The sequence below is a fragment of the Pedobacter suwonensis genome, assembly GCF_044762335.1.
Lineage (GTDB): Bacteria > Bacteroidota > Bacteroidia > Sphingobacteriales > Sphingobacteriaceae > Pedobacter.
In genome coordinates, this window is sequence record NZ_JBIWEB010000003.1 from 115,343 (window position 1) to 172,393 (window position 57,051).

The window sequence follows — 57,051 nt, forward strand, 5'->3', positions numbered from 1 at the left end:
CCCCCACCTTTCACGTTTAATTGGCGGTGTAAACCACCGTTTTGTACTTCCGGTCTCAGCATTAATGGGCGCGTTGGTACTCACCGTGGCAGATCTGGTTTCGAGATTAATCGTACAGCCTATCGAATTGCCAATAGGCGTGGTTACTGCCCTGATGGGTAGTCCCGTTTTCCTTTACATCCTCATTAAAGACAAAAAGAAATTAGCTAATTAATTATCGGTTTATGCTTAGAGTAGAATCCATTACCTATAAATTGAACAAGAGGCCCCTCTTAAAAGACATATCGTTTAGCGTCAGGCCGGGCGAAATGGTTGCGCTTTTAGGATCGAACGGTGCCGGAAAGTCTACCCTGATGCGCTTACTTTCTGGTGAACGGAAGCCCGATAGCGGACGCATTATGCTATATGGAGATGATCTTAGGGATTATAAGCGAAAGATACTGGCCAACAAAAGGGCGTACCTGCAACAGCACAACCCGTTTACCATGGCTTTTACCGTGAAAGAAGTAGTAATGATGGGGAGGTATGGCTTTAAAGGCTTACCATCTGCAAAAAACGACGAGACTGCAGTATTAGAAACGATGGAACTTTGCGGATTGCTTGATTTTGCAGACCGCTCGATGCTTAGCCTTTCAGGCGGAGAGCAGCAAAGGGTACACCTGGCCAGGGTTTTGACTCAACTGTGGGATAACCCGGATGCTGTATTGCTGTTAGATGAGCCGACCAACAATATGGACTTGCAGTTTCAGCATCAAACGCTGTCTATCGCTGCTGCGATGGCTAAAAAAGGTTACATGATTATTGTGGTACTGCACGATGTTAACCTTGCTGCCCAATATGCCAGCCGGCTGATCATTTTAAAAGATGGCCGCAAATGGTGGGATGGTTCCCCCGCGCAGGTGCTTACACCTCAGCACATATATACGGCATTCGGCATTCACGCCCAGGCATATACAGACCAAAGCAGTTTAAAAACAGTTATTGTACCTAAAGAAATTAAACTTGATGCCGCAAAGTTCAATTCCAACCTGCAAGCTGCAGAGCAGCCCATTGATAATTTTGCAAATACCAATATCGATGAATTGGCGACAATCCAATCTGTACACTTGTAAATCTTTGCTCCTATAAAAAATAAAAATGACTTAATACCATTCAAAAGCTTCAATCTAATTATTCATTTCGCCTATCGTGCTATCCTGATTCCACATTTAAAAAACAACATTTCCGCATCCACTATTACTTTCCTAAAAACTAAGCCAGGCCATTGGTATTACCGGTGCAAAAAGTAAGAATATGGGGCTAAGCTTATCGAATCAGAGCCGCAAATCGCTGGGTAAAATCCCATAATACTTTTTAAAAGCATTAGTAAAACTGGCTTGATGTTTAAAACCGATATTTACGCCTACTTCGTACATGTTTTTTCCTTCCTCTAAAATCAACCTTTTGGCTTCCTCCATCCTCAGGCGGGTTACAAAATCGTAAATGGTACTGCCAAAATATTTTTTAAAGCCCGTTCTCAATTTAAATTCGTTCAGCAATATCATCTTTGAAAGTTGCTTATGGGTTGGCGGATTGATATAATCGCGCTCCAAAATTTCCCGGGCTTCTTCCAGCTTTGGAATATCGCGATCAAGCAGCGTTTCCCGGCCGCCCTGCAGGTGCTGATTAAACTGCTCCAGCTGATACATAATCAGCTCAGTAATGCGCGCATCAGTAAACAAACGTTTCAATTCTCCGTCCTGCCTGCAGGTAATAATGGCATCAATCGCCCTGTACATTTCTGGTGTCATAAAAAGATCCTGATCCGCAAAAGAGGTTGATATTCCTTTTTCCATTTCCTGTACAAACTGTTCATGTAAGGGAGAATACAGATCAACCAGGCGGAGGTAATAATCTTTTGAAAGAACAATCAAAAAATATACAAACTCTGCATCCGGTTTCACATCATAAGCTGCTTTTGCCGAGGGGATATATCTGATGTTATGTCTGCTCAATCCATATTTAGCTGGTGGATTACCTATTCCCGAAGTATTTTTGCGGCTAAAGATAAACTGACAGGTGATGGCCTCTCCTTCTACTTCAGTGAGGATGCGGGCCGGACCATCAAATTTCATCTCGGCGTGCACCAGGAACAGGCCATTGGTAGATAGCTGATAGTTTTTGATGGCTACAGGAGCGTCCTTAATGGCTATTGATTTTTCTGACAATCGATGATCAGGCACATACCGATCTGGAATTTCTTCGCTAAACAGAAAATCTTTTTGATGTGCTAGTCTTGCCTTTACAATCATTTCAGGTCGGTTATCATTTAATCACTTAACAGACAAATATAATATTATTATTTATATTAATTCTAAATAAGGATTGTTATTAATGATCATCTAATCGCGAAATCGATGCTAACGCGTTAGCTAATCGTATATTCATTGACCTTTTAGCGTGCTTAACGGGCCTTCTTTTTAGGGGTGCCAACCTGAACAAAATTACCTAAATGCTTTTATTTAGAGGGCTTTAAATCAGATAAACAAAGATGAACTCAATAGGATAAACTCACAAAATCTGTGTAAAACAGCGTTCTGTTATCCGCACTAACAAAATTGAAATGAATTTCAGCAAAAGACCTGAAGGAAAAAATTCCTATCTAAAAAAGAGCGCTGATTTAGATAGGAAAGAGAGATAATTTAAACCTGATGAGTTAATAGGTAGATATTAGTATGGTGATCAATCTCAAGATGAAAATGATACATCAAAAATTGAGGCACTTTTCTTTATGTCTAACTAAGATCGCATTTTGCACTCATTTTGAGTACTAACTTACATAGATCGGTGTATTTTCGTTATGGATAGGTGAAATTGGCAATTGAATCCACGGTTAACTATCAAAATACCCCGCCATTTCTACCTGTATTTTATACCATTTATGTTGCCGCCTTTCGAACAAAGCAAATAAATATCAGTTAAACTGCCTTCAATATAACCTCTTTAACTTTTAAGGTCAATGCAATCAGGAATTCCATTAATTATGAAATTTAAAAGGCGCTCTGACATATAATAATGGAATTTCATCATATAAATTACATCTAAAGAAGAAAATTCAAGGTAATACAGGATAAATTTTCTATTTTCAGAGCGAAAAGGTGTAATTTCGTTATATATGCAAAAGGAGTTTAACAAATGATTAGGTGTATAGCCATTGATGACCAGCAAAACTCGATATTGGGTCTTGAAAAATATATAGCAGATACGCCAAATATGGAACTCCTGGCTAGCTACACTGATCCGATGGCAGCTTTGAGCGAACTGAAAAATATCGATCTGGTAGATGTAATATTTATGGACATTGAAATGCCACAGCTTTCAGGCATTGAACTTTCTAAAGCAATCCGCTCCAAAACACGAAAACTGATCTTTACTACCTCACATGCAGAATATGCCTATGAAGCTTTCGAAGCAGAGGCAGATGCTTATCTACTCAAACCTTACGGATATGCTAAATTTGCCTTAACGCTAAACCGTGTTTTTGGAGAGGAAATAGAAGATTTTGCGCAGGAATCCTACTTCTTCGTCAAGAATAAATCTGAAGCACATAAAGCTGTTTTAGTACGATATGCAGACATTATAGCTTTTGAAAGTTTTCACAGCTACATTAAAATCCATACAACAGAAAAAGTGATTATTGCTTATTTAAGCCTGAAAGATGTTAAAGAACAGCTAAATATAGAAAAAGGCTTTATTCAATTGCATAGAGGTTATATTATTTCCATCAATCATATCTCACATGTTGAAGGTACAAGGGTCACACTTTCGAACCAAACCAGCTTTAACGTTGGCGATCTGTACTACAATGATTTCCGTGATTTTTTTGCTGATAAACTGGTAACCAGCAAAAGAAGCAAATAAGGTTTTCGTATCACATAACGTGCAGGGCACGAATGATGAGATCGGGAAGAAGGAGTTATATCATAAAACTTCATCACTTTTATGATATAACCTCTCTTTTAAGCGGTCAATTATTTTGCGCTGTTTTTTTTATCGGTTACTTCAGCTCTGATTTCCTGGGCCAGAACTTTTAAGTCTTGCATGGCTTTACGTACACGTGTACCAGCAGCTGCATTACCGCCATCATAAAATTTGGTTACGTCTGCTTCAACTGAAGAGATTAAATCTTGCACTTTTTTAAATTTGTCCATAATTTTCTTTTATAAGGATGATCTACATCCATTAGTTAAATAATATCACTTTCCGTTAGCAATAAACGGGCCGCAAAACTATTGTTTTTATAAGTTAAACTAACGTTTTTGCTACATCATTATTACAAACTACCTCAAAAAAACAGTGCATTAACGAAGTGTGGCAACAAAAATAGCTGTCTCAACACACAAAAGCTTCCTCATTTTTAACGCTTTAAGGGTAGTGCCTGCTGTAGTCAAAAAAATTAAAATCGAGCCATTTAATTTTGTAATTATGTCTTATCTTGGTTGGAGATATGCAGTCGTTAAATCTTCTCATTTGTACCACTTGTTTATTACTACTCACATTCTCCATACATCTCTTTTTTGCGAAAAAGGGGAATAGGTTTTTAAACCTATTGCTTTCCCTTGTATTTTTCGCACGTTTCGGACAGATCTTCACCTCGTTGCTTTTCAAAGCCGGTCAACCCGAGGCTTTGGCTATCTTCCATCAAACGTTTACACCGTTTTATTATGCTGCCCCAGCTTGTTTTTATTTATATGTTACAGGCTTTCTTCAGCACCGTAAACGGTTACAAAAAATGGAATGGCTTCATTTTATACCAGCCTTACTGGCCGTTATTCATGTTATCCCCTGGCATCTTTCCGTTATCCCTGATTGGAATTTGGTGGGAACCCAGTTAGCCCAGAAAGGATACTTCTTTTTGAATGTAAAAACGGGGCTTTTTCCGCCATACTTCCATTATATATTTAGGCCACTAATGGTCATTGGTTATTTATGTGCCAGTTGGATTGCGGTAATCCGCCTCAAAAACAAACCTCAACAATTCTTCGATAGCGAAGGCAGAAAATGGATTATCTTTTTTCTAAGGATCGGGACTTTTTTTCAGGTGTTTGGGCTGGCACCCTTTATGCTAAAATACCTGAATATACCGTATGTTAATACCTATTTTATCGTATTAAACTGTTTGGCCCTGCTGCTTATTTTGTGGTATACGCTTCACAAGCCTTATATTTTTTATGGCTATTTGCTGGTGGCGGTAAACTGGACTAAAAAACCTGAAGCCGGGGAAAACAGCACTGATAACCTATTAGTTCCTTTAAAAACAGAAAATCCGATAGCTAGCCCTTCAAAAGCTAAAAAGTTTAACCTTTTAGATGAGCAGCTGGCAGACTATGCCCTCGCCATGAAAGAAATAATGGAAAGGGAGCAGCTCTACCTCCTTCACGATTTTCAGATTATGGACCTGGCGGCAAAACTTAACCTGCCGATCCATCACTGTTCTTTTGTAATCAACAAACACATCGGCAAAAATTTCCGCGATTGGATAAACGGTTACCGGATTGATCATTTTTTAAAACAATATCCCATAAAATCAGATAAAATAACCATCGAAGCCATGGCATCAGAAGCTGGCTTTAAAAGCCAAGCCACTTTTTATAATGCATTTAAAAAGGAAACAGGATTAATGCCAACTGCCTATTTTGCACAGGAAATGAGTTATTAACCCGCCAAATAACCATTTTGTAGTCTAACTATCGTATGGTTAGAGATGACGAAACACCTTATTCGTGAGTGTAGACCACAAACAGGATACCTTTGATTCCGGAATATTACAGGTGTACATTCAATTGAATATGCTGGTACTATATTCTGTAATCAATATTAGTTTCATATGCCCAACTCAACATCTTATTTACGTCCCCTCTTTAATTATCTTGAGCAATTTTGTCCTTTATCCAATGTGATCAAAGCCGAACATGAAAAATCCTGTAAGCTTATCCATGTAAAGAAAAATAAATATATTCTTTCTCCACTGGATAGTAATACTTCTCTATATTTTTTGATAAGCGGGGTTGTACGTGGTTTTGTTCGCGATGGTAAAAAAGATATCAGTACCTGGTTCAGTTTAGGAAATGAATTAATAAGCGCTATACGTCACCCCGACCGGCAGTCTGGTCCTTCTATAGAATACCTTCAGGCCCTTGAAGACTGCAAGATCATCTGTATTCCTTATAATTTAATGGATTTCCTGTACAATAACTATCCTGAGGCTAACCTGATCGGCAGAAAGCTGATGGAACGGCATCATTATGCGGCCTCAGAACGCGCAATCCTGTCGCGCATTCCCAAAGCTACCGGCAGATACCGCAAACTTCAGGAGAGTGGCCTGGATATCGACAGAATACCACAGCGTTACCTGGCCAGTTACCTGGGGGTACGTGGAGAAACCATGAGCAGAATAAGAAGCAAGATTTTGGAACCAAATTATTAAAACGCACTCAAATATTCCGGCAAACTTATAGCTAAACGCCAATGCTTCCAATATATAGTTCACAGATCCTGGTTTTTGGTAAAGGAGTATATTTTTTTAGCAATGAATATCAGGAGTGGTCATAGGAGCTTCCAGTTTACCCGACCATAAGGCCCACTAAGATAAAAAATAGCACGCTTTCAGCTTCTTTTGCTAAATTTGCAGCAATGATTTTATATAAAACCAACGAAGAAGTAGAACTGATGCAAATTAGCGCGCTATTGGTGAGCGATACCCTTGCAGAAGTAGCTAAAATATTAAAGCCTGGCATCACCACCCTCGAAATAGACCGGTTAGCCAACGAATTTATTATGGATAATGGTGCCATTCCATCCTTTTACAATTACAATGGCTTTCCTTTTCATATTATCACCTCGGTAAACGATGTAGTGGTACATGGTTTTCCTAACAAGGATGAGTTGAAAGATGGTGATATTATTTCAGTGGATGTTGGCACGATTAAAAATGGTTTTCATGGCGATCATGCTTATACTTTCATCATAGGCGAAGTATCGCCCGAAATACTAAACCTGGTAAAAACAACCAAAGAGTCGCTTTTTCTGGGGATTAAGGAAGCTGTTGTGGGCAAACGCATCGGGGATATCAGTGCAGCCATCCAAAGTCATAACGAAAAGCAGGGATACGGCGTGGTAAGAGATCTGGTTGGCCACGGTTTGGGCAGAGAGATGCACGAAGATCCGCAGGTGCCGAACTATGGCAGAAGAGGCACTGGCTTACTTTTAAGAGAGAATCTGGTGATGGCCATTGAACCGATGATCAATATGGGGAAAAAAGATGTTTTTCTGGATGAAGATGGCTGGACAATCAGGACGGCAGACGGAAGTATGTCTGTACATTTTGAACACGACGTTTGTGTTAAAAAAGGCGAGGCACTTATTCTTTCCAATTATGCACCTATTGAGGCCGCAGAAAAGCAAAACAGCAACCTGAACACTTCTTATTATTAATATAGCAGAAAACGCAAGGAAATCTGGTGGTTATCAGAATCCTTGCGCCTACTTGTTTCTTTAAAATCTGTGATTTAGAAACTATTATTTTTCGGTTCCCGATTTGGTAGCCACCGGTTTTTTCTTTCTGAAAATAGGAAAAGTCATCGGACTTCTGGCCGGGCGCTCGTCGCCAAGCAATACACCCCATTGCTTAAATGATTCGGTACGATCGAATATAATTTTAAGCACGGCCACAATAGGCAAGGCCAGGAACATCCCGGAAATCCCCGCTATGCTGCCGCCTATAAATACCCCGATAATTGCAAACAAAGCATTTATCTTCACCTTCGAGCCCACAATACGCGGCATCAGGATGTTATTGTCCAGAAACTGAACAAAAGCAATTACACCTAAAACGGTAAGTACCGGCCATAACTCCTGCGATGAAGTAAGCGTTAGCAGTACACCTATCACGTTACCAATTAAGGCACCCACATAAGGGATCAGGTTTAATATCGCAAAGATTACCCCGATTAGCAGAGCATGTTTAATACCGATTAACATCAATATCCCCCCCAATAAAATGGTCATATAGGTAATCTGAATTAATAGTCCGATCAGATAACTTTTAATAATCGATTCGGTTTCATAAATGGCTTCTTTAACTTTCGGATGGTCATCTGCTTTAAACCACATGAAGATAAAACGCAAAATAATGTCTTTATAAAAAAGCATCAGGTAGATATAAATAGGCAACAAACCGATAAACACAAATATACCACTCAGGGTAACGGCAGCACCACCTGCCATTGATGTCCCCATGTTCATCAGGTCATCGCTTTTGGCCTGAATAAACGCTTTTTGCTGTTTATCATTGTAATGGGTAATGCGACTGATCCAATCGCTTAACGAATTGATATGTTGTGTTACATTGGCCTTTATCTGCGGAAAATCTTTAACCAAAATTCCAATCTGGTTGGAGAAAAACCAGATAATCAAAGCCACAAACAGGGCTACCAGCAAAATGGGTAAAATGATGGCTAACGATTCAGGCACTTTTTTTCTTTTTAAAAAGCGGTATACGGGGAGCAGCATAATGCTGATGAAAAAAGCCATCAATATCGGCATGATGATGTCTCGTCCGATCACCATCACCGCTGCAATGGCCATCAGGCCCAGTAATTCTATTGATCGTTTTACGGTTAGGGGTAATTTGTTCGTCATAAAAAGCTTATTCTGATTTGAGATTTAAACACCGTCCGGTTTGAAATGTTTTGAATAATTGCTTTACGTTGTGAGGTTAGCGTTTGGCGGAGAGAATTATTTTGGAGTTGGGAACGTGGAGTTACGAAACAATTAACCGGTTAAGCAATTAACCCGAATTAAAAAAATTACTTCCTGTACACCATATCCCCATAGATTAGCCTTATTTTTGCAGCTTCAATACCCCATATGAACAATCAAGATACCATTATTGCTTTATCTACTCCTTCAGGTTCCGGCGCCATCGGCGTAATCCGTTTATCCGGTCCGGAGGCTATTTCATTAACCAATGCCGTATTTGCCGGAAAAGATTTAGAAAAACAGGCCTCGCATACTTTACATTTTGGCCTGGTTAAAGATGGCGATCATATTGTGGATGAGGTTGTGGCAGGTTTGTTTGTTGCGCCAAAATCTTACACAAAAGAAAATGTAGTCGAAATTTCCTGCCATGGGTCTAACTACATTATCCAACAGATTATTAATCTGCTGATTAGCAAAGGTGCCCGGGCAGCCAAACCCGGTGAATTTACTTTGCGTGCCTTTTTAAATGGCGCTTTCGACCTGAGTCAGGCAGAAGCAGTTGCCGATTTAATTGCCTCCAACTCCAGGGCATCGCATGATGTGGCCATGCAGCAGATGCGCGGCGGTTTCGCCAACGAATTAAAAGGCCTGCGCGAACAGCTGATCCATTTTGCTTCGATGATTGAGCTCGAACTCGATTTTGCTGAGGAAGATGTAGAGTTTGCCAACCGCGAACAGCTTAAAACCTTGGTTAATAAAATTAATTACGTTTTGCAACGCTTAATTTCCTCTTTCGAAATGGGAAATGTGATCAAAAACGGCGTGCCCATTGTCATTGCGGGGAAACCCAATGTAGGTAAATCTACCTTATTAAATGCCCTTTTAAATGAGGACCGTGCCATTGTTTCGGATATTGCAGGTACCACACGCGATACGATTGAAGATGAACTAACCATTGGCGGGGTAGTTTTCCGGTTTATCGATACGGCGGGAATCCGTGATACGGCCGATATTATTGAAGCTTTGGGTGTAGAACGCACGCTGGAGAAAATGAAACAGGCCAAACTGATCATTTATATGGCAGATGCTGCTCAAAGCATTGCCGAAATTGAAGAGCAGATCCGCGGTTTAGCGCAATTGGGCATCCCCTATTTAATCCTGGTCAATAAAGCCGAACTCCTTAGCGATATGCAGCGTAAAGCTTTAGAAGCGTTAAATGTGGTTTTTACTACAGCTAAAGAGAAACAAGGTATCGATGAACTCAAAACCACCTTACTGGAGCAGGTTAACCTGCACCATATCAATACCAGCGAAACTTTGGTCACCAATATCCGCCATGTAGAAGCTTTAAAACAAACCGAACAGGCATTACAGCGGGTATTAGCCAATGTCGATAATCCGGTAACTTCCGATTTTTTAGCGATGGATATTAAGCAGGCACTGCATTACCTTGGTGAAATTACCGGTACCGTAACTACTGATGATTTGCTGGAGAATATTTTTACCAAATTTTGTATCGGAAAGTAAACGTACAAAACAACTCTAATACGAATAATCGCTTCAAATACTGAAAAATCAGTTAAATAAACTGATTTTTCGGCTAACAAACCCGCCACTCTTTTTGCTCCAAAATCTACCATCGGCTGATTTTCAGGGGTTTTACACTGTGTTTTAAGGTTTTTGATCTGCTATAGTTTAGACAACAACAGCGCTGCAAAAGCTTTAAAATCAACTGAAAAATAATAGCTTGCCTGTTCTGCATGATCTGGATCTAAATACCTGTTTTTCGGGCCTTTGAAGGCGTTTAAATCGTACCTGGCAGGCTCGAAATAGATGGGGTGCCAAAATCTATTCTGGAAACTTGTCAGAGGGGATCATTACATCGAAAAACTAAAAACTCAAATTTTTGGATGAACTTTTCTTTTTGGGGCAGGTTGATTCAGATTTCAATCCACCAAGGCCCCAGAGCCATTGCAAAATTTAAACTGCCGGCGCTGGCCATATTTAAAATCTGCATGCCCGCAGTTGTCTCTTTAAATCTGAAATTAGTTTATAGTAAAATCGTATTGCTTAAAAGTGCTTTGCTTTTCTGAATTGATTAAAATGTAATTAAAGCAGAATCAATTTATATGCAAAACCCGCACGCTCCTGTTGTTTTGTAGTGAACTTTTCTTTAAATTAGGCATGAACTTGATTTTTGGCTAATATATGTAGCTGTTTAATGTAGTATTCAGATTTTTTAATCAGCAAACTGTGAAGAATGTATAAATGTATCATAATTGACGATGAGCCACATGCTATTGTTGGGGTTAAAAAATATTTGGAATCCATACCGAATATCGATCTGATCGCAGCATATAGTGATCCTTATGCAGCACTAACTGAAATTGAGACATTTAAAGATATTGATTTGATTCTGATGGATATTGATATGCCTAATATCTCCGGAATTGAGCTTTCAAAATCACTTCGGGCAAAAACTAGAAAGCTTATTTTTACTACAGGACATACCAAATATGGTTATGAGGCCTTCAAGGTTGATGCAGATGACTATCTGCTGAAGCCCTATACGCTTGGCGAATTCATGATCGCTATAAACAAAGTGCTTGTAAAACCAGCAGATCATATATCCAATAACAGTTCGACATTCCTGGTTAAAAATAAGGATGATGGAAATCGAATAGTTGCTATTAAATATTGTGACATAATTGCTGTGGAAAGCCAGCTCAATTATGTAAGTATATATACATCAAGCACAAAAGTTACCACATACATGTCATTAGGTGAAATGGTTAAAGTATTAAGCCCGGCAACAGGATTTCTACAATTTCATCGAAGTTTTATCATATCCTATCATTTTATAGATTATATAGATGGAAATACCATTAAGATGAAAAATGGATTATTAATTACTGTTCGAGAATATTATAAGAAAAGTTTCACAGATTTCGTAAATAAGAATCTGATCAGGTCCAAAAACAAACTCAAAGCTGATATTCATAAGTAAACTTCCGGCAGCTTACAGGCATTAATCGTTTAAAATCCTGTAATGCAAACTGCTTTTGATCATACGCTATAAGCACTGCTAGTCTATTAACAGGTTTATATGATTAAACTTCTTTTGCTAGATATATTACAATAGCAGATGGAAACAGCTGCGCTTCCACATCAATTTATTTACGATATGATAAAAACGGCTAACATTAACCGCTCCAATACTCACTTTTGCTTCAGGCTATTGACATTGTGGGGAGGGCGAACCAGTATGCTGCACTCATCACAGCATTCCCAAAATTATCATACACACTTCAATTGTGTCAATTAATTGCGCCGGTAACTTGACCTTATATGGTGATGTATCTGTGGTCATTAATCATTTAACCAAATACAGATTTTGGATAGAAAAACTATTAATCAACAAAGATTCTTTAGATAGATTATGGTCGGCATTTTCTCCAGTATGATACGATCAGTAAAACTTACTTTGAAAAGGTTTTCAGCTTTATTATTTATTGATCAGAAATATTAGAAACTGCACTATACTAATCTGCTGAGGGTTCAACCTACATCCGGTATAATTGAAAGTTTCTCCAATGTATAATACCAAAAGGATTAAAACAATATTCTATTGCTTGACAGGAAAAAGCTAAAAATATAATTTAGGGTAATCTAATTTTCCTGCTATATGTACAAATGCGTAATCGTTGATGATGAGCCCCATGCAATTGAGGGTTTAAAAAAATATTTGAGTAGCTTCGAACGGTTAACTTTATCTGCTTCGTTTACTAACCCTGTAACAGCATTAAAATATTTCGAATCTATTGATTGTGTTGATCTTGTGCTGTTGGACATCAATATGCCTGATATAAATGGTATCGAACTCTCCAAAATACTCAGGAATAAAACAAAAAGAATAGTCTTCACCACAGCACATACCCAGTACGGATATGAGGCCTTCAAAATTGAAGCTGATGACTATCTTTTAAAACCTTTTACATTAGGAGAGTTCATAACCTCAATGAATAAAATATTTTCTGTGGATGGTCAGAAATGCAAATTATTAGAGAAAAACACCTCATTTCTAGTCAAAAGTAAAGAAGACAGGCACAAAATGCTTAATATAAAATTCTCTGATGTTGTTGCTGTGGAAAGTAAAATGAATTATGTAATGATCCATACTTTAAAACGGAAAATACTCACTTATATGACCTTGTCGGAGGTTTCAGATATCTTCATCCACCATCCGGGGTTTTTAAGATTCCAGAGAAGTTTCATTCTTGCAGAGGAACATATCGATTATATATCTGGCAATTCAATTAAAATGGTTAATGGTTGTGAAATGACTGTAGGCGACTATTATAAAAAGGATTTTATATCATTCGTTTCTGAAAAATTAATAAAAACAAAGAGGAGGTAAATGCTCCTCTTTGCCTTATTACTTGTTCATAATGTGGGTTTGGGCAGTAGTAACCAGCGTAGTTGTAGGTTCCGTTTCTGCATAACCTGAATAAATTGGGCTGTTTGATTTTTTAAAAATAAAAATGGTCCTGGCCCTGAGTTTTGTCTTTACTTGTTGCATGTTTTTGTATTTTTTTTGCAACTTCGTTTGTAGATTTTCAGAAAAAAATAATGTTACATTGAATGGATGTTAACCTACACTGAAAGCAGGAAATGCATGAAAAAGATTTTAGATAAGTTAAAGAGTAGCTCAATCCATCTTATTGTTTGGTCTGTTTTTATTTTATACGAAACCCTAATTGTCGGCCTGATATTTAATATTTTCGAACATCCGGTTACCTATCTTTTTCACTATATTGTGATAATCGTTTTTTTTTATTTTTTTTCAGACCTGGGCTTACCCTGGTCATTCAGAAAAAATCTGCAAGCATTTTGGAGGTTACCTTTAATAATATTGGTTAGTCTGGCCGCTTATGTTTTTTTTCACTACCTGGCCAATTTATTGTTAATCTTCATCAAGGTGATTTCGGTCAGGCAACCCTATCTTTTAGATCAGCAGTTTATTTTGAAGAATCTCTATCGGGGCATATATTTTATGTTCTTTTCTACAGGCTATTTTGTATTTAAAAAAACACAGTCAGAAAAACGCGAAAAAGAACAGTTAAGGAAGCTCCATCTGCATAATATTATTAAACAGCAAAAAACCGAGCAGGAACTTGTACGATCACACAATTCCATGTTGAAAGCCCAGATAAACCCCCATTTCCTCTTCAATACCCTCGATTTTATATACCATACCATGGCGCATAATGTGCAGTTAGCTTCCGATGCTGTTATCCATCTTTCCAGAATAATGCGTTTCGCAATCGATTCGGACCACATGGGCGAAGTTATCCCCTTGGGAGCAGAGATCAAACATGTCGAAACACTGTTTTCATTATATCAATTGAGAAATACCAAAACATTCATACAGTTAAACTATTCTCCGGAAATCGTTTCGCTTCCATTCATCCCTCTCGTGTTATTGACCCTGGCCGAAAATATGATCAAGCATGGTGAATTTTCAGATCAGCAGCAACAGGCTGTTATCAATTTTTTATATGAAAACGAAACTTTAACTATTACCACAAGTAATATGAAGTCAAAAAACATCAATACTCATTCTGGTAAATTGGGTTTAGATAATGTAAAAAAGCGTCTCGAATATAAATATGGAACACAGGTTTCATTAAAATACTCGGTTCTGGACGATGTTTTTATTTTAATCTTAATTGTCCCCGGAATTAAAAGAGATCATTTGTCAGATCAAACTAATGCCCCTAAAGCCCCATATTAGGCGTTCCAAACATCACCTAAAGTTAAACTTTACAGCAAATACTAATTGAGATGGACGGAGTTTAAATACATCTTCAGTTGTTTGATTTTCATTTACTATCAATTGCCTGTAACTATTTGTATTTAGAATATTTGCCCACTTCACATCAAAATCTATTTTTCTTTTAGCCCACGAAAATCGATAACCCAAATCTAAAAAAGAATTGATGAAGGTGTTACCTAAAAAACTATATTCAAACTGATCGAAGCTTATATCCAGGTTATGATTCAAAAAAGGAGAAATAAATAACTGAGATTTTTGTGAAAAAGAGTTAAACCTCGTTACATTAAAATTATTTCTCACTCGATTGAAAGATGCTGTTGCATAATAGTCTATGTTAAGCCACTTTAATTTGTTATAGTTTAGTTTCAAACTAATGGATTGACCATGGCTACGGCTATTGAGAAAGTTGCCATTGACATAACTATTTGTATTTCCGTTGCTAATGAGATATGTAAGCGAGGTATTGATTTTTTGTTCGGAAAAGAACTTACCCAGAGTTATTTGATAATTGGTGAAGTGCTGCGGATTCTCCATATTGAGAGCCTCGAGTACCTGTTGGCCATTTTCATAAACCTTTCTGTTAAAAATAACATTCCCCAGTTTGTTCGAGTAGTTATAGCCTATATTAAAGGATGTATTGTCTAATACATTCTCATAAACCAGATTGGTCCCTAAATTTTGTGTTTTGGTTCTTGAAATATCCGAGCCATAGGCATTCAGATCCAATCCGCTAAATATATAGCCAGGATAAAGGGTTTCCAGCGTTGCAAAATCATTGCTAACTGCTGCTGTAGCAACGATCTTATATCGATTAGAGAGACGATATTCCGATTGCAGACTGGGCTCAAAGGTATTGAGATGCAGTTCCCTGCTAAATTCATATTGTCTGGAAAGTGCAGTGATATTATTAACTTTAGCTGGAAATGAGGTAAGGATTTTGAGTTTTCTTCCATTGTAATTGATGTCGAGAGATGCAAATGATGTAAAAACGTTGTAAATGATATTGTTGATGTATTTATTTGCCGATGTTTGAGCCGCGTTTATATCCGAAATTCCTGAACGCAGTGAACTCCGGTCAGCTTGTAAACCAAACTTAGGTGTTAAGGTAATATCATTGAAAGAAAGTGATGACGACAAGGTATTTTTTGTTTCATTTCTTCTCAAATATAGCTCCTGAACTAATACCTCAGACCGTAAAAAAGACATGTCAGGGAAATACAACGACTTTAAAGGCGAGATTTGATACTGCTGCCTTGCGTTAGAAAAATTGATGTACGACTGTAAATTGACTGAATATTTTTTCTCATTTCCGATCGGGATAATTGCGCTGAGCGAATTTTGCAACGCATATTCAGGGGAATGAAGGTCCTGTTCAATCGAAGATTGCTCAATCCTAATATTTCCAATATCACTAGATCTGTCATGTTTGAAAAACAAAATATTCTTTAAAAAATTGCTGTCAGTATTTTGAGTCAGAATGAGCCTTGCGCTTATCTGTTGTTTAGCCAGTCGTGTTATGCTAGAACGCCCATATGATATGATGCCTTGCTGATTACCATCAGAATCAAATTGTTTAATAATCGTTTCCTGCCCTTCTTCCTGCTCAGTTCTATCGTTCAGATAACTTACATTTCCACTCAACTCCATTTTTCTTGTAAGGTTGAACAACAGGTTAGCCGAGGCAGCATGTGTCCGGTTAAACAGATATCGCTCTTGGGCTATGGTCGGAAAAGTAGGTTGAGAGATGCTAATCCATTTATTATTGTTAACATCTTTGGTTATACCTTCCGAAACATCCATAACCCCTAGATTATTCATCTCTTTAGTTATATCTTCACCAATATTGTTTGATTTGTAGTTTAATAAAGACTGATATTTTTTGCTAAACACCATCGGTGTAAGCTTAGTTTGCCAAGCGAGCGGACTTAATCCGGCACCTATTTCCCCTCTTCCCGTTGTGGTTACATTTTTTTTTAGTTTGATATTAATGGCAGCCCTGGGTGAATACAGTTTATCCTTTAGAAGTCTAATGGGTTGATGGTTTGGAAGTATTTCCAGTTTATCGATATCGATATTTGGTAGAGAATTCGTTATAATCCCGTAGTTGCCAGCCATGAGATCCTTTCCTTCTACGTAAAATTTATTTATTGCCAATCCCTGATACCTAATCTGGCCGTTAGCACTCACTTCTATACCCGGTACTTTTTTAAGAACATCTCCCAGCGTACGGTCCTGTAAGCTTGCAAATGAATTTAAATCATAACTTAATGTATCGCCTCTCTTCACAATCGGTGGTTTCCTAACGTCAACCTCAGCAAGTTCGATTACCTTTTGCCGTAAATTAAAATTTAACTGTTGATTTTGGTTTTCTATAGATCGATAAAGGGTTTCATAATTCATTGCTTTTACAGCCAATTGCAATTTCTTCACCTTTGATTCAAAAGAAAGTCTGAACCAACCTTCTGCATCGCTTAATACGAATGAAATCAATGTACTGTCAGCCGGTACTATTACACTGACAGATCCGTGCGGAACTGGTTCCCCGCCCGTTGAAAGTAACCTTCCCGAAACGACAGTTTGACTTCTAGCTAAAAATGAGAATAGAAATATAAGCAGAGAAAGGGTACATCTCAACATTGCGCTACTGAATTACCAGAGGTTAAGGCTGTAATTCTATAGGGTTGTTATCCCGCTTACGCTTTTTGTCCATGCCATCCTGCATGCGCTTGAAATACTCCGGGCCCCGTCCTTCAATCTGAACGTTTTTGAACATTGCTGTTGTATATTTTCCCGTATGATACAACTCCAAACACTTCGCTTTGCTAACTTTTAGCACATTATCCATTGGAACCCGGGGATAAATAATTTGCTCTTTTTTAAACTTTACAAGTTCATACCTATAGCTACCAGTAGCATCGGCTATTTGTATGATTAAGCCTGGCAAACCGTAAAATTTATATGGTCCAAAGGGAAAATTATAATCATTAGCATACCAGGCAATCCATTTGCGTCCAAATAAAACAGTTTCCGCCCTTGTGCAAGAAATATTATTGATTCTTTTTGTCTGATTTTTGATTTGCCATTTAGGCAATATAGTTTCTGTATATTGAGGACTGGTTGGTACGCTTAAATTAGCAACAGTTGTAACGGTAACCTCTTCTTTGTTAAGATCAGTAAAAATATACTCTTCAAAATTGGTAGGATATTTCATTCCAATGGCAATACGCTCATTTTGAGGTCTATCCTTATAATTACTCGTCTTTCTAATACTATCGAGAAGAAATCTGGATACAGACCTAAAACCTGAATTTTGCTGATTAAACATCAGTAACATATATTCAGACATTGGTTGAGCCTGCAAACTGTCGGATTTGAAGTAGAACTTATATTGGGCGCTCCATTCAAACTTATCATTATCTTTAGATTGAGCTAGAGACATTTTTGTCATTAAGAGAATGACCAAGCCAAAAAAAAATGGTTTTAACATTGATTTAGATTTTTTTCAGGGTAACCAATACCTCAAATAATTACCAACTGAGCATTAATTTAAAAAAAATAAATTTCTTCATGGCATTAAAGCCATGAAGAAACATAGGTAAGTTAACGGGTAATTTCTACGGAGTCCGGCGTTTCATTACAGTCGGCCTCATTGATCGAATTCATCATTGAAGTTAATGTAGCGTCACTCCAATTCGAATCACTGATGATTTGCACAGTAGTGCCGCAAGTGGTGTGAAAAGTGTACCTTGTTTTAGCGAAAGACGCTGCCATGATTGAGAAAAACAGTACGGTGGTTAATAACACTTTTTTCATTTTTTTTTGTTTTGAGGTTAACAATAAATAATTATTCATATTTATTGTTTTTATTAAAACCGATCAAATTTGCTATACAGAACAGTATATTTTCTATATATAATCCCTTATTTTAGGGACGGATCTTTTACGGACCATGGCCGTGGCCTAAGTCTTCTCACACCCAATATGGTGATATTTTTCGTGATATTATTTCAAGTGTGACCAATTGGTTACAACTACTCAAGTTGTGTAATCTTTACCGCATAAAACGTGTTGTAAAACTGTTATATTCATATCTTCTGCCTTGTCATCAAGCCTTGGTAAATTACTTTCCTTGCCAAAATACAACAGCTGTACCTGGCCCCTGTTACGTTTTATCCCGATGTTATAGCTGTCTTTTTCTTCCACCTTCTCTTTGCCACGAAATTCGGGTGTCCATCGCTCGGGTATGATCTAATCCAGCTTATTAAAAATATTTTTCCTATCGAACTTGCCCTGCAAAAAACCTGCTTTTTTTACCTTGCCGTTAACGGTTTCAAAAGCCGTTTTCCCATCGAACCAATTTTGAAATACGGTCCTGCCTTTGTATACAATCTTAAAACTACCCTTATTTGGCAACAGTTCTTTTGTGATGTAGTTTACCTCTCTGCCTTCCATTTCTGTTTTCATATTACTGTACAAAGTGGTAATACTATGGATGAAAGATTCGCCACCCCTCGCCGCTATGCAGTTTTTAACAATGGAAATTGGATCAGGCTTTGCAGCCTCCTGAGCCGGAAGCCTAGCGCCAAAAAGGGTGAATAACAGTAAAACGGATATCGTTTTTGGAAACTTCATATTTTTTACGGGTCTAAAGTTTTATTTTAATTGATCGGGTTTATTTATCGTATTAATTTTGGTCTTGTTTTATTCCTGAAAAGCTTAAACTGGATCATGCTCCCCTGCCGCAATCGTTTTGCCGGTTTTAAAGTCATATCCAAATGCATCATAACGCTCATTACCTTCGCCCTTTGGATTATCACCGTACTCATTCGGACCAAAATCGCCGGGCGAAAAAAACATCATCAGCATGTAAAAAGGTACCAATTGCCACCAGCCTGATTTACCTAAGTCATGACAGCGTTTTGCACCCTGCGACATCAATAGATAGATTGGCAATAATTTTGTAAATTCAATCCAGCTGCCAACTGACTTATTATTCTTCACAATCAGCACAAAAAAATAAACAATAAAATAAAAGATTTGGGTTAAGGCAAATTCCGTACGGCGGATTCTGCCATAAAAAGAAAAGGGATCTTTAAACATTAGAGAGGCGTTATTTCGTTACGAGTTTAAATTTGGATAAAAATACCGATTATTATAAGAGATGTCAAACATTCATTTCTCAGAAATCAAATGAAATAACCGGTATATCATTAACGGTGAGCAAAAATTGAATAAGGGCTGCAAAAGGCCAATAAATGATGGCCACTGCCGCTAACACCGCAAATAAAAGTTAAAAAATGCCTTGCCGGCTACAACTCTGGGCACAAAGCCAAAACCATTATGCCCATCAGGTTGTACTAGCTATAAGTGATAAATATATGTCAGAACGTTCCGATAAAATAAAAGCATTCAACAAAAACCGGTTGCCCTCAATCACCAGGCTTAAATACAGCGCAATGCTCGAAAATGCATTCAGGTTCTACCGCGGTACCTGCCATCTTTTCTACGAAAGGATTGCTGAACTAAAAGCAATGCCTAAATCGCCGGTTGGCTGGATCAGCGGCGACCTGCACCTGGAAAATTTTGGCAGTTATAAAGGTGATAACAAACTCGTATACTTTGATCTCAACGATTTCGATGAAGCGGTAAAGGCACCGGTACTCTGGGAAGTGGTACGTCTGGTGACCAGCATTTTTATTGCTTTCCAAACCCTGGAGATCGATGGGGAACAAGCCATGAATATGGCTGCCCTATTCCTGAAAAGCTATGGCACCACCCTGATTGGTGGAAAAGCCATGGACCTGGATCCCAGAACATCCAAAGGCATTACCGGCGATTTTCTAAAACGTGCGGAACGGAGTTCTGCAGACGAGCTATTGCAGAAAAGGACATTAAAAAAAGGGAGGAAACTGCTGCTGGATACCAGCGATGAACGGCACTTTAAACTAAAAAAAGAATTAAAAGCCGAATTAATCAACCACATGGAAAACTGGTTGTCGAACAACAACGATAGCCCATATAACTACCGTGCGAAAGATGTTGTTTACCGCCTTGCCGGAACAGGAAGCCTTGGACAAAAACGGTACCTCTTTCTGCTCAAAAGCATACGCAAAAAAGACCGCTACCTGCTCATTGATATGAAACAAGCCTACCCATCCTCCCTCTCCCCTTATCTGGATATTCAGCAACCCAAATGGGAAAATGAGGCTCAACGCATTGTTTCCGTGCAAAAACGCATGCAACATGTTTCGGCGTCACTGCTTTCCACTGCAACGTTCAAAGGCGAAGATTACGTTGTTCAGGAATTACAGCCCGTAAAAGACACCCTGAAGTTTAAACTCATCAAAGAAGAATACCGTAAGATTTACCAGGTAATTGATCATATGGGCATGCTTACCGCATCCTCGCAACTCAGGAGTTCGGGCATGGATGGTTCTGCCACAAAAGATGAGTTGAAAGCTTTTGCCATCAAAGCAGGGTGGCAACAGCAAATCCTTAATATTGCCACTGAACAGGCCGCCCTCGTATGTGCAGATTACGGTGCCTTTCAGCAGGATTACAGAAATGGCGCCTATGAAAGCCAGCCAAAGGGCAGAACGAAAACTGAGCCGGCAATGGATTAAAGCCTGTTTTTCCATGCATATTTTGATGCCCGTAACTGTTTATAGGCCATTTACAACCAGGCCACACAAAAAGGCTGCTTAAAACAGGAATACAGGCCAAAGAACAAGCATTTTGAGTGTTTAACAAAACCAAACCGCAATAAATTTGTCTTACAATAGCGCCTGCACCAAATGCAGACCAACAGTTACTACTATGGAAAACTTAACATTATCTGAAAATGCCAAAGGGTTTATGGATTACGCTATAGACACCATAAATGCCATGGATGGTGCTCCAGAGCACAGTGCAGCACAAAAGGATGAGGTGATCACCAGGATCAGTACGCTTAAAAATTTATTGAATGAACTGGAACAATCCTACCTTGAAAATACGCCAACTGATAAGGCTCCACCTGTGGACCCCGAATATATTGCAGCTGCCGGACACAGTTAAACACATCATCAGCTCATCATCCTGGCAACAAAAGGTATTTTGCCAAGGCGAAAAATGATGTCATTCGCTAAGCTTAAAGATTTTTTTGATTCCGCTGATAAAACCTGACATTTTTTTTTACCCGGCACAATAAATAGCAAAAAATTACGCTTATATATCTGAGAGCGTTAATTTAGATTAAACGGGAAACTATCTTAGGATAGGTTCCCGTTTTTCATTTCCAGGGTAATTAATGCCATGCGACATTTTAACCTCGGGTTAAGTAATTGACAAAAATCGGATACTAAATCCCATAAATAGTTTTTACCCAGCTGGCATCTTTGGTGGATGGTGATTTTGTACCACTCCATGAATTATCAATCCAGGTAGAGCCGTCTAACCTGGTCGTGGTTGGAAGACTGCTGTTAATTGCACCATATCCATTGTATGATCCATAAAGCATAATAGAACTGATATCAAATGCTGTCCCTCCATAATTCATACCTGTAAGTTTATTATAACCCGATTGAGCTGACGCACTTATATTGTCCCATTTTACTAAAATATAGGAGTCACGATCTGCTCGTAGCTGCTCGTGGTGTAACCCGATAGCATGGCCTAACTCATGCACAACAATACCTTTAGCTTCCGGATTGGAAAGATTCATCGTCGCCCCGCTAACATAACCTACCGTACAATTATTTACACTGCCAGGCTGTATAGTCAGGTAGTAGCCAGAAGTTACCGCTTCAAATATAATTCCTGATTTTGCAGTCCAGTCGGCCATGGCGGTTAATATTGTATTGGTCTGCGCAGTGGTAAATCCGGCCGCAAACCGGTAGGAAACTTTATGGTTTGGCCACTTGTATGCCCCGGCTGGTCCGTGTCCCTCAGTTGTCACTTCCGGCAGTTTTGTAGTGATTTGTTCATCCGGAATGACCATATCGCCGTTGAAAATGTTTTTACCGTCAATTCGTTCATAACTGATCAACGATCCCAAATAATAGCCCTGCCTTATTTCCGAGGTTTTTTTTTCCACCGAAACATTTACTTCATCGTTACTCGTTTTTTTACAGGCCTGAGCAAGTAACAGCGATCCCGCTAATAATAGCATAGATAGTTTTGTGTTTTTCATAATATTGATTTTGTAGATTTAATACTAACTTAATGTATTTATTCAATATTATAAAATATTTTTTTTACGACATCGTTAAGTTGTCAGCTGATTTTGGGGAATGGATGGAATGCAGCTGTAATCTCACACCAAGTTAGTCCCTACCAAATCATGAAGATGCCCGGGCAGGCTAAACATGACGATAACCGCAAATTTTATGCTTGACCAGCGCTAAACCTGTTATGTTAACACAGGCCCGTTTTTTGTCTGACCTATAGCTATCCAATCTACCAAACTTCCCTTACACAGCAATTTGTGTGATTTTACTCATCATGGTACCAGTTAAACACGATGTTGTATTCACCTAACCTAAACATTACTCGAATAATAGCAGCACAGCGAACCTAAAATTTACACAGACCGTACCAGCAACGTTAAAACAGCCCGGATTACATATTTTCCGATCCGCACAAAATTTTTGCGCATAGGCAACCATGTACAACCTTTATCGGTCTGAGCTGAATTAGTCAAAATCTGAATATTCATAACTGAATTACATCCTTTTTAAACCAATTTACTCCTTTGCTGTTATCATAGATATGAACCTGCAGCATCGAAATCAATACGCTACCCAATTTCCCCTTTTCAATGGTTAATATTTCCAGTAGCCAGGATTTATCCCACAGCATCTGGAGACCTCATCTCTTGATTATATTCTTCGGAATCTTAAAATTGTTGATCCATTTAATTGCCTTAAAAGGATATGGCTATCATGCTGATGAAATTTATTACGTTGAACTTGGAAAGGAATGGCAATGGGGTTTCCCTGATATATCACCATTTGTAACCTGGATTGCGCATGTATCAAATCTGCTTTTCGGTTCATCTTTAACCGGCTACCGAATCCTGCCTTGCCTTTTCTCCGCTGCAACCGTCGTAATGACGGGTTATATGACTTACCTACTTGGCGGAAAACGTTTGGCCATCACCATCGCTTGCTCCGCAATCATTTGTTCACCTGCATTTTTAGCAACTTCCTATCTCCTGCAACCGGCAGTATTTGATGAGTTCTTCTGGACCCTCCTATCCTTCGCCTTCATCGCCTACCATAAAAGCCGTAAAACTCCTTTCTTATGGCTTATGGCAGTGGCACTGGCGCTCGGCATACTAAACAAGTACAGCATCCTGTTACTGGTCTTTTCAGCACTCATTGCCTGGTTAATTTGCGCGCAGCGAACCAATGTTCCCCACTGGAAAAAGCTATTGCCACCTGCCCTTGTTTTTCTGTTGATTTTAGCACCACATATCGCCTGGCAAATGGAACAAGGCTTTCCTATTTTTAAATTTACAACCGAAGTAGCGAAGACGAACTTTGACGTCGACCCCGGCGACTACCTGCTGCAACTGTTTTTCTTTCATGGCGCATCGGTGGCGGTGTGGTCTGCAGGCCTGATTTTTCTGATCACCAACCCGAAAAGCAAAGAATACTTGTTTCTGGGCATCGCATCTTTAATGGTAATTGCGGTACTATCCGTATTAAAGGGCAAGCTCTATTACGGACTGGGGCTCTTCCCACTGCTATTTGCTAACGGTGGATATTGCTGGGAGCGCATGTTAAATCACTTCAAAACTGCTTATCAAATCATGTTTACAGGCATGCTTTATGTTTTTGCACTGCTCAGCCTTCCGGTGGTTATTCCTATATTTTCTGTAACCGGTAATCAATTTTACCTGTCTGAAATGGTCAGGCTAACCGGTTTTTCCCGACCGCTTCGTTACGAGGATGGCTCTTATGGTAAAATACCACAGTTTTTTGCCGACATGACAGATTGGGAATACCTGACCACCAGAGTAGCAGAAGTTAGCCGGCAACCGGGCACATTCGGCAAAGCCAGCGTAATTTTAACTAATGATTATGCCATTGCCGGCGCCTTAAAACACTACGGCGATGCAGCGCTGCCCCTGGTAATTTCGGCAAAAAACAGCTTTCTAAACCAGTCGCCCAAAAGCCTGGACCAGCACACCATCATTTACCTCACTAAATCAACCGGGCTTGACATTCTGCTTATTGCAGATCAGGTAACCCTTATGGATACCATATACTCAAAAAATTCACATATCAACGGAATACGGATTTACAGGCTATTGTTTCCCAGCAAGGCGTTCAAACAACAATACGCCAGAGATCGGCTGATGTTCGTAAAAAGCTGAGGGGCAGCACCAGCCTCTTACTTTATTTCACCCTTCCATCCTGTCTGCCGTGATACAGCTGCATCTTATTTTTAGGTTCGAATAAATGAGGATGATACCTGTTTCCATAAAGGCTAATGACTCTTTTTTACCTTTAATACCAATACAAAAAAAGCCATCAATTTAATTTTGACGGCTTTAATCTTTAAAAAAAATTCAACGCTTAAGCGTGGGCATCACGCAATGCTTTGATTGCATCATGGCTGGTATTAATGCCTTCCTGCTGTTTTAACAATACCGATCTAACATTTTCTCCAAGCTCATTTTCTGCAAGTGCATCACGGTATGCTTTTTTAATCGCATCTTCACCGCGTTCACACTCCGCCAAGATACTGTGTCTGTCATCACCACCAAAGGTTGCTTTAATATCAATCCATGCCCTGTGCAAAGTTCCTAAAATAGTATTTCCAGTGTCAGGAGTTTCAGCATTTCTGCCTACTAGCCCGGCCAGTTCTATCACGTTATCGCGGCTATCAGATGATAGTTTTTCAAAAGTTGCCTTTAAATCAATGTTTTCTTCTTTTAAATCGGCTGCTGCCTTATCAAAACCATCTGCTCTATCATTGTTGATCTGAATAAGGTCGTTTAAGATTTCAACTGTTTTTTCTGTATTTTCCATAGTTAAATATAATTTCTAAATACAACAGGGTGCGCATAAATATGTTTGGATCAAATGAAATAAATCTTAAAACCCACAGGTATTTTGCTTCCAGCCCGATCCTGCTTATTGCATCAAACACCTATCGTATATCGCTAATCAAGTTCAACCAGCAGGAAGCGCCAGAAACAGCCTTCCTGTGTAAACCAGTCACCATCCATTCCGCTCAATAAATGTGGCAGGAAAGCCCAAAAGATGCCAAATGACATATCAGAAAGCCTTCACGCGAAGTCTGGTTTAACAGTAAAAAATATATTTTTTTAAACTTTTTAGCTTTCTATTCGTCTGTTTTATATGATAGAAACACAAGAAACCTTTAATTTCACCACAATGCCCTTTATCAGTGGCATTTTAGCGCTAATTTTCGGGGCATTCATTTTCATCTTCGCCATCTGGCGAAAAAACAAACGCAGAAAACTAACCGGAATCAACGGATTTACCTGCGCAGACAGGATGGTAAACACCAGGAGCACAGAAAAACTATTGCAGTTTTTAGCACTTGTGCTGCTGATATCAGGTTTCATGCTCATTACCTTCGAAGCGATTAGGATTGAAGACCAGGTGATGACCGAAGAGACGACCAGCTAAAAAGACGTAACGTCTGAGTCAGGGTTTTACCTCCATCCCTGGTCCTGGCTCCGCAGCGGAAATACAAAAGTACTTACAGCGTCATGATTTCGCTATCAGCTTGCTTAGCTCTGCTAAAAAGGCTATATTACCATTATTGTCCAGATTAACTGCTCCGATAACAGAATTTTTCACTAAAACTTTTCAAATTTGGCATTAAAAAAAGCAGGATTTTACAGGGGGCCACGCTTGCCCTTCAGAAAAAAAGAAGCGGAACATAAAATAAATGAGCTGATTACCGCACCAGAGGTGCGTTTAACCGGCGACAATGTTGAAACCAACATTTACCCGCTCACACAGGCACTCCACATGGCTAAAGAACTGGATCTGGATCTGGTTGAAATTTCACCGAAAGCCATCCCACCCGTTTGCCGGATTATCGACTACAGTAAATTTCTTTACGAACAGAAAAAGAAACAAAAGGAGATTAAAAGTAAAGCCAAACAGACCATCATCAAAGATATCCGTTTCGGCCCGAATACTGACGATCACGATTTTCAATTTAAACTTAAACACGCCGTTTCCTTTTTGGAGAGCGGCGAAAAAGTACGTGCCTTTGTCCACTTTAAAGGCCGTTCAATTGTATATAAAGACCAGGGCGAAATTTTATTGCTGCGATTTGCGCAAAGCCTGGAAGAAGTAGGCAAGGTTGAACTAATGCCAAAACTTGAAGGTAAAAGGATGTTTCTTACCCTGGCCCCCAAAACGGCGAAAAAATAAAATCGCAATCTGACTTTTCAGGATTTAATTGCCCGGCAACCTGTCATCAGCGGTTGTTTTGAACCAGACCACTATTTATAGCTAAGCCTGGTTATCCGCTGCAATGGCCCGTTCCGGGCTTAAACAATCAGCTTATGGCTTTTGTAAACCGCCATCACCAATAGTTGGCTGCTATAGAATAACATGCGAATCATCATTCTGATGCTGCCGGTAAATAATGGGCTGACGATGTTGTATTAAACCGTTAGCGGTACATCCACTACCATCTTTTCATTGAGCAGTAAATTGTTCAGGCAGGGCAGTTTGGTTCCTGCCTGATTTCCGGAAAGGTTACTTACGTATAAAATCAATCAGATCTGCATTCAACCGGTCTTTTGCAGTAATAAAAAGGCCATGCGGCTCACCCTCATAAACCAGATATTCTGCATGAGGCAAAAGCGCTGCAGCCTGCTCGCCGGTGGCTTTAATTGGCACGGTCTGGTCTTCATCTCCATGGATAATAAGTGTCGGTACCTGTATCGACGACATTTCCGCCCTCAAATCTGTAGAAGAAAACGCTGCTGCCGAAGCCAGGGTCGATTTTAAGGTGGCCTGCATTGCAATGTTCAGGTCAGTGGCCAGCCTTTCGCTGCTTACCGGTTTATTAAGTAATCCCTGCCCATAAAACTGTTTGGAAAAAGTACCTAAAAAGCCGGGGCGGTCATCAATAAGCCCTGTTGTAATCTCATCTATTTTCTCCTGCGGCACGCCATCCGGATTGTCGGGCGTTTGTAGCATAAAAGGCGCGATAGAACTGATTAAAATGGCTTTTGAAATGCCTTTACCACCATGTTTGCTAAAGTAGCGCACCACTTCTCCACCACCCATTGAAAATCCGGTCAGTACCGCATTTTCCAGGCCAAGCTCATCAACCAGTGCCTTTAAATCATCAGCCAGTGTATCATAATCGTAACCCGTTAGCGGTTTGTCTGATTTACCAAAGCCTCTTCTGTCATAGCTGATTACCCTGAATCCTGCATCGGTAAGCGCGGTAGACTGGTAGTCCCACATCTGGTGATCGAGTGGCCAGCCGTGGATCAGGATTACTGGTGTACCCGTACCCAGATCTTGATAGTGCAGGTTAATTTCTTCGCCATTTGCGGATGTTGTTTTTACGAATTTCATAGGTTTTATTTTATTAATTTTTTAAAGCATACAGATGGAGAACAGCCGCTGGCACGCAATGTTTTTAACTTTCAATCCACACCCACAAAATTCACAAAACCAATGGTTGTTAAAGGCTAATTTAAGTGAACGTATCATCTGCAAATTTCAACAAAACACGTTCCTTTACGCAGGTTGATAAAAAACAGCTGTTGCGGGATTTCAATTTATCATACTAAATCCTCTTACAAAGCCGCTAAAATTCAGCTATATTTGATGATGCGATTACACAAGTTCCTTTTGCTCATTAACCTATTCTTATCCGTTGATGCCGTGGCCAAAAAATGCGATTGCAGCCAGATACTTCAACAAAGTATTAAGGGGATCGAAAACAATTACGCCCTTTTTAAGATCAAGGTTAATGCAGACAATTTCAAGGAATACCAGTCGTTTAACCGCCTCTATCTCATCAAGGCACAATCCATTGATCAAAGTGATGCCTGCCAGAAACTGCTCAACGATTGGGTAGCTTATTTTAAAGATAAGCACCTATGGGTAACAGTTGACCGTGAAGTAGAAAAAATCGACTATATTCAGCACCGCCTGGCGTTAAAATCATATCGAAAGCGTTGGCTCGACCATAAAATTGCTAAAGATTCCATTGAAGGCTTATGGGAAATGGAAGGCTACCGGGCCGTTATTATTCCAGACCTAAAGAACTATGGCCAATTTAACGCCCTGATCGTTTCTGCAGACAATGATACTTTCAAGCCCGGCATGCTGAAAATGCACCTGATAAAAAGGGATGGCTTTTACGATATGGACTTTTATCTGCGCGACTCAACAATGGTAAGTTCGACAATCAGATTCACCAGCAAATACACACTGCTGGACGACGATGGCCTTAGCTGGCGTAAATTGGAACCCACCTTGCCAACTGATCGCATTCCCACATTGGCTGAAATGAACCGGGCAGACCCCTACAAGCCCACGCTTAAATGGGTAGATGAAAATTCGGCCATCTTTACCTTGCCCAGCTGTGCTCCAAGATTCGGGCCAGTGGTCGATAGCCTGATAAATGTCCATAAAAACAAATTAGAGCAATGTCGAAATTTAATTGTCGACGTAAGGGGAAATGGAGGAGGAAGCGACAGGACCTATCGCGCCCTGCTCCCCTATCTATTAACCAAAGCCAGTGTTCAGCCTAAGGTTGGCTACTATCTCAGCAATGAAAACGTCAAACTGTTCCGTGAACTGGGCATCCTGAAAAAGCTAAACCCTTCAGATACCAGTAGAAGGGGAACATGGGCAACTACTCTAGAAACCCCTTATTTAAGCGCAGCTCATTACGCCAAATTTCCAGTAAACGTGGCGATACTCATGGACTCTAAAACTGCAAGCAGTGGTGAAACTTTTGTGCTGAATGCCAAAACCAGCCAAAGGGTAACCACCTTTGGTACTGCCACCGCTGGCTGCATAGATGGTTATAACGGTAATGTTATCCGCCTTAACGGTGCCAGCCTACGTTATCCCACATCCATACGCACCATGAATCTCCCTCAGGAGGCTATTGATCCTTTCGGGATCCTTCCCGAGATCCCCATCTCCGGTACGGTATCAGACCCCATCAGTTGGATATTAGATTATTTTAAACAGACAGAAAGGAATCCATAACCTGTAACAGCCGCATATGCTGATGAGGTTTTCAATTAAAGGTTTTTTATGCAACAATAGATTTAACAGCGAAATTGCCGGCAGTTTAGAGGTTCCGGCATATGCTATAAACTGATCAACACGGGGGATGAAGCAAAACAGTGGGCTAGAGTTTTTTAAATTCTATTTCCATTGTTTCCCTTCTAATCGTGCCCTCCTGGCCATCTGGCAACCTGCGTTCCAGAAACAGTTTCATATTGCTTTGATCAACAACGTTCACATTGAAATCATAATCCGTGTCAATAATCAGTTTTGATTTACCGTTCGCATCAATAGCTACCTGGTAAGCAAATGTCTTTTCCCTGCCGCCGTCATTCTGGTAAAGAATATCATTATCCCTGAAATCCCAAACCGGAGCAGGTTTAGTTCCTGATAAATCTTCCTGGTTAATCACCTGGCCATTGGCGCCATAGTAAGTGATTAAGCCTTTAGATAATTCCCATTTACCCAACACTTTGCCCTTTAGCGTGGCGGCAGTTTCCAGTTGCTCCTCCCCTACACCATTTTTCTTACAAGATGAAACCATCAATGCCGTGCCAAGCAGCACGGTTAAAAAAAGCAATGCTTTTTGTATCTCTTTTTTCATAAATTATTTTTAAACCACTAACATCCATGTCTATAAAATGTTTGTCACAACGGTTACGCAATGCATTGAATCAGTTAAAAGGTTATGCCCTGGAACTTCAGCCAACTGATTCAAATTTTACCTTCTGAAAACGATTTTGGATAACATCATGCTGCATAATCAATGCAGAAAATCATTGGGTAAAAGTGGTTTAATTGCAGTATTTTTTTCTACTGGTATTCCGGTATTTTTCAGTATTAAGAGAAGATACCGGTGTGGATTTGGAACAATGTTTAACTTTTACAGCTAAATTCGCTACAGCATTTTTGGTCAAATCAGGAAATTAAATCCCTTTTTACACCATAAAGGCAATTTTGAAAGTTGACATTTTACCCTTAACTAAAATTCATGTACCGATGAAAAAAATTGGATTTTTATTCGCACTGGCCGCTATTGTTATTTCCTGTAAGCAAAAGCCGAAAGAAAATAACGTACAGGCTGCTCAACAGGAGGAACCAGCAGCCCGGCAACAGGTTATGCCAGACACTACACAAACATTTAGCTTCGAAACCATACCTTACACCAGGGCCGATCTCGGCGTATTTCCATTTTTCACTTTGCCCAAAGGACTTGCAGAAATGAACAAACCCCTGCTGAATGATTTCGACATTTGCTTCTTCCCCATTAACGGTGTGATGAAAGGCTTTGAAGGCAAATTATACAAGGCTAACATCACGGGCCAGGATGGAACAAAATTCTCTCAGCACTATTTTGAAAGCAGCTTAGACAATTACCTTAAATCCGTTGGAGCCGTTAAAGTTTACTCCGGAACCATTACAAGTGAGGAATATGAACGTTACCATAAACAAGATCCGAATAAAGGTGACGAAGGAGACATTGGCTATGATGGAGACCAAATTAATGTTTATGCCATCCGAAGTAAAGAACAAGGGAATATCCTGGTGCAGTATTCAGCTACAAATGTTGGCGCAAAGCTGAATATCCTGCAACAAAAAGCACTTACCCAAACCATTGCCAAGATCACCGCTGACTCGATTATAAAGGATCTTGCTAACCGTGGAAAGTCTATCCTTTATATTCATTTCGATACCGATCAATCCGGCATCACAACTGCTGGTGCAGAAACCGTAAATCAAATTGCCGAAGCCCTGAATAAAGATCAAAACCTGAAAATCAGCATCGAAGGACATACCGATAATACAGGTGATGCCGCCCACAACAAAAAATTGTCGGCTGATCGGGCCAATGCCGTAATGGACGCGCTGGTTAAGCTTCATATAGCAAAGTCGCGCCTGTCGGCCAGGGGTTTCGGTGCTGAGCGCCCTCTGGTGGCCAATGATTCTGACGAAAACAAAGCAAAAAACCGAAGGGTTGAGTTGGTTAAAGTCAACTAACAGGGAAATTTAATTGGCCTGAATCTGAGCCGGTACACCTTCCCGATCAATCATGTCCGGATCCGGTATTTCAATCCGTAAAGGAAAATCATATTGCTGATCGGCGGTGCAGACTGTTTAAACCCGGCTATGATTTCCGTACACACCAGGTGGTCATGGCCCTGCTGTTTTGTACGTTGGTTGTTTTAATCGGTTCGTGAAGTTGCCCGCCAAGGTTTTTCGTAAGCCTCACCAGCATCTCCTGGTTAACCAGGAAGCGTTCTGATCCGTCAGGAAGCATATACCTGCCATTCCCGATAAAACGGACCAGTGATTCAATACCGATCTCTGAAGCCAGGCGGCAGAAAAAATATCCGCCTGGTTTAAGCACACGCCACATGGAAGTTAACATCGCTTCAAAATGCTCCTGGTTCATGGCAAAGTGCAGTACCGCCGAACTGATCACCAGATCAAAACTTTCATTTTCAAAAGGCAATTGTTCTACAGGAGCAATGCTAAAGTTTTCTTCCGGATTAATGTAAGGAAAAGCACTTACCGCTATTTTAAGCTGTGTTATGGCTTCAGGATCCCGATCTACTCCATAAACCTGTGCACCACTTTTTAAAAAGTACTGCAGGTTTCGCCCTGTTCCGCATCCGGCATCCAAAACGGTTTCGCATTCATTGTAAGTACCTTTTAGTAGCTGATCGAATAAATAAATATCAATATCTCCGAAAGTTTCCTGTATCTGCTCGCTTTTCATTACCAGCAAAGATAATGACAAATTGCCGGGATGGTATTACAATTTATAATTTCTACCAATGCGGCAAAAAGCGCGAAAGATTCTTAATCCGGTGCCATTTGGTGTTGCTATAGATTTAAGTTTGTGCATTAACGATATGCTAAAATACCGAACAATTTCACCTCCTGTATTGACTCAACCCGGTTATTCCCAGGTTTCCCATTCACCCTGCTGCACATCATATTTTGCATATTCACCAGAGTCTGTAAATTCCGAAACGGTCATGCCGACTTCGAAAATCGAATCTTTATTCCAGCCCGTGGTAAAGTAAACCGCTGCTTTGGTTAATAAAGCCGTTCCGTAATCTTCGTCTGGATGATTAAAATGCAATCCATAACTGTTTTTATCTGATAGCGTATAGCCATAGCTCAATAATCTTTCTTTCAATGCGTCAAACTGCGCTGCTGTAAAGGGAACCAGATTTTCAGTGTTTTCAAAAAAGCCTTCATCAGTTATGGCCTGCTGTTTTTCTTTTGTTTCAATCCGGTAAAGGGAAATATCGTAACTCATACTGCCTGATGTTAGATGGGTTTAGCCAATAATGACCTGTAGATTTAATTATTTTTCTGTTCATCTGTAACATTTAATCAACTGAATTGTTAGTTACTATTGCCGGAAAAAGTGTTATTTCAAAAGAATCATTTCAATATCATGATCAACAAAACATTGAAGTTATTTTTTATCAAATCGATTATCGTGCTGGGCTTCATACACCTCGCCTATTTCATTTACGGTTATTTCAGGTTTGTGGGGATCGGTAAGGTCTACATTTACACGGAATTTTACCGTTTCAAGTTTTACGATGATGTATCCATTTCACACTTTTTTATCAGCGGTTTATTTTTATTGACTGTGCTCATTTTACTGATCCGGAATTATGCCAGAGAAAGGTATAGCGGACTAAATCTGATCAAAATCGGGGCTACACTGCTGTTCATTGTGTTTTTATCCTTAAGCTTCTTCATGAGTTATAGTTTTGGCATGAACGCTAAACTTAAACAGGAGCTACCGGCAAAAACTTTCAATGCAGATAAAAGGCTGTTAAACGTCTTAAATCCCTTTTTATACCCTGGTTCGCACTACAATTCAGAAACCTTGTTCAATGTAACCAATATTCTGTATCCTAAGCCCTACCCGGTAATGGAAGTGAGGGATACTGTTTTTTATGATCCGGCAAACAAAGAATATTACAGCCTGGAATCGGCCTATTACAGCATCGATACTTTGAAAATACTTACTTCAGCTTACGATAAACTAAAAAGCGCCGCCAATATTCCCGTTGGGTTGCCGGGTCTCGATCAACAGGGATTCCAGAAAAGAATCCTATCCAAAACCGTCCGTAAGGATAGTACCGAAATCGTATTCAGAGGGGCTGCAGTCAACCCGGGGTTTGACAACAGCATCTGTGTCTTTCTTGAAAATAAAACATTAATCAGCCCGGTTGAGGGCGAAGATGTTGCAATACAGCAGCGGCAAAGCGCCATAAACCGCTACCAGCTCCTTTATCAATTACCACAGGATTCTTTACTTCATGCTTTTCAAAAACTAGACTTGTTGTTAAAAAGATATCAGGTCGAATCTTCCATCAATCCGGTAACACTTACCCGGGATGTATTCCGTTTCAGGGATGGATATCGGGAACAGCTATATCAGATCAGGAACAATTTTAACCGAAACGCACTGGTTGAGAAAATCAAAATTTTAAACCGGCTGTTTTACCAGCCAAAATTTTTTCATCCTGCTATCCGGCCAATCTTTTTTATGGTACTGTTTTCAACCTGGCTTTTTGGATTTGCCGTGTTTGTGCTTTCCATTTATTTACGAAAGCCCAAACCCGGCGCGGTAAAACCGTAAAACTTCCTGCCGATAATTGATAGGAGAAACAGGATGGTTATTCACGCAGTACGGCAGCATATCTTTATCTTTAGTTCGTATTCAGTTTTAATCCATAATTTAGCCCCTTAAATCTGCTTCGCGCACGATTTACACCGAATGCCAGCAAAAATATGGAGAAAAGCCTGCTCAAAACCACCATTTTAAAACCTGAAAACCCGGTATTAAAGCAATACGTAGAATATTTTTTATTCCTCCGTAAAAAAGATGAGCTGCCTGTTCAGTATACTACTTTTCCCAATAACAATTTGTGCCTGGCCATTTACCGGCACAACCAGGTCAACCACCAGCGTCACGAAAAACTGAACCATTGTGTTATCCGGGCAGGCCGTGAAGAATTTACCAGCCGCATCTATGGCTTTCATCACATGGCTTTCCGGGTAGATATCCAACAGGAACTGGATCAGATCTGTGTGATTTTCCATCCAGCTGCCTTAAAAGCCTTTACCCGGCTCAACTTTGATGAAATTGACCATGCCGGCCAGGTATTTGAACAACTTTTTCAACCCAAAGAGCCCTATTTTCTTGAACAGCTGTTCGGCGAAACCGATCCTGCCAGGCAAGCCCGGCAGCTTGAAGGTTTGTTATTGCATCAACTGGAAGAACACCGCATTGCAAAAATCAGCGAAGCCCTTTACCATTTGTCGCTTGCACGGCCACATCACCAAAATGTAAGTGTAGAAATGCTCTGTCAAAAACTTGGAATCAGCGATACCACACTTTTCAGGCTTTTTAAAACAGGTTTGGGTCAAAACCCACAGAAATACCTAAAAACCATTCGGTTCAGGCAGGCACTACACGACCTGACCACTGCAGCAAATCCGCTTACAACAGTTGCGCTACGCCACCATTACTATGATCAGGCTCATTTTATAAGAGATTTTAAAACTTTTACCGGTTATTCGCCCAAGAAACTGCTGAATATGGTATCTGTACAGCAACAATCCCTTACCTGGATTTACCAGGAAAAGCAAGGTGAATGATTTTTACAATTTCTTTTGCCGCTAATGCTTTTCCTTTGTGGAAATTATCATTTCATGCGATACCTATTCATTTTTCTCTCCGTTTGTCTGGCTACTTCCTGTGCTTTAAAACAAAAGCAATACCCAAAACCCGCTCCACCTTCTGATGCTTTACCGCAGTTAACGGAGCAGCAAATGCGAGCCGAGCATGATACGCTGGTTTCCTATATCAAACAGGTAAGTCCGGTCATCTTTTTTAACAAAGAAGTAAGGGGAATCGATTTTAGCCGGCACGCCGCCCGCTTAAGAAAACAGATCGGTCCAAAAACCACTATAGAAGCGTATTTACATATCATTAAAAAGACACTTAATGCCGCACAAGACGGGCATACAAGTCAGCTGAATACGGTCCTGCTGGATATTGCAAAGAAATACTGGATTCCGGGCGGTGTGGTCTCCTTCGATAGCGCCTCCACCCAAAATATGTACAGATATGTAAAATACCTGCAGGAAAGTTTTTATTCAAAGGCAGATCTTAACCTGATCTACACTTCAGGATCGTACTATAATTTATTGCCATTCAGCCACAAGGGTAAAGCATACCCCGCAGCCATGAAACTGATTCGCTGCAATGGAAAAAACATTCATCAGTTTGTGGCCACACTTCACGAACTTTACTCGCCGCTGCGCTGGGACAGGGCAAATAACCGCGTTTACACCGAAAATTTCTACTGGCCGGCCCAAATCTACAGGCAAGATACCTTGAGGCTGACTTTTGTTGATCAGAAAAACATCCGTCATCAACTCAATATCAACAAAAATGATACGGTAACCTACCTGGCCAAAAAGCTAAACCACTATGGTTATTTCAGCCAGACCGATACCGTGGTAACCCATTACTTTGAACAGGAAGGAATATTTTATGCCAAACTCCCGGCCATGCGCACGGAACTGGGCGATACGATTAAACGGCGCATGGAGGCTATTTCTGCCCGGCACCGTGTAAACAGCGTGGTCATCGATATCAGGGGCAATGGCGGCGGCTCAGACCAAACCTATAATATCTTTTTAAAGAAACTGCTGGGCGATACCTTGAAAAAGGACGTTGTGGTCGGCCGGAACTTCAGTCCCGAAACCCGGAAAAAATATCACCTCAACCGCGATTCCGTCATCAACAGCAATAACAAAACCTTTAATCCCGGCGTACCTCAATTCAAATCGCAGGAAATGTATTTCATCAAACAATCTTTTAATTTTGTAACGCCAGACCGTGCCAGGTTTCCCTTTAACGGAAAGATTTATATCCTCCAGGATAAATTTATTTACTCTTCGGCCAGTAATCTTTCCAGTTTGGCGCAAAATACCAAACAATTAATCAGCATTGGCGAAACATCAGATCTGCTGGGCGGACTGCAGGCCGATGTACTCATCAAAATGCTGCCCTACAGCAAATTTATTTTCAGGGTAGAGCCGCAGGTTGATTTTACCGGCATCAAAAAGCTTGAGGATGTTTTCCAGAACCATGTAGAATACCCGGTATCCTATCCCATCGAAAATCTTTACCTGCGGACGATAAGCCCCGATATATTCGGGAAAACATTTTTATTACAAAATGATCCCATGTTTAGAAAAGTATTGGAACTGGAACAAAAACAATATTAGTTGATGATAAACCCGGTATCGCTATTGTCAGGCATCCATAAATCAACCGGCAAAGCTAAGCTTAAAATAGCTTGCCGTTAATGAAAAGTATGGTAAGTGCTGATCAGCAGCTGTTTAGTCGGCTGCTTTTTTGGAGCTAACCAGGCTTAATTGTTTAGCACCGGTGTATTGGTATACATTTTTCCACCAGCTGGCCCCGCCCCTGCAGGCCGTAATCAGCCATTTATGCTGCCTGTCCAGCGTTACATCACAAAATCCGCTACATTTAGCACGCGGATCCTGCGGTTCAGCAAGCTGCTCAAAACGCTTTGACACCGGGTTATACAAATAAATGGTAAAGGTGCGGTATACCCCCATCCCGGCATCCGGAATGGAAAACGCCACATCGTCATAACCGTCAAAATTATAATCGGCTATAGTTCCCTTACGTTGTGGGTGCGGACTGTCAAAACCGGGTAACCGTTCTGTTTGTGTAAGTTTACCCGGATAGCGGAACATTAACCGGTCATCCATCCCATTCGAAAAAGATATGAGCGTGCCATGCAACAGGTAACCTGCTTTTTCCTCATCCGCTTCCGGGTTCTTCACCTGCTCCAGTTTAAATAACTTTTGATCTTTATTCCGGAAGTAAGCGGCCGCTGCGATTACATTGCCCTGCTGGCTCAGTTGGTATGTTCCGGTCATTTTTCCATTTAATACTTCATCCCAAACATAAGTGAGCTGTACTGCCGGGCTTTTTCCCTGTGCCCTCCGGCTCTTTAACCGAAGGGGTATAATACCTTGTTGGCCAAGGTATTTAACATAAGCACCCTTTCCGTCCGTACCATAATAAATGTTCAGCAAAAAAGGCTGGCCTCCCCGGCTCGATTTTAGCAAAAAAGGCTGGGCTTTAAGGCCACCGCCAATCAGCGCCAAAGCCAGTATCAGTTTTAATATTTCTACCCTCATCAGCATACGCTAATTGTTATCACCATATTGATCACGTTTGCAACCTCTTGTAATAAGGGGATTGCAGGCAATTTATTTGTACATACAATAGATATCAAAATCAAATTGTATCGGTCAGGTTTAACGTTTTGTCACCCAATTCACATCAGTATCATTTTTCTGCCAGATAATCAAATGTGGCAAAACAGTTCTCCTTCCGGGTACGCACCGTTCCTTTAAAAGAGTAGGGACAGTTACCTGCAGATTTCCAAAAGCGCGCTGCCGACTGTGCAAAAAGCAATAAATCTGTGCCGTCCCGCACAATGAATGTCATATTGTGGTCGTCTTCATTGCGCGCAGGGATGCTTTCCAAAAAATGATGCTGGTAATAAAGCTTACCCGGTGCCAATGTTTGCCCGGGGTATTGGGTATAAGCGTTTAAGGCCATTAAGCTAAATTTATCAATAACTGCATTGTATTATTTCCGTTAACCCTAACATACAAACGGCACAAAAAGTTTATCAACAGGCTTCGGCCTTTTAGCTTAAACAAACAATCCTGCAACGCTTTTTGTTCAGTTATTGCCCTTAACACCATACCATCGCCCCTTTGCATTTACACCTTAAAAAAAGCAAAAGAGATTGATGCCCAGGGGTATAACCTTTATTTATTACCCGATTATACATGAGTAACCCCTTAATTGTAACCCTAAAAATGGATGAAAAAAGCCAGGCATTTTTGGATGGCAAACGCAGGGCTTATTTTCCTTCGGAAAAGAATTTTCTGGAGGCACACCTGATGGTATTTCACCAACTGCCCTTTAATGCCGAAACCATATCCTTTCTTAAAGCCTTCCGGTTTCCCCGTTTTGTAGCCAAGGCAACGGGGCTGATGAAACTGGGGCGCGGGGTGGCCTACCAGGTGGAGTGTGCTGAAATAAAACAGTTGCACCAGCTACTTGCCAAACACTTTTACCCGCTGCTCAGCGCTCAGGACAGGCAGGGTTACCGGCCACACGTAACCATCCAGAATAAGGTAAGCCCTGAAACGGCCAGGCTCCTGTTTGATTCGCTGAACAGCAATTTCGTAAGTTTTAACGTGGGCATCGAGGCCGTACAGGTTTTTTCTTACCTGGGTGGGCCATGGCAGCATGAGTTTGATGTAGATTTAACTTAACGGAATTTTTCTGATGCCACTAAAATTTTGCTCTCCTTTCCACGCTCAGCCCAGGCATTTTATTTGGGGCTAATTTATTTGTCGGCAATCATCAGGTTAAATTTTCCGCGCAGGATACCGGCCACCCGGCCCTGTGGGTTCATCTGCTGCACCTTTGATGGCTTTACCTTGCGGTACGTAACAGATATCCTGCGCCCGCGGTGCCGGATTGCGCCATTAATCAGGTCTTTTTTCCTGGGTGGAATGCCATGGTGCCATTTTTTTCGGGCATCATCCTGCATGATGTAAAGCGAACGCCTCGGCAGCTCAACATCTACCACTTCTTGTGTCTTCGCATTGGTAAAACGCATGATACAGCCACTTGCCAGGTTAATTCCACAGATCTGGTTTTCGTAATAGTTGCGGTCTTTATGCGGCCTGATGCCTTCGCCGGGCTGGTACTCGTTTATAATCACCTGATCCGGAGCATACTCCAGGTTTTTTTCGGTAAATAGCCTCCGCGCCACTTCACCAATGGCGGGCGGGATGGGCAGCGGAATCCCAATCAGCGCGTAGGGTGCCTCCAGCTCATTGCGGAAACCATAGTACTGCAGCCGCCTGGAGTAATCCACCATCCAGGGCTGCGTGTCTATTTCATCCATTAATTCCTGTTCCAGTGCTTCGCTGATAAAATCGGTATAGATTAAAAATCCGGGTATCGGTGTTTCCATAATGGTAAAACAGTAAAAGCAACAAACTGGTTTTTTCTTGATGGCGATAGTTTTAGAAAACTCCATTATCTAAAAACAAAAAACGCCTGCCGGATTCAGGGCAGACGTTTTCTTATAACAAATAGCCGTAAAATGGCTTAAACCGTTTATTTAACCGGCATTTTTGTACACCACTTCAAAACTGCCGTACATGGCCATTTCTGCGGTATGCGCTACTGAAAGTTTCAGCTTTAACTTTTCAATCACTTCATTGGCGTAAACAATGCTTTTGTTTAAATCCTTTATGCCGCGCACCTCTATTCCTCTCGCTAAGCGTTTAAACTTGGATGGTTCAAATTTTTCAATGAATTTTTCAATATCAGATGTTTGTGTCATTTTACTCATAGCATGATGATTTTACCATAGCAAACCCGGGCAGTGAGGTTTTGTTTGCCTGCTGCATGGCATAAAGTATTAACAAATCATCAGGCAAAAAGCCATTAAACTGGCAATCAACATATTAAATCCTAAGAATCGTTAATAAGTTTCAAATTTCAAAAATAGAAGCTTAAGGTTGCTTTACCGGTTTCAAAACACAGTGTTCAGGTGCGTAGTATATGCTTTTGGTTGGATGGGTCACCGTCCACTGTAAACGCTGCCCCGGCAAAAAAGAAAGTTCAAAACTTCCTTTATCTTTCGGCATACCAAAAAAGCTGTAAAATTTCCCGATCAGTTTTCCTTTTTGGATCGTTCCCTGCAGATTATAGATTACGTCGGGTTCGCAATCCGTTTTCCCCCCACTTTGGGTAATGGCACAGTATTGTCCTTTTACCCGGTTACCCTCCTGGTGTAAAGTCAGCGTAAACTGCGATTCGGGCACCCCCTGCTCACCCATTACTACATATTTCCAGGTCCCGTCAAAACGGGGTGCCGTTGCAGCGGTTGCAGGTTTAATGATCCGATCAACCGGGTTTAAAGGAGCAGTAATTTCACTGCAGGCAAAGAAAAGGCTTAAGATAAAAGTAAACATGTAACTGATAGCTAAAATATACAGGAGATAAATTTAACTATATCCCTTTAATATTGTGCAATATTTTAACCGGGCACCAATTCGCCAGATCCGAAACCAAACCGGTTTGGAATTAAAATTAAAAATGGCTCCCAGATTTGATCTGAAAGCCATTCTAAATACCGGTGAAAAGAAATTCCTGTCAACATTTGGAATGTTCCTGTCGGCACCTGATGTCAGTTTTCGGTTTCAATCCCCTCTTCAAACACCCATCCATATACATCTGCGGAATTTTCTCCTGTTCCAGCTGTTTTTCAGAAATCTTTAAATATTGGAAAAGATGATTTTCCTCTTTGGTCAGGAGGTTCATTTTTTGGGATTGACTTCTGGCACCGGTTATGGAGTAGTTTTGGAAAGATTCAAAAGTCATCCGGTCCATCATGATGCTTTGGGCATGTGGATGGTACGACCGCAGCTGATGCAGGATCTGAAAGCCTTATTCATCAATATCTTCACAAAACCAGATGTTTTTGCCCGACAGCCAGGCCACATTTTTGAGATGGGAAATATTAAATCTACCTCCACTACAGATAGCAACTCTGGATTCCTATAAAGGTAAAGAAACGCCCGGCGAAACGTGTTTATTGACCTGAATGCACATGATCCGGAATCACGAAATCGAGGAGCGATTGATCAAAGGAGCTTTTGTTTTAAGGGTGTGCGTTATCCTATCCTCGCAGGCATTTATTTTCCTGTAATTTCTCTTCTGTGCTGCCTTCCCCACGCGGCCAGGTGATCTATAATGTTTTTTAATGTCATCCCGTAATCGGTTAGCTGATATAGAACAGTAACCGGCTGGGTATCTAAAACGGTGCGCTTAATGAGTTTATTGATTTCAAGGTCTTTGAGTTCTTTGCTAAGCATCTTATTCGAGATGCCATTTACATCGTTTAAAATGTCTGAAAACCGGCGCTTATTAAAATAGCAGACTGAAGATATGATCGCTATTTTCCATTTGCCATTTAATACGTCCATGGCATCATGCACGGCCATGATTTGTTTCTGATTCGTTTCCGCGTCTGTTACGTTACAATGATTTTCCATAAAAGGTTACCTGGTTACCCAAATGTTACTGTTACTTTTAGTTACAAAGTTACAATAATAAATAAGACTGACATACATTTGTACCTGTAAATAAAAAGATAACAATATGAATTTTACAGGAAAAAATATCGTGATTACGGGTGGAACAACAGGTATAGGTTTCGCAACGGCCAGCGCTTTTATCGATGCCGGCGCCAATGTATGGATTACCGGCAGAAATATACAGAACCTGGAAAAGGCTGCAATAGCATTGGAGAGTGAGCGGCTTAAAACGGTTCTATCAGATACTTCAAACCTGAATGGAATTGATGCTTTAACCAAAGCAATTGCAGGTAGCGGTCAAAAATTGGATGTACTTTTTTTAAATGCGGGCATCGCAACTTTTGCACCCATTGCAGAAGCTACAGAAGCCGACTTTGACGCTCAATTTAACACCAATGTGAAGGGACCTTACTTTACGCTGCAAAAGTTGTTGCCTCATTTAAAGGATGGTGCCGCTGTGGTTTTTAATTCATCAACTGTGGCCACTGCAGCCCAAATGTATGGTAGTATTTATTCTGCAACTAAAGGTGCACTTAATAAAATTGCCCAGGTTGCAGCCAACGAACTTGCAGGGAGAAATATCAGGGTAAATATGATTAGCCCCGGTCCCACCCAGACAGAAGGTTTTGACAAAGCCGTTCCTGATGACACCTTAAAAAAGCAATTCGCTTCAACAACGGCATTGCAAAGGATGGGTAAACCATCGGAAATTGCAAAAGCTGTCTTATTTCTGGCTTCTGAAGATGCGAGTTTTATTACAGGGGCACAATTACTGGCTGATGGCGGCTTTATTGGTTATGCATTAAAATAACTTTAAGCCATAACACTCAACAATTGAATGCTCCTGTTATGGGAGCATTTTTTTAAATATCAAGGGCAGTTGTTTTTGCCAGTCAGGTTCAAATGTACGCACTGCGGGATTATCCTCAAACCAATTTTTACTAGAATTAAGCGAATTATTGGATTTAAAACCGTTAAAAAGTTATGGTGATTCTTAACTTAAAACTTTCAAGTCTCAATTTACACCATACCCCTAAAACATGCATCCACATACATCTGCGGAATTTTCTCCTGTTGCAGCCTGTTTTTTTCCGAAGTCTTTAAATATTGGAAAAGATCATTCTCCTCTTTGGTCAAGAGGTTCAGGTTTTAGGATTGCTTGCTGGCGCCCCCTACAGCGTAGTTTTGGAAAGTTTCAAAAGTTGTTCGGCCCATCATGATGCTTTGGGGCTGCGGAGGGTACCATCGTAGCTGATGTAGCATCTGAAAGCCATGTTCATCAATGTAATCACAATAAACAAAACGCGTTTTTAAGATGGGAAATAGGAAATTCGGGCGTTTGGAAAAAATAGAGCAAATTGCATTATTTGCGTTTTGTGAAGAGACCAGCAAAATTAATGCCTGGTAAGGGACCGTAAAATAAAGAAGGTCATGTTTTACCGCCAAATAACATAAAACTTTTTTGGATATTTAAAACATGAAATTTGTCAGCATATACCGCCCGGTTTAGAAATGTGGATCATGTTTCAACCTATCTCCCGCTGATGTCTTTCTCCATATCCTTCAACACCCAATCCAATTCCAAATCTCTGGCGGCCAGCTCATCTTCAATCTGGTAAGTAATCTCAACATCCGGCATCAAACCTCTGCCGTCAATACGGGTAATGTCACCAAAAAAAGCGGGAAGCGTTCCATAACGGAGCAACAGCTGACTCGTAGGCAGGCTAAGGCTTTTCAGCGTTAAAGCCGTCCAGACATTTTTACTGCCACCTGTTTCTTCACCAACAAATGTTACATTTTTCAGGGCTTTTAAATTCGCAGCCAGTAAACTGCCTGCCGAAAAAGTACCACCGTCAATCAATACATACATCTTACCCTTAAATGTAAATGGATGAGGCGTGATCAACTCGAAGGCTGACCTCGACATCTTATCCACCCAAGCCCTTATTTTTGCAGACGTGCTGCCTGCCGGCGATCCGGCACTGGCAGATGCGCTGAAATAGGCGGAAAGAGCCGCAGCACTGTTGCCTAACGAGCACACCAAAGCACTTTTGCACCGGTTAGGAAATAGTCATTGATAAATATTTTTACTTTACTGTCACTATTCCACCCGATATCCGTCTTATACTGCAAACGATATTTATTTGAAACCTTTATAAACCCTGAAAACTGCCATGAAACAAACAGCATATGTAATACTTATTATCGTCGTGATGCCTTTCCTGATGTGTGCACAGGCGATATCGAACCAACTTGTGAACGATCTTGCAAAAATGGAAGGCCTTTGGAAAGGATCATTAACCTATCTGGATTACCGTTCCGGCAAACCGTATACAATGCCTGCCGATATTGAAATTAAGCGGATTGCCAGCACGAACCGTTTTCTTTTTATTCATACTTATCCGAATGAACAAAGTGCAAACTCGACAGATACGTTGACCATCTCGAACGATGGCAGATACTTTGGTGATGCGCCGGTGATCTCCCGGAAAGTATTATTAAAAGATAATGTTCAGATTATTACGGAAAAGATCGGTACGGATGGCAATGACGGAAAGAAAGCGACCATCAGGCAAACGTATATATTAGGTAAAAATAATTTCTCCAAACGGAAGGACGTCAGGTATGCCGGTGAAAAAAACTGGATCAAACGACACGAATATAGCTATAACAGGCCGTGATGAGGTATTAAAAAAGCCGCGATAAATACTCGAAATTTCCCACATCAGCAGGGCAGTGGGTCAATAAAACTGCATCACTTATTGAAAAATCACTGTTGCCTTAAAGTAACAGTGATTTTTTTTCCCGATTTTTTTTTAGCTCCTGTAGATGGGCTATGGCTTTGATATGGGAACGTTTTACCGTTGAATTCTGTTATCAAAATATTCTGTCGTTTGCCAACAGTGCATGGGTGTTTGCAGCCGGACCTTTTTATGAAAAGAATTCTTAAAGATTATGATGCCAAACCAAATTGGCTATTTATTCCGGTATAAGGTTAACCTGATCTGGTAGGTGCCGCCCAGAATATCATATTCAGATCAACATGCACCGCAGCGGTTTCCCAAAACAGACTTTCTCTAAAGGATAATTTTTATCACTATAAGTTTTTCGATTCCCAGCTTTGCTTAGTTTATTAAAAAAAAATAAATATTTATTGTTTATCAATAAATATTTATCTTTATTTGCATTACAATTAGCTTAATTAAAAAAAAATATGAAAAATAAAGCAAGTGTAAATAACGTCATTTCAATTATGAAAGTGTTAACCTGGATCGTATTTGTTGGTTTATGCATCAAAACCGGATCGCTGATAATATCTTTTACCATCAGTATTACCGAAAGCCGTTTAGCTGCCAAAGATCTTTACAAGGGTTTGGATCTGAGCCCGCTCCTTGAGCATAGTCCATCTCAGTATGTAACACTGATGCTGTTACTTATTTTGAGCTGGGCAGCAAAAGCTTTTCTGTTTTTTATCGCTATCAAGATCTTTCTAAAAATCAATCTTGAGCATCCTTTTAGCGATAAAATGGCGGCGCTAATCATCAATCTCAGTTATGTTTCCCTGGTTATCGGAATACTGACCATCATGGCCGGGGCTTACAGTAATGATTTAATGAAGGACGGGATAATTTTCCCGGCTTTACCGCCCTGTTTGGCCGGGGGAAATGAGTTTCTGTTTTTAGCAGGAATTTTATTTATTATTTCACTAATCTTTAAAAAAGGGATCGAAATACAGGCTGAAAATGATTTAACCGTATAAGCTTATGCCGATAGTAATAAATCTGGATGTGATGATGGCCAAGCGGAAAATGTCGCTTAATGAGCTGGCCCAAAAGGTAGATTTAACACTTGCCAACCTTTCTATATTTAAAACCGGGAAAGCAAAGGCGGTTCGATTCAGCACACTGGAATCTATCTGTGAGGCCCTTGACTGCCAGCCAGGAGACCTGCTGGAGTTTAGGAAAGAAGACTAGTTTCATGGATGATTTGTTTCTCTTTGGTACCTAGGTCATCACTCTTGATCAGCACCTTATTTCCCCTGGACCACTTCTACCCTCAAATACTGATGGACGTATTTGACAATTGTTGCTTAGCCCGTGAAGTGAAAAATTATGGTCAAAAGATGCCTATGGATGAGGCATTTGCCGGATTTTTGGGCCACGACAGAAAACCAGGATAAAGATTATAAGGGATATTTTCCGTATCATTGCGGTGTAGGAGGTGAGAGACCTACATCAGACGAAAGCCTGAGAGCGTTAATTTAGAAAGGGGTTGATCATGGATTTGATCTACCCCTTTTTTTGCAAACCACATCCTGAAAATACTCCGCTTCTGAAACTGATTCAGCAGCACAGGTATTATACCACACACCCGGCAGATTGCCCCCCCAACACATAAGCCTGCACCGGTGCCATCAGTATGCCGCGGAAATTATGCCATAAAAAAATCCCCGGCATTTTAATTTATCTTTCAAATTTGTTACTATTCCCGGATTACATTTTTCCTTCGGTATCATCTGGTTTTCATACTTTAGATTGTAAACAGGAAAAGACTTCATCATCACGCTGTTATTACCTGGCTATGCTGATGTAAATATGGTTTTACCTGAACCTTATCAACTTAAATTTAATAATGATGTCAACCACGCTCAAACACACGCCGACCGATTACGAGCGGCTAATCTTATCTGGCAAAGATTTTTTCCCCCATCCCCCGCCCCTTCCAAAATCAAGCTGGGAATCTAAGGCAAGGACCGTTGTGATTGCCCTGGCTGCCAAGGCACCTTATATCGGTGGGGCCATCAGTTATGTGATTAAAAGCTTTTGGCAGGAAGCCAAAGCAGATATATGGGCTCAGGTAAGTGAGAACGTAGCCAGGATGGTAGACCTGGCTATCCTTGAGTTTGAAATTACCCGTGATGGTAGCGAACTCATGGCAATTAAAAGCGACATGGTATCTTATGTTGTCGCCAAAAACAAGCTGGAGCAGGCCATGCAGCTGAATACCCTTATCAGCCGATGTACCGAGATGTATTTTAAGCTGATCAAATCTAAAAACAAAGAGAAGCTTGTGCCATTTACCGTTGCATTTTCACTGGTACACCTGGCCATACTGAAAGAGCGCATTGACTCCGGAAAAGCACTTTACGGCGAATCTGACGAAGCCTGGGTAATTGACCTGGAACGGCAGATTGAAAATTACCAGTCATTTTTTACTGAACAGATCCCGGCGCTGGTGGAGTGGCGCGCCTCACAGATCATGTATGACAGTAAAACCAGCGGAAAACTCATCAAAGATACTGATATTGAAATAAACGATACCTTTGCGAAAAGATCTTTTAAAAAGAGCTACCGGTTTGTAGACGGCAAAGATTACCGGAAGGATGAATTGCTGAAAATCAAGGAAGGCTGGATGTCTTTCTGGATGGCCGATTTTGCCCAATCATATGCCTCTTTTTTTTATGTCAACCGACTGGTTCCCGGCGCGGAGAGCTCACCGCCGAACATTGACCCAACTTTCAATCAAATAACAATAGGCCCATTCTCACCCGGCAACGAAAATGAGCTGCGCCCTTTACGGCCGGCAAATGAAACGCAGAAAAGCGGAAAGATCAAGGAAATCGTATACAACTATGGAGATAGCCTGGACAGCTTCCAGGTTAATTTTGAAAGCCACGACGGCCAGCGGGCAACCAAAACGGGTGGCGATAAAACTAAAACAATCAGAGTTGATCCTGATAAGGAACTTGTTGCTTTACGGTTTTACTATCTGCCTCCGTATATTGGGCTCGCCCCACTAAAATCAATCAACTTTGTTTATAGTGACGGTACAGAAAGCGAGACAGCAATGTTAAAAGATAAACAGCTGTTAAAATACCAGGAAATTAAAATACCTGCCAACTATGAGGTTACCAATCTGCGTTCAGCAAGAGATGCCAGCGAAAGGTTTGCCTATTGGTTCTGGCTCGAGCTGACATTTAAACCAGTAGATAACCCTAATTCCTGATCTGATGAAATCTTACCTCTTCCTCATTTTACCTGTACAATGGAGGAAGAGGGTATTTATAAATGAAATGAAAGCGATATTATTTCCTTTTTGAAGTTTTTCTAGAGCGCTGTATAAATGTTTGGTTGCTTACAAGCAATTGCATGTTACCACCCAGGCTGGTTTGAACTCAATTTGCTTTTTGGAAATGTCTGTATAAATCCTATTCTGATTACCGGTTAAGCCTCGTAATGTAAAATCCAGGCGATCATTAATTTACTATCACCAATTTCGATTTTGCGGTAAGCATTCTGCGATATTTTTAGTTTTGCAGCCAGATATTCCTGGGTGTAAGCCCTGTATTCCCTGATCTTTCTGATATTGCCGATAACATGCTTTTCGCTTAATCGCAATACATCTTCCATAAAGCCCTCATATTTTTATCTTTTTTACTTATAAACAAAAAGTTGCGGCTTAGTTTACTGTGTAAACGGCATAACCTACCTTAAATCAGTATGATTACCCGTATCATATCGCGCAAAACGAATTAAATATTTACTGATTTCAACACCTTCGCGCTAGCCTGCTAACGGAAATGACAGCACAAAAGTACTTCCATTTCCTTCTTCACTTTCAATTTTGATTGTTGCCCCATGGCGGTTAATAATTTTCTTTACCGTGGCCAGGCCAACGCCATTGCCTTCAAATTCATTTGTTTTACCAACCCTCGTAAAAAGACCAAATACTTTGGCCTGTTCTTCTGAATTAATGCCAACACCATTGTCTGTAATACGGTAAACAACATCATTGTCTGCAATAGTTCCATCAATGGAAACAACCGGAAAGCCTGTTTTATGCGAATATTTAACCGCATTTTCGATAATGTTTAAGAAAACCTGGAAAAGGAGAACGGGATCTCCATCAATATCAGGTGTTTGAAGGATATTGATCTGTAGATTTTTATTCACTACGCCAACTAAAATCTGATCTTTGATTTCGCTTATCAACGAGGTCATATCTACCTTTTCCTTATTCAAAAGTTTCTGACCCGCTTTGGCGTATTCAAGAACAGTGCCGATCATATTGCTCAACCTTGCAGAATTATCGACAATCTTTCCAGACATCTTTCTGATTTCATCCTCTGATGACCTGCGTAAAATCAGTTCAGCAAATGCTTTGATGGCTGTAATGGGTGTTTTTAAATCGTGCGAAACCGTGTGCGCAAAGGTATCGAGCTCTGCATAAGCATCACGAAGCTTTTCATTAAGGATTCGGAGTTCGATGGTTTTACGCCCTATGGCGAAATTAATTTCATCTTTGATTTCCAGTAATGTTTGTATTTCGATTTCTGACCATTTTTCTGAATTGCCCTTAACCTGCTGTGACCATTGATCAAAAGAGTTTCTTGGTAAAATATATTGGTTTCCGTTACTGTCAAAACGGATAATTTTGGCAGGGTCGCCTGCCCATTTTACGGTAAGGGAAACTTCCTTTCTAAATAATAAAAGACAGTCTTTTATATCTTCGGTTAGTTTGCAGGCTAACAAACCGGCAAATTTACTGCTGTTTAACTGCGCTCGTGGCAGCTCCTCCAGCAGGCGCTGTGATATGATTAAACCGTTGTTGCATCCGTTTAGTTCTTCAACCAAGCTAAGCATATCCTGATCATCCGGAACTTCACCAAATGAATACAGCGCTCCTTCAAAATATAAAGCAATACCAGAGGCTTTGCATGCAGCTATTATTCCCTGACCGCAATCTGAAATAACATCCGGAATTTTATTATTTTTTAATAAACTCCTGGCAGCCTCCATCACAACAGATTGTAAGGTTAAATTATCCTGATGAATTTTTTCCTGGTTTCTAAGGCCTACACCTGAACTTAATACCTGACCAATTAGTTTAGCAGTTTCCCTTTGCCTGAAATTTATAAAACGGGGTGAATAGTTATGGCAGGCGATGAGGCCCCAAAGTTCATTATCTACAATAATGGAGACACTAAAACTAGACTGTACACCCATATTTTTAAGATAGGTGATATGGACCGGAGATACTGCCCTTATGGAACTGTTGGTCAGATCGGCAGGGATATTGCTCATGCCCAATATGGGAACCGGAACATCATCAACATTTGCAATCAACCTTGTATAATTTTTTTTGTAGAGTTCGCGTGCCTGCTGTGGAATATCGGATGCCGGGTAGTGTAATCCAAGCCAGGTTTCCAAATCAGGTTGCTTATCTTCAGCAATAACCTCGCCATGGCCATCATCATGAAACTTATAGATCATGATCCTGTCATAGTTGATCACTCTCCTGATTTCGATCACGGTATTTTCGAGAATGGTTTGCAGTTCTTTTGCGGCCAACATTTGCGATAGCGCAGCACCTACAGTGTTTTGCGGATCGGTATATAAATCAGACGCCTCAGGCTCGAAATCAAGAATATAATACTCGCCTGAAAGCGAGAGAATCATATTATAAGCATGTCCCTTTATATTCACCACGTAAGGGTTGTGCGGTTTAAACTCTTTTCCCTGCCAGGACAGGTTAATGATGTATTCAATAAATTTATCATCAGCCGGTTTACCAAGAACGGCGCTGATACTGGTAATGTAACGCCCGAGAATTTCGATACCCAGCTCCTGTCTGGCCAATTCATTGAAATTTGCACTACAATATTTTACTATCCCGACAGAATCAAGGATGATAAGATAACCATGTGCCTGCACGTGGCCCGGAATATGTATCTGTTCCCGACTACATAAATCTAAAATATCAACTTTACTCATTCTTTATATATTCACAGTTTCAAAACTTCACGTTATTTGTGGCGATAATAAACCATTTTACTAAACTGGTCTAAAGCGATTTCTCATTAACGCCTGTAAGTATTGAAGATAAAAAAATTAATAGATATCAAAAAAAATGATATCCGCATTTAACGATAACGATGTGCTAATGGTTTCGGGTTAACAAAAATATAGCTTATGATGATCCTGACCATGATCAGCAAAGAGGTATTTTAAATGTAAATTTTGCGCCCGGCTCCCCTGTTATATTTTCAGCACTGATTTCTCCGTTATGCAGCCGTAAAATCTCTGCACAGATAAACAGTCCTATACCAAAACCTGCCACCGTGAGGATTTTTTGATTTTGACTTCTGAAATACCGCCTGAAAAGCTTGTCTCTTTCATACTCCAAAATGCCCATTCCCCGATCCCTTACGCTTACCATCAGATCTGCATCTGCGAGTTGATAGCTCACATCTATCGCTGATCCGATCGGAGAATACTTGATTGCATTGCTTATTAAGTTGTGTAAAACCATTTCGAGCCTATCTCTGTCTGCATCAATCATTACTGAACCTATTCCATTGAAGTTAATGTGATGGGTTTGAATTTCATTGTTGAACTCCTGCTTACAATCTTCAAACAGTAAGGCAAAATCAAATTCGGCCTTTTTGATCATAATTTTTCCGATTTCGAGTCTGGATATATCCAGAAAGCCCTCAATCATCCTGGCCATTTTTCCAAGCTGACGCTGGATTTTTCTATAGATTGGAGCAAAGTCTTTATTGGCGCCATTCCGTGCTTTATGTAACAAAATCTGTGTAAAGCCACCAATTGAAGTTAATGGGGTTTTGAGCTCATGGCTGATCATGGATATGAATTCATTTTTTCTGCTTTCCTCTTCCATCTGGCGGCTCACATCCATTACAACAGCATAAATGGATTTGGGTATGCCATCTTCACTTTTTCTTACTTTACCCACTACCCGCATCCATTTTCTTTCTCCAGATATTAAATGCCGGATGGGGTAAGTACTATCTACAGGTGCGCCATGCTGTGCAGACTGGGCAAGCACACGGTTTACTTCTTCCCTGTATTGTGGCTCTACAGCATCGGTAACCATTTGCCAGTTGATTTCGCCCGATAACGGAAGCCCGTAATGGTTACGGTACGCTCTTGACATTTCGGCTTTCAGCGTCTTAATATCAAGGCTGCAACTCCCCATTTCTGCTGCATCAAAAGCAGCCTGAAGCTCCTCCTTGCTTGCCATAAGATCAGCATGAGACTGGGTAAGTTCTGCGTTTAGCCTTACAAGCTCAGCCATTTGGTTTTTTAATCCGCTAATTTCAATTCCGGTACAAATGTACCCTAAAAAACGTTGCTGGCCGTTTAGCCTGGGCGTTCCTTTGATTTTCAACCATCGGAATCTCCCATATTGATCTTTCATCCTAAATTCAGCACTGAATGCACTTTTTTTTGATATGGCATCGTAAAGTCTCTTCTGAAAAGATTTTAAATCATCAACATGGATGGCATTTTCCCATTTAAATCTCCCCTTTTGAGGTATTTCTTCTCCCATATACCTAACCCAGGCGGGGTTCCTGTATTCGATATTTCCGAAATCATCTACAATACTGATCAGGATATCTGTATCATCAGTCATGTTTTTGAAAGCCATTTCCAGATCTGAAACGGCAATTTCATTTTTTACCGGTGCCTCAATACCGAAGTTGATGATAACAGCCGTTAGCGCACCATGTTCCTCAACTGTGTTATAGCTTACCCCGCTGAATCTGTTAAGAAAGGTATTTTTAGCTTTCTGGCTTGCAAGAATGGCATAATTAGCTGAAAACCACTCATCCATTCCGCGTAAGTGTGTAATGTTGGTTCCCTTCCATGTTTCAAGGATATGTTCAAGGCAATTTTTAAAATCGCTTCCGATCATGCTTCCGGTAGCACCCGGAAGGCATTGCTGAAAATGATGGTTGACCACCGTTACCGTATTTTCGGGCGAAACCATCATCAAACAACTGGGAATAAGGCTCATAGTATCCGCCAATTTATTTAAGGAAGGAGTTTTCATAGCTAAGTAAAAGTTTTTGGCGGCAAATCAAATCGTATCAGGTATATAGCCAACGTTTCATGTTAAAAAAATTATTAATTAGATAACCCATAAACATAAATTAAAGTTTAGCCCACTTTGACATTTTTTATTATCCCCCGGTTTTGGTTGAAATGAAGCCAATGAAGCTGCGAATTGCTTAATTATAAAATCTCATTTATTTACCTGACCATACTACTCTTAAATAATCAATCCTTTCTTTTAAAAAAGCCCGCTAGCCGGTTTAATTAGTTCCAACGGCAGATGCCGTAGAACCAGATCATACCATCATTTCGTTTTCAAAATGCTTTTTTACCAGGGCAGGCCGGTTTTTCGCTTCGCCGGAACAGCCGGACAGGATAAAAAAACCAGCATCAATACTGAGAGAAGAGCAGATGAGGTTTTAACAGCGCTCATGAGCTATCTTTTTTTTCGTTTTAGCCAAAGCAGTGCCCCGCTTACGGATAAGAAACCCGGTGTGAGACCAAACAGCACATATATCCATTTTAAGATATCACCGCCAAAAGCACCTGCATGAAGTTCGTAAGCCATATGCTCAAGCCGTTCAGATAACCCTTGCTCATCAATTACCTTTTTATCTTTCATTTCGCCGGTCTGTGCATCGAAGGTGATGCCGCTGGCCTTCCCCTTCAGCAGCACATTGCTGGTTTGGGGCATTTGGCCACGCAATAAAATGTCAGCACCTTTTACCGTTGGAATATTTACCGCAATTGGAACAAAGCCTGGAATAGTTTTACAGGCCAGGGCCACCAGGCGATCGATATTTGCAGGGACTTCATAGTTTGCCTGCTGCTTTGGAAGAACCCACATGGCAGGGTTGAAATACTCCCTAAGCATCCAGAAGCCGGTAAAAAACAGTATGATATTAAACAGCAATGCCCAAACGCCGATAATGCGGTGCAGGGAGGAGATGCCCGTTCGATAACTTTTAAAGTTCAGGCCTGCCCTGAAACGCAAGGCTTTCCAGAAATGTTTGCGGTAAATTACCGTGCCGGTGATGAGCGATAGCAGCATCACCAGACCAAGTATCCCGCTGATCAGCATGCCCGGAATACCCAGCTGCAGGCTATAATGAAGCGTATAAACCCAGCGCAGAAAGGATGGCGAAAACTCATCATACCCGCCTTCTTTGAGGATCTGTCCGTTATAGGGATTTACGAAAACATAATACAGGTAGTTATCAGAAACTTTTTGCTGTCTTTTGTAGAGCATAAACTCATAACTGTCATACCTGTCTCTGGGAAAATCATGCAGGACGACTTTTTTTAGATTTGGATGGCTATGCAGCACCATCCGGTAAAGGTCATCGGCAGGAAGCTTTTTTGCTGCGGGAACCAGACGGTGCAGCTCAGGATTGAAATAGCGCTCAAGCTCATGCCTGAAAACCAGCAGCGAACCGCTTATTCCATAAAGCAAAAAGAATATACCTGCTGCAAGTCCCAGCCATCCATGCAGCTTAAAGGATATCTTTGTTAAACGTTTCTTCCAATCCATCACGCTCCTGAATATTAAAATTTATAGCCAACATTTAACCTAAATTCCCTTGGCGGATAAGGTACGTAAGCATAGGTGCCAATGGTTGCTGAAGATGGTGTAATCCAGGCGCTTCCGTAGTTAAACCTGTTCAGGATATTGTTTACCATTCCGTTTACGCTGAAGTGGCCTTGTGACCAGCCTATACCACCATCTAACCTAAACACCGGGGCAAGGGATAGTTTTTGGAGTTCATAGCGGCCTGCCCTGCCCGCCTGCAGCTGGTAGCCTGCTGATATGGATAAGCCCCGCACTTTCTCAACCGGCAGCAGGTAATTCAGCCAGGTATTCTGGATATGCTTCACCGTAAAAGGCGTGGTGAGCCCTAGCCTGGCCGGATTCTCATCTTTCGAAATGTGACTGTCGGTATAGGCATAATTGATTACTGCATTAAGTCCTTTAACAATCTCCCCCTTAAGGTCAAACTCTATCCCTTTTGAGGTGGTTTGGCCCAGCTGCGTCTGGATATTGGTGGAAGGATCTGTCACTTTAACATTATCGCGGATAATCCGGTAAAGGGACACTGTTGTATTCCATTTTCCGCCCACCCAGTCTTTTTTAAGGCCTGCTTCCAGATTTTCGCCCCTTAATGGCTTAAATGCTTCGCCGCTGCTGGTATTTACGCCGCTCTGCGGGGTAAAGGTCTGGTCATATAGTGCATATACCGAAAAATCAGACCTCAGCGAATAGCTCAATCCCAGTTTTGGCGTAAAGGCAGTATTGTTAGTCTCGCCCAAGCTGGTTTTTGCTGGGCTTTTTTGTACGCCGGTTTTGCTAAAAGTTAGCCTTGCTCCTAAAGTAACCCTTAATTTATTTTCAAACAGCCCAAGTTCGTCCTGCACATAAGCAGCCTGGTAAGAAATGGATTGCTGATCGGTCGCGATAGCTGACAATGAGCCCGCTCTCACGTTGGCATCAAAAGAAATGCCGTAAACGGGATGGTTTGCATCAAGAGGATAAAGGGTCTGGTTGGCGGTCGGATCGCCAGATCCGGAATAAGAGATGAACTTTTTACGGTTAACATCTACCCCGCCCAGCAACTGGTGACGGACACTACCGGTAGAAAATTCACCACTGATGTAGGGCTGAATAGCCAGTACACCGGTATTTAGGCGCTCGTAAGTTGCCCTGCGCATAATCAGGTTGGGCTGGGCAGCATTATAACGCGAAACAAAAAAGTAAGTACCTTCCAGGTGGTCCCTGGCATAGGCAGTGTTGATTGTGAGGTGCCAGTTTTTGTTAAAAGCGTTATGATAGCTTAAAAAGCCATTGTGCTCTATGGATTTAAATGGCGCCTTATTCGGATCGTTTATGGTAAAATCTGCCGGCAAACTTGCAAATCCATTGGGGGCGAAAACAGTAGCAAAATACTGCTGGTAACGCTGGTCCTGGAAAAGATACTCAGCAGAAACATAAGCATGATCGTTTATATTGTACCTGATAACCGGATTTACCACAACCTTATCATTGAAATTATACTTCTGGAAGGATTTGGACTTTTGCCCGGCAGCATTTAAACGGTACTGCCACTTTCCACGTTTATCAAGATTTCCATCCAAATCTGCGCTGAGGCGGTACAGGTTAAAGCTTCCCGTAGTAAAACTAACCTCACGGTTCCCGGTACCGGCAGGCTGCTTGGTGAGTACGTTATAAGATCCGGCAGGGTCGAATAAACCATTGATGTAACTCGATGGACCTTTTATAAATTCTACGCGGCCAATAATGGCCGCATCCTCAGCGCTGGGCCCTGCATAAATCATGGATAGGTCCAGGCCGTTACGCATCGGGGTAATCTGCGCCCCGCGCATAAATACCGAAGAATTGTACAGGTCTGCGTTATTGTTTCGCAGTGCCCCGCTCACGTTTCGCGTTACGCTTTCATTAATGGTGATGGCCTGCTGGTCTTCAATCAGGCGCTGATCAATCTCCTGGATGTTCTGCGGCAGCTCCAATAGCGGGGTATTCAGCTTCAGCGCAGCTGAAGATTTGTTGAGGTTATACCTGCGGTAATAACGCGAGCTGATCCTGACTTCATCGAGTACCTTTGCCAATGTATCTGGTGCAGCGCTCACGGTATCCTTTTTTACCTTTGTTTTTTGCTGGGCACTTACCCCAACTGTTAAGGCTAAAAAACATAAGCCTGTAATCACTATTCTTTTCATTTAATCTTTTTTGTCGCTACAAATCCCAACAATGGTATGGAAACAGTCATGCACCTGTTTAAGCCCGGCTAAAATCAATTTATCCTCAACTTTACGCTTAACAAGTTTATCTAACGCTGCGCTTGCCAGGTAAAGCTTATGGACAGCCGGGATTATTCCAGGCCTCGAAAATCCCACTGGAATATCGGATTGATGTAACAACACCGCTTTTTGCAATAGTTCGCCTGAACGTTTTTTTACAGGAGAAAGGTTTCCTTCCTCTGCCGGGTGAAGAGTCTGCGAAATAACAGTATGAAAATTTTTAAGTGCAGGCCATTTTTCAAAGCTTTCCTGTGCCTTGAGGTTTAGCGAAAAAAGGACAATGCCCAGGGTTAGAACCAATAATTTCTTTGTCATCCGG

The 57,051-nt window shown here is 40.8% G+C and carries 57 protein-coding genes (1 of these 57 running past the window's edge); 27 read left to right on the plus strand and 30 right to left on the minus strand.

The genetic code is table 11. The features are described 5' to 3' along the window. Both ACIQXP_RS06340 and ACIQXP_RS06345 read left to right on the plus strand, forming a co-directional pair. Positions 1-214 carry the 3' portion of a FecCD family ABC transporter permease gene (locus ACIQXP_RS06340; RefSeq protein WP_293741167.1) on the plus strand. 830 nt of this gene lie to the left of the window's left edge, so 214 of the gene's 1,044 nt are visible here — the last part of the coding sequence; the start codon falls outside the window, past its left edge; its stop codon occupies positions 212-214. 10 nt (positions 215-224) lie between these two features. Then, entirely contained in the window at positions 225-1,112 is an 888-nt protein-coding gene (locus tag ACIQXP_RS06345) for a heme ABC transporter ATP-binding protein (protein WP_387505072.1), read from the plus strand. A 201-nt stretch (positions 1,113-1,313) separates the two neighbouring features. Here ACIQXP_RS06345 and ACIQXP_RS06350 read toward each other — a convergent pair whose 3' ends face one another. Continuing rightward, the gene (locus ACIQXP_RS06350; protein WP_293741169.1) at positions 1,314-2,291 is read right to left on the minus strand and encodes a helix-turn-helix transcriptional regulator; all 978 of its coding nucleotides are present in this window, start codon (positions 2,289-2,291) and stop codon (positions 1,314-1,316) included. A gap of 883 nt (positions 2,292-3,174) precedes the next feature. Between ACIQXP_RS06350 and ACIQXP_RS06355 the strand changes: the two genes are divergently transcribed. Beyond that, positions 3,175-3,900 (plus strand): LytR/AlgR family response regulator transcription factor, encoded by a 726-nt coding sequence (locus ACIQXP_RS06355; RefSeq protein ID WP_387505071.1) that lies wholly within the window; start codon positions 3,175-3,177, stop codon positions 3,898-3,900. A 110-nt stretch (positions 3,901-4,010) separates the two neighbouring features. Here ACIQXP_RS06355 and ACIQXP_RS06360 read toward each other — a convergent pair whose 3' ends face one another. Next, the gene (locus ACIQXP_RS06360; RefSeq protein ID WP_057933955.1) at positions 4,011-4,190 is read right to left on the minus strand and encodes a histone H1; all 180 of its coding nucleotides are present in this window, start codon (positions 4,188-4,190) and stop codon (positions 4,011-4,013) included. Positions 4,191-4,771: 581 nt separating this feature from the next. Between ACIQXP_RS06360 and ACIQXP_RS06365 the strand changes: the two genes are divergently transcribed. The 3 genes from ACIQXP_RS06365 to map all read left to right on the plus strand — a co-directional run bounded on the left by ACIQXP_RS06365 (position 4,772) and on the right by map (position 7,473). Further along, the gene (locus ACIQXP_RS06365) at positions 4,772-5,698 is read left to right on the plus strand and encodes a helix-turn-helix domain-containing protein (protein WP_387505070.1); all 927 of its coding nucleotides are present in this window, start codon (positions 4,772-4,774) and stop codon (positions 5,696-5,698) included. 168 nt (positions 5,699-5,866) lie between these two features. Further along, complete coding sequence (locus ACIQXP_RS06370) at positions 5,867-6,466, plus strand: Crp/Fnr family transcriptional regulator (RefSeq protein WP_387505069.1); 600 nt, start codon at positions 5,867-5,869, stop codon at positions 6,464-6,466. Between the two features lie 206 nt (positions 6,467-6,672). Further along, positions 6,673-7,473: a type I methionyl aminopeptidase gene (gene map, locus ACIQXP_RS06375; RefSeq protein WP_387505068.1), complete on the plus strand. Its 801-nt coding sequence runs from the start codon at positions 6,673-6,675 to the stop codon at positions 7,471-7,473. An 84-nt stretch (positions 7,474-7,557) separates the two neighbouring features. On the opposite strand, the gene ACIQXP_RS06380 is transcribed toward map, so the two are convergent. After that, positions 7,558-8,679 (minus strand): AI-2E family transporter, encoded by a 1,122-nt coding sequence (locus ACIQXP_RS06380; protein WP_293741174.1) that lies wholly within the window; start codon positions 8,677-8,679, stop codon positions 7,558-7,560. Positions 8,680-8,907: 228 nt separating this feature from the next. Between ACIQXP_RS06380 and mnmE the strand changes: the two genes are divergently transcribed. From mnmE to ACIQXP_RS06395, 3 genes are all read left to right on the plus strand, one after another. Continuing rightward, complete coding sequence (gene mnmE / locus ACIQXP_RS06385) at positions 8,908-10,266, plus strand: tRNA uridine-5-carboxymethylaminomethyl(34) synthesis GTPase MnmE (RefSeq protein WP_387505067.1); 1,359 nt, start codon at positions 8,908-8,910, stop codon at positions 10,264-10,266. Positions 10,267-10,999: 733 nt separating this feature from the next. Next, a complete protein-coding gene (locus tag ACIQXP_RS06390) occupies positions 11,000-11,746 on the plus strand; it encodes a LytR/AlgR family response regulator transcription factor (protein WP_293741176.1) in 747 nt (248 codons plus the stop codon). A gap of 678 nt (positions 11,747-12,424) precedes the next feature. Continuing rightward, on the plus strand, positions 12,425-13,156 hold the full coding sequence (locus ACIQXP_RS06395; protein WP_293741177.1) for a LytR/AlgR family response regulator transcription factor: 732 nt from the start codon (positions 12,425-12,427) through the stop codon (positions 13,154-13,156). A gap of 18 nt (positions 13,157-13,174) precedes the next feature. Here the strand turns inward: ACIQXP_RS06395 and ACIQXP_RS06400 are convergent, their stop codons facing one another. Next, complete coding sequence (locus tag ACIQXP_RS06400) at positions 13,175-13,318, minus strand: hypothetical protein (RefSeq protein WP_293741178.1); 144 nt, start codon at positions 13,316-13,318, stop codon at positions 13,175-13,177. Positions 13,319-13,414: 96 nt separating this feature from the next. Here ACIQXP_RS06400 and ACIQXP_RS06405 point away from each other — a divergent pair, with 96 nt between their 5' ends. Next, positions 13,415-14,533 (plus strand): sensor histidine kinase, encoded by a 1,119-nt coding sequence (locus ACIQXP_RS06405; protein ID WP_387505066.1) that lies wholly within the window; start codon positions 13,415-13,417, stop codon positions 14,531-14,533. 12 nt (positions 14,534-14,545) lie between these two features. Here the strand turns inward: ACIQXP_RS06405 and ACIQXP_RS06410 are convergent, their stop codons facing one another. The 5 genes from ACIQXP_RS06410 to ACIQXP_RS06430 all read right to left on the minus strand — a co-directional run bounded on the left by ACIQXP_RS06410 (position 14,546) and on the right by ACIQXP_RS06430 (position 19,675). Then, positions 14,546-17,212: a hypothetical protein gene (locus ACIQXP_RS06410; RefSeq protein WP_387505065.1), complete on the minus strand. Its 2,667-nt coding sequence runs from the start codon at positions 17,210-17,212 to the stop codon at positions 14,546-14,548. Between the two features lie 22 nt (positions 17,213-17,234). Next, positions 17,235-18,062, minus strand: a complete 828-nt coding sequence (locus ACIQXP_RS06415; protein WP_293741181.1) for a GLPGLI family protein — start codon at positions 18,060-18,062, stop codon at positions 17,235-17,237. Positions 18,063-18,175: 113 nt separating this feature from the next. Beyond that, the gene (locus ACIQXP_RS06420) at positions 18,176-18,427 is read right to left on the minus strand and encodes a hypothetical protein (RefSeq protein ID WP_293741182.1); all 252 of its coding nucleotides are present in this window, start codon (positions 18,425-18,427) and stop codon (positions 18,176-18,178) included. A 396-nt stretch (positions 18,428-18,823) separates the two neighbouring features. Further along, entirely contained in the window at positions 18,824-19,207 is a 384-nt protein-coding gene (locus ACIQXP_RS06425) for a hypothetical protein (protein ID WP_293741183.1), read from the minus strand. Between the two features lie 84 nt (positions 19,208-19,291). After that, the gene (locus tag ACIQXP_RS06430) at positions 19,292-19,675 is read right to left on the minus strand and encodes a DUF805 domain-containing protein (protein WP_387505064.1); all 384 of its coding nucleotides are present in this window, start codon (positions 19,673-19,675) and stop codon (positions 19,292-19,294) included. A gap of 278 nt (positions 19,676-19,953) precedes the next feature. On the opposite strand from ACIQXP_RS06430, the gene ACIQXP_RS06435 reads away from it, so the two are divergent. Together ACIQXP_RS06435 and ACIQXP_RS06440 are read left to right on the plus strand one after the other, a co-directional pair. Beyond that, entirely contained in the window at positions 19,954-21,198 is a 1,245-nt protein-coding gene (locus ACIQXP_RS06435) for a DUF2252 domain-containing protein (protein WP_387505063.1), read from the plus strand. Positions 21,199-21,391: 193 nt separating this feature from the next. Beyond that, positions 21,392-21,631 (plus strand): hypothetical protein, encoded by a 240-nt coding sequence (locus tag ACIQXP_RS06440; protein ID WP_293741186.1) that lies wholly within the window; start codon positions 21,392-21,394, stop codon positions 21,629-21,631. A gap of 283 nt (positions 21,632-21,914) precedes the next feature. Here the strand turns inward: ACIQXP_RS06440 and ACIQXP_RS06445 are convergent, their stop codons facing one another. Further along, the gene (locus ACIQXP_RS06445) at positions 21,915-22,745 is read right to left on the minus strand and encodes a M12 family metallopeptidase (protein ID WP_293741187.1); all 831 of its coding nucleotides are present in this window, start codon (positions 22,743-22,745) and stop codon (positions 21,915-21,917) included. Positions 22,746-23,456: 711 nt separating this feature from the next. Here ACIQXP_RS06445 and ACIQXP_RS06450 point away from each other — a divergent pair. Continuing rightward, complete coding sequence (locus ACIQXP_RS06450) at positions 23,457-24,935, plus strand: ArnT family glycosyltransferase (RefSeq protein WP_387505062.1); 1,479 nt, start codon at positions 23,457-23,459, stop codon at positions 24,933-24,935. A 202-nt stretch (positions 24,936-25,137) separates the two neighbouring features. Here ACIQXP_RS06450 and ACIQXP_RS06455 read toward each other — a convergent pair whose 3' ends face one another. After that, on the minus strand, positions 25,138-25,593 hold the full coding sequence (locus ACIQXP_RS06455; protein WP_090979836.1) for a PA2169 family four-helix-bundle protein: 456 nt from the start codon (positions 25,591-25,593) through the stop codon (positions 25,138-25,140). Positions 25,594-25,926: 333 nt separating this feature from the next. Between ACIQXP_RS06455 and ACIQXP_RS06460 the strand changes: the two genes are divergently transcribed. Together ACIQXP_RS06460 and infC are read left to right on the plus strand one after the other, a co-directional pair. Beyond that, positions 25,927-26,220 (plus strand): hypothetical protein, encoded by a 294-nt coding sequence (locus ACIQXP_RS06460; RefSeq protein ID WP_387505061.1) that lies wholly within the window; start codon positions 25,927-25,929, stop codon positions 26,218-26,220. Between the two features lie 189 nt (positions 26,221-26,409). Beyond that, positions 26,410-26,979: a translation initiation factor IF-3 gene (infC, locus tag ACIQXP_RS06465; protein WP_387505060.1), complete on the plus strand. Its 570-nt coding sequence runs from the start codon at positions 26,410-26,412 to the stop codon at positions 26,977-26,979. Between the two features lie 330 nt (positions 26,980-27,309). Here the strand turns inward: infC and ACIQXP_RS06470 are convergent, their stop codons facing one another. Further along, on the minus strand, positions 27,310-28,143 hold the full coding sequence (locus ACIQXP_RS06470; protein WP_387505059.1) for an alpha/beta fold hydrolase: 834 nt from the start codon (positions 28,141-28,143) through the stop codon (positions 27,310-27,312). 255 nt (positions 28,144-28,398) lie between these two features. On the opposite strand from ACIQXP_RS06470, the gene ACIQXP_RS06475 reads away from it, so the two are divergent. Then, a complete protein-coding gene (locus tag ACIQXP_RS06475; RefSeq protein ID WP_387505058.1) occupies positions 28,399-29,796 on the plus strand; it encodes a S41 family peptidase in 1,398 nt (465 codons plus the stop codon). Between the two features lie 145 nt (positions 29,797-29,941). On the opposite strand, the gene ACIQXP_RS06480 is transcribed toward ACIQXP_RS06475, so the two are convergent. Next, entirely contained in the window at positions 29,942-30,421 is a 480-nt protein-coding gene (locus ACIQXP_RS06480) for a hypothetical protein (protein ID WP_293741193.1), read from the minus strand. A gap of 395 nt (positions 30,422-30,816) precedes the next feature. Here ACIQXP_RS06480 and ACIQXP_RS06485 point away from each other — a divergent pair, with 395 nt between their 5' ends. Continuing rightward, entirely contained in the window at positions 30,817-31,815 is a 999-nt protein-coding gene (locus tag ACIQXP_RS06485) for an OmpA family protein (RefSeq protein ID WP_387505057.1), read from the plus strand. Positions 31,816-31,942: 127 nt separating this feature from the next. Here the strand turns inward: ACIQXP_RS06485 and ACIQXP_RS06490 are convergent, their stop codons facing one another. Together ACIQXP_RS06490 and ACIQXP_RS06495 are read right to left on the minus strand one after the other, a co-directional pair. Next, a complete protein-coding gene (locus tag ACIQXP_RS06490; protein WP_293741195.1) occupies positions 31,943-32,557 on the minus strand; it encodes a class I SAM-dependent methyltransferase in 615 nt (204 codons plus the stop codon). 183 nt (positions 32,558-32,740) lie between these two features. Further along, positions 32,741-33,106: a hypothetical protein gene (locus tag ACIQXP_RS06495; protein WP_387505056.1), complete on the minus strand. Its 366-nt coding sequence runs from the start codon at positions 33,104-33,106 to the stop codon at positions 32,741-32,743. Positions 33,107-33,247: 141 nt separating this feature from the next. Here ACIQXP_RS06495 and ACIQXP_RS06500 point away from each other — a divergent pair, with 141 nt between their 5' ends. The 3 genes from ACIQXP_RS06500 (at position 33,248) to ACIQXP_RS06510 (ending at position 37,113) form a co-directional block, all read left to right on the plus strand. Further along, complete coding sequence (locus ACIQXP_RS06500) at positions 33,248-34,450, plus strand: hypothetical protein (protein WP_387505055.1); 1,203 nt, start codon at positions 33,248-33,250, stop codon at positions 34,448-34,450. Positions 34,451-34,602: 152 nt separating this feature from the next. Next, positions 34,603-35,472, plus strand: coding sequence for a helix-turn-helix domain-containing protein (locus tag ACIQXP_RS06505; protein WP_387505054.1), 870 nt, complete (start codon positions 34,603-34,605; stop codon positions 35,470-35,472). A gap of 54 nt (positions 35,473-35,526) precedes the next feature. Continuing rightward, positions 35,527-37,113, plus strand: coding sequence for a S41 family peptidase (locus ACIQXP_RS06510; RefSeq protein WP_387505053.1), 1,587 nt, complete (start codon positions 35,527-35,529; stop codon positions 37,111-37,113). Positions 37,114-37,227: 114 nt separating this feature from the next. Here ACIQXP_RS06510 and ACIQXP_RS06515 read toward each other — a convergent pair whose 3' ends face one another. Continuing rightward, positions 37,228-38,061: an XAC2610-related protein gene (locus ACIQXP_RS06515; protein WP_387505052.1), complete on the minus strand. Its 834-nt coding sequence runs from the start codon at positions 38,059-38,061 to the stop codon at positions 37,228-37,230. A 151-nt stretch (positions 38,062-38,212) separates the two neighbouring features. Next, complete coding sequence (locus ACIQXP_RS06520; RefSeq protein WP_387505051.1) at positions 38,213-38,488, minus strand: hypothetical protein; 276 nt, start codon at positions 38,486-38,488, stop codon at positions 38,213-38,215. A 236-nt stretch (positions 38,489-38,724) separates the two neighbouring features. Here ACIQXP_RS06520 and ACIQXP_RS06525 point away from each other — a divergent pair, with 236 nt between their 5' ends. Beyond that, complete coding sequence (locus ACIQXP_RS06525) at positions 38,725-39,216, plus strand: 2'-5' RNA ligase family protein (protein WP_387505050.1); 492 nt, start codon at positions 38,725-38,727, stop codon at positions 39,214-39,216. Positions 39,217-39,290: 74 nt separating this feature from the next. Here ACIQXP_RS06525 and ACIQXP_RS06530 read toward each other — a convergent pair whose 3' ends face one another. The 4 genes from ACIQXP_RS06530 to ACIQXP_RS06545 all read right to left on the minus strand — a co-directional run bounded on the left by ACIQXP_RS06530 (position 39,291) and on the right by ACIQXP_RS06545 (position 41,356). Next, the gene (locus ACIQXP_RS06530; protein WP_387505049.1) at positions 39,291-39,926 is read right to left on the minus strand and encodes an alpha-ketoglutarate-dependent dioxygenase AlkB; all 636 of its coding nucleotides are present in this window, start codon (positions 39,924-39,926) and stop codon (positions 39,291-39,293) included. A gap of 150 nt (positions 39,927-40,076) precedes the next feature. Next, entirely contained in the window at positions 40,077-40,310 is a 234-nt protein-coding gene (locus ACIQXP_RS06535) for a hypothetical protein (protein ID WP_293741203.1), read from the minus strand. Positions 40,311-40,473: 163 nt separating this feature from the next. Continuing rightward, positions 40,474-40,935, minus strand: coding sequence for a hypothetical protein (locus ACIQXP_RS06540; protein WP_293741204.1), 462 nt, complete (start codon positions 40,933-40,935; stop codon positions 40,474-40,476). A gap of 181 nt (positions 40,936-41,116) precedes the next feature. Beyond that, the gene (locus ACIQXP_RS06545) at positions 41,117-41,356 is read right to left on the minus strand and encodes a Wadjet anti-phage system protein JetD domain-containing protein (protein WP_367117452.1); all 240 of its coding nucleotides are present in this window, start codon (positions 41,354-41,356) and stop codon (positions 41,117-41,119) included. On the opposite strand from ACIQXP_RS06545, the gene ACIQXP_RS06550 reads away from it, so the two are divergent. Next, the gene (locus ACIQXP_RS06550; RefSeq protein WP_387505148.1) at positions 41,255-41,527 is read left to right on the plus strand and encodes a hypothetical protein; all 273 of its coding nucleotides are present in this window, start codon (positions 41,255-41,257) and stop codon (positions 41,525-41,527) included. The genes ACIQXP_RS06545 and ACIQXP_RS06550 overlap by 102 nt on opposite strands. Before the next feature lie 131 nt (positions 41,528-41,658). Here the strand turns inward: ACIQXP_RS06550 and ACIQXP_RS06555 are convergent, their stop codons facing one another. Further along, positions 41,659-42,018 (minus strand): winged helix-turn-helix transcriptional regulator, encoded by a 360-nt coding sequence (locus ACIQXP_RS06555; protein WP_293741206.1) that lies wholly within the window; start codon positions 42,016-42,018, stop codon positions 41,659-41,661. A 106-nt stretch (positions 42,019-42,124) separates the two neighbouring features. Here ACIQXP_RS06555 and ACIQXP_RS06560 point away from each other — a divergent pair, with 106 nt between their 5' ends. Next, a complete protein-coding gene (locus ACIQXP_RS06560; protein WP_387505048.1) occupies positions 42,125-42,871 on the plus strand; it encodes an SDR family oxidoreductase in 747 nt (248 codons plus the stop codon). A 338-nt stretch (positions 42,872-43,209) separates the two neighbouring features. Here the strand turns inward: ACIQXP_RS06560 and ACIQXP_RS06565 are convergent, their stop codons facing one another. Together ACIQXP_RS06565 and ACIQXP_RS06570 are read right to left on the minus strand one after the other, a co-directional pair. Next, positions 43,210-43,506, minus strand: a complete 297-nt coding sequence (locus tag ACIQXP_RS06565) for a Wadjet anti-phage system protein JetD domain-containing protein (RefSeq protein WP_367117453.1) — start codon at positions 43,504-43,506, stop codon at positions 43,210-43,212. Between the two features lie 85 nt (positions 43,507-43,591). Continuing rightward, the gene (locus ACIQXP_RS06570) at positions 43,592-44,101 is read right to left on the minus strand and encodes a S41 family peptidase (RefSeq protein ID WP_387505144.1); all 510 of its coding nucleotides are present in this window, start codon (positions 44,099-44,101) and stop codon (positions 43,592-43,594) included. 133 nt (positions 44,102-44,234) lie between these two features. Between ACIQXP_RS06570 and ACIQXP_RS06575 the strand changes: the two genes are divergently transcribed. The 4 genes from ACIQXP_RS06575 (at position 44,235) to ACIQXP_RS06590 (ending at position 48,066) form a co-directional block, all read left to right on the plus strand. Further along, positions 44,235-44,741, plus strand: a complete 507-nt coding sequence (locus ACIQXP_RS06575) for a hypothetical protein (protein WP_387505047.1) — start codon at positions 44,235-44,237, stop codon at positions 44,739-44,741. A 533-nt stretch (positions 44,742-45,274) separates the two neighbouring features. Next, positions 45,275-45,820: a DUF2975 domain-containing protein gene (locus ACIQXP_RS06580; RefSeq protein WP_387505046.1), complete on the plus strand. Its 546-nt coding sequence runs from the start codon at positions 45,275-45,277 to the stop codon at positions 45,818-45,820. Between the two features lie 4 nt (positions 45,821-45,824). Continuing rightward, positions 45,825-46,034, plus strand: coding sequence for a helix-turn-helix domain-containing protein (locus tag ACIQXP_RS06585; RefSeq protein WP_090983850.1), 210 nt, complete (start codon positions 45,825-45,827; stop codon positions 46,032-46,034). 658 nt (positions 46,035-46,692) lie between these two features. Further along, positions 46,693-48,066, plus strand: coding sequence for a hypothetical protein (locus ACIQXP_RS06590; RefSeq protein WP_293741211.1), 1,374 nt, complete (start codon positions 46,693-46,695; stop codon positions 48,064-48,066). Between the two features lie 218 nt (positions 48,067-48,284). On the opposite strand, the gene ACIQXP_RS06595 is transcribed toward ACIQXP_RS06590, so the two are convergent. From ACIQXP_RS06595 to ACIQXP_RS06620, 6 genes are all read right to left on the minus strand, one after another. Further along, on the minus strand, positions 48,285-48,470 hold the full coding sequence (locus tag ACIQXP_RS06595; protein WP_293741212.1) for a helix-turn-helix domain-containing protein: 186 nt from the start codon (positions 48,468-48,470) through the stop codon (positions 48,285-48,287). A gap of 153 nt (positions 48,471-48,623) precedes the next feature. Then, positions 48,624-50,834: an ATP-binding protein gene (locus tag ACIQXP_RS06600; protein ID WP_387505045.1), complete on the minus strand. Its 2,211-nt coding sequence runs from the start codon at positions 50,832-50,834 to the stop codon at positions 48,624-48,626. Positions 50,835-51,051: 217 nt separating this feature from the next. Continuing rightward, positions 51,052-52,917 carry a sensor histidine kinase gene (locus ACIQXP_RS06605; RefSeq protein ID WP_387505044.1) on the minus strand — a complete coding sequence of 622 codons (1,866 nt, stop codon included), beginning with the start codon at positions 52,915-52,917 and terminating at the stop codon, positions 51,052-51,054. 438 nt (positions 52,918-53,355) lie between these two features. Further along, positions 53,356-54,450, minus strand: coding sequence for a PepSY-associated TM helix domain-containing protein (locus ACIQXP_RS06610; RefSeq protein WP_387505043.1), 1,095 nt, complete (start codon positions 54,448-54,450; stop codon positions 53,356-53,358). Between the two features lie 14 nt (positions 54,451-54,464). Then, the gene (locus ACIQXP_RS06615; RefSeq protein WP_387505042.1) at positions 54,465-56,651 is read right to left on the minus strand and encodes a TonB-dependent siderophore receptor; all 2,187 of its coding nucleotides are present in this window, start codon (positions 56,649-56,651) and stop codon (positions 54,465-54,467) included. Continuing rightward, on the minus strand, positions 56,652-57,047 hold the full coding sequence (locus tag ACIQXP_RS06620) for a hypothetical protein (protein WP_387505041.1): 396 nt from the start codon (positions 57,045-57,047) through the stop codon (positions 56,652-56,654). Positions 57,048-57,051 lie beyond the last annotated feature (4 nt).

What these genes read in the sequence shown, in the direction of transcription:
- ACIQXP_RS06345 (WP_387505072.1), top strand. Translation starts at nt 225, where the DNA reads ATGCTTAGAGTAGAATCCATTACCTATAAATTGAACAAGAGGCCCCTC.
- ACIQXP_RS06350 (WP_293741169.1), bottom strand. Translation starts at nt 2,291, where the DNA reads ATGATTGTAAAGGCAAGACTAGCACATCAAAAAGATTTTCTGTTTAGC.
- ACIQXP_RS06355 (WP_387505071.1), top strand. Translation starts at nt 3,175, where the DNA reads ATGATTAGGTGTATAGCCATTGATGACCAGCAAAACTCGATATTGGGT.
- ACIQXP_RS06360 (WP_057933955.1), bottom strand. Translation starts at nt 4,190, where the DNA reads ATGGACAAATTTAAAAAAGTGCAAGATTTAATCTCTTCAGTTGAAGCA.
- ACIQXP_RS06365 (WP_387505070.1), top strand. Translation starts at nt 4,772, where the DNA reads ATGGAATGGCTTCATTTTATACCAGCCTTACTGGCCGTTATTCATGTT.
- ACIQXP_RS06370 (WP_387505069.1), top strand. Translation starts at nt 5,867, where the DNA reads ATGCCCAACTCAACATCTTATTTACGTCCCCTCTTTAATTATCTTGAG.
- map (WP_387505068.1), top strand. Translation starts at nt 6,673, where the DNA reads ATGATTTTATATAAAACCAACGAAGAAGTAGAACTGATGCAAATTAGC.
- ACIQXP_RS06380 (WP_293741174.1), bottom strand. Translation starts at nt 8,679, where the DNA reads ATGACGAACAAATTACCCCTAACCGTAAAACGATCAATAGAATTACTG.
- mnmE (WP_387505067.1), top strand. Translation starts at nt 8,908, where the DNA reads ATGAACAATCAAGATACCATTATTGCTTTATCTACTCCTTCAGGTTCC.
- ACIQXP_RS06390 (WP_293741176.1), top strand. Translation starts at nt 11,000, where the DNA reads ATGTATAAATGTATCATAATTGACGATGAGCCACATGCTATTGTTGGG.
- ACIQXP_RS06395 (WP_293741177.1), top strand. Translation starts at nt 12,425, where the DNA reads ATGTACAAATGCGTAATCGTTGATGATGAGCCCCATGCAATTGAGGGT.
- ACIQXP_RS06400 (WP_293741178.1), bottom strand. Translation starts at nt 13,318, where the DNA reads ATGCAACAAGTAAAGACAAAACTCAGGGCCAGGACCATTTTTATTTTT.
- ACIQXP_RS06405 (WP_387505066.1), top strand. Translation starts at nt 13,415, where the DNA reads ATGAAAAAGATTTTAGATAAGTTAAAGAGTAGCTCAATCCATCTTATT.
- ACIQXP_RS06410 (WP_387505065.1), bottom strand. Translation starts at nt 17,212, where the DNA reads ATGTTGAGATGTACCCTTTCTCTGCTTATATTTCTATTCTCATTTTTA.
- ACIQXP_RS06415 (WP_293741181.1), bottom strand. Translation starts at nt 18,062, where the DNA reads ATGTTAAAACCATTTTTTTTTGGCTTGGTCATTCTCTTAATGACAAAA.
- ACIQXP_RS06420 (WP_293741182.1), bottom strand. Translation starts at nt 18,427, where the DNA reads ATGAATAATTATTTATTGTTAACCTCAAAACAAAAAAAAATGAAAAAA.
- ACIQXP_RS06425 (WP_293741183.1), bottom strand. Translation starts at nt 19,207, where the DNA reads ATGAAGTTTCCAAAAACGATATCCGTTTTACTGTTATTCACCCTTTTT.
- ACIQXP_RS06430 (WP_387505064.1), bottom strand. Translation starts at nt 19,675, where the DNA reads ATGTTTAAAGATCCCTTTTCTTTTTATGGCAGAATCCGCCGTACGGAA.
- ACIQXP_RS06435 (WP_387505063.1), top strand. Translation starts at nt 19,954, where the DNA reads ATGTCAGAACGTTCCGATAAAATAAAAGCATTCAACAAAAACCGGTTG.
- ACIQXP_RS06440 (WP_293741186.1), top strand. Translation starts at nt 21,392, where the DNA reads ATGGAAAACTTAACATTATCTGAAAATGCCAAAGGGTTTATGGATTAC.
- ACIQXP_RS06445 (WP_293741187.1), bottom strand. Translation starts at nt 22,745, where the DNA reads ATGAAAAACACAAAACTATCTATGCTATTATTAGCGGGATCGCTGTTA.
- ACIQXP_RS06455 (WP_090979836.1), bottom strand. Translation starts at nt 25,593, where the DNA reads ATGGAAAATACAGAAAAAACAGTTGAAATCTTAAACGACCTTATTCAG.
- ACIQXP_RS06460 (WP_387505061.1), top strand. Translation starts at nt 25,927, where the DNA reads ATGATAGAAACACAAGAAACCTTTAATTTCACCACAATGCCCTTTATC.
- ACIQXP_RS06470 (WP_387505059.1), bottom strand. Translation starts at nt 28,143, where the DNA reads ATGAAATTCGTAAAAACAACATCCGCAAATGGCGAAGAAATTAACCTG.
- ACIQXP_RS06475 (WP_387505058.1), top strand. Translation starts at nt 28,399, where the DNA reads ATGATGCGATTACACAAGTTCCTTTTGCTCATTAACCTATTCTTATCC.
- ACIQXP_RS06480 (WP_293741193.1), bottom strand. Translation starts at nt 30,421, where the DNA reads ATGAAAAAAGAGATACAAAAAGCATTGCTTTTTTTAACCGTGCTGCTT.
- ACIQXP_RS06485 (WP_387505057.1), top strand. Translation starts at nt 30,817, where the DNA reads ATGAAAAAAATTGGATTTTTATTCGCACTGGCCGCTATTGTTATTTCC.
- ACIQXP_RS06490 (WP_293741195.1), bottom strand. Translation starts at nt 32,557, where the DNA reads ATGAAAAGCGAGCAGATACAGGAAACTTTCGGAGATATTGATATTTAT.
- ACIQXP_RS06495 (WP_387505056.1), bottom strand. Translation starts at nt 33,106, where the DNA reads ATGAGTTACGATATTTCCCTTTACCGGATTGAAACAAAAGAAAAACAG.
- ACIQXP_RS06500 (WP_387505055.1), top strand. Translation starts at nt 33,248, where the DNA reads ATGATCAACAAAACATTGAAGTTATTTTTTATCAAATCGATTATCGTG.
- ACIQXP_RS06505 (WP_387505054.1), top strand. Translation starts at nt 34,603, where the DNA reads ATGGAGAAAAGCCTGCTCAAAACCACCATTTTAAAACCTGAAAACCCG.
- ACIQXP_RS06510 (WP_387505053.1), top strand. Translation starts at nt 35,527, where the DNA reads ATGCGATACCTATTCATTTTTCTCTCCGTTTGTCTGGCTACTTCCTGT.
- ACIQXP_RS06515 (WP_387505052.1), bottom strand. Translation starts at nt 38,061, where the DNA reads ATGAGGGTAGAAATATTAAAACTGATACTGGCTTTGGCGCTGATTGGC.
- ACIQXP_RS06520 (WP_387505051.1), bottom strand. Translation starts at nt 38,488, where the DNA reads ATGGCCTTAAACGCTTATACCCAATACCCCGGGCAAACATTGGCACCG.
- ACIQXP_RS06525 (WP_387505050.1), top strand. Translation starts at nt 38,725, where the DNA reads ATGAGTAACCCCTTAATTGTAACCCTAAAAATGGATGAAAAAAGCCAG.
- ACIQXP_RS06530 (WP_387505049.1), bottom strand. Translation starts at nt 39,926, where the DNA reads ATGGAAACACCGATACCCGGATTTTTAATCTATACCGATTTTATCAGC.
- ACIQXP_RS06535 (WP_293741203.1), bottom strand. Translation starts at nt 40,310, where the DNA reads ATGAGTAAAATGACACAAACATCTGATATTGAAAAATTCATTGAAAAA.
- ACIQXP_RS06540 (WP_293741204.1), bottom strand. Translation starts at nt 40,935, where the DNA reads ATGTTTACTTTTATCTTAAGCCTTTTCTTTGCCTGCAGTGAAATTACT.
- ACIQXP_RS06550 (WP_387505148.1), top strand. Translation starts at nt 41,255, where the DNA reads ATGATTTTCCTCTTTGGTCAGGAGGTTCATTTTTTGGGATTGACTTCT.
- ACIQXP_RS06545 (WP_367117452.1), bottom strand. Translation starts at nt 41,356, where the DNA reads ATGATGGACCGGATGACTTTTGAATCTTTCCAAAACTACTCCATAACC.
- ACIQXP_RS06555 (WP_293741206.1), bottom strand. Translation starts at nt 42,018, where the DNA reads ATGGAAAATCATTGTAACGTAACAGACGCGGAAACGAATCAGAAACAA.
- ACIQXP_RS06560 (WP_387505048.1), top strand. Translation starts at nt 42,125, where the DNA reads ATGAATTTTACAGGAAAAAATATCGTGATTACGGGTGGAACAACAGGT.
- ACIQXP_RS06575 (WP_387505047.1), top strand. Translation starts at nt 44,235, where the DNA reads ATGAAACAAACAGCATATGTAATACTTATTATCGTCGTGATGCCTTTC.
- ACIQXP_RS06580 (WP_387505046.1), top strand. Translation starts at nt 45,275, where the DNA reads ATGAAAAATAAAGCAAGTGTAAATAACGTCATTTCAATTATGAAAGTG.
- ACIQXP_RS06585 (WP_090983850.1), top strand. Translation starts at nt 45,825, where the DNA reads ATGCCGATAGTAATAAATCTGGATGTGATGATGGCCAAGCGGAAAATG.
- ACIQXP_RS06590 (WP_293741211.1), top strand. Translation starts at nt 46,693, where the DNA reads ATGATGTCAACCACGCTCAAACACACGCCGACCGATTACGAGCGGCTA.
- ACIQXP_RS06595 (WP_293741212.1), bottom strand. Translation starts at nt 48,470, where the DNA reads ATGGAAGATGTATTGCGATTAAGCGAAAAGCATGTTATCGGCAATATC.
- ACIQXP_RS06600 (WP_387505045.1), bottom strand. Translation starts at nt 50,834, where the DNA reads ATGAGTAAAGTTGATATTTTAGATTTATGTAGTCGGGAACAGATACAT.
- ACIQXP_RS06605 (WP_387505044.1), bottom strand. Translation starts at nt 52,917, where the DNA reads ATGAAAACTCCTTCCTTAAATAAATTGGCGGATACTATGAGCCTTATT.
- ACIQXP_RS06610 (WP_387505043.1), bottom strand. Translation starts at nt 54,450, where the DNA reads ATGGATTGGAAGAAACGTTTAACAAAGATATCCTTTAAGCTGCATGGA.
- ACIQXP_RS06615 (WP_387505042.1), bottom strand. Translation starts at nt 56,651, where the DNA reads ATGAAAAGAATAGTGATTACAGGCTTATGTTTTTTAGCCTTAACAGTT.
- ACIQXP_RS06620 (WP_387505041.1), bottom strand. Translation starts at nt 57,047, where the DNA reads ATGACAAAGAAATTATTGGTTCTAACCCTGGGCATTGTCCTTTTTTCG.